The organism is Kribbella aluminosa, assembly GCF_017876295.1.
Lineage (GTDB): Bacteria > Actinomycetota > Actinomycetes > Propionibacteriales > Kribbellaceae > Kribbella > Kribbella aluminosa.
The window spans coordinates 1,299,658-1,354,819 of the sequence record NZ_JAGINT010000002.1; the positions used below are offsets into that span (position 1 = coordinate 1,299,658).

A 55,162-nucleotide genomic window follows, 5' to 3' on the forward strand; every position below is an offset into this window, starting at 1 on the left:
GCCGAGCCACATCCCACGCCACAGCATCCCGCCGCCTGCGCACGTCAATTCCCCCGGGCCTGTCCTCCACACACCCACCCTCTCCAACCATCCCCCCATTGTCGAACCAACCCCGCCCAGCGGGTGTGGTTGATGTTGTGTGCCCAGCGCTCGCTGTCTCGCCCGGGGTGGGGTGGGTCTTGGGGTGTGGAGTTGTTGCGCGGCTAGGGCTGCGGGAGGGGCGAGGTCTGTGGCGCCGGAGTTGGCGTGGTTGATCAGGGCCTGTTTCATGCGGGGGTCCCAGACCGCGTTCATGTGGTTGGCGATGGCGGTGGCGGGCTCCGCGAGGGAGCGGTGGGCGAACTGCGCGGCGATCTCGTTGGCGGGCCGGACGTGCGTCGGAACGCCGCCGCCCATCGGTTGCCCTCAGCAACTACCGTCCGCCCCACCCGGCTGGACAGCGTGATCACGTCGCCGTCGGTCACCTCATGCACCTCGGCGTCGTGCGGATAAATCTTCAGCACGTCCTCCGGATGCCACGCCACGTTCGCCGTACGCCGCGTCTGCGCTCCGACGTTGTACTGCGACAGGATCCGCCCCGGTCGTCAGGATCAGCGGGAACTTCCGCGTCGACCGCTCCGACGTCTTCACGTACACGGTGTCCATGAACCGCCCCTTGGCGCGGGTGAACTCGTGCATGATCGGCGTACCGTCCGGATGCTCGGCCTCGCACAGCCATTGGATCGACCCGAGCTCGTCCAGCTTCCCGAACGACCCTGCACCGGGCAGTTCGCGGGCCCGGGGACCGGGTTGGGGTGGATTGCCTCCCGGAGCGGGTCGCGATCCTCCCCAAGGCGGCTTTTCCGGGACGTTTGTGTGCACGTTCGACAGGTAGAGCACCGGCGAGACACCGTACGCGCGATCCCGATCACGCTCAGGTGCACTACCCGACAGGCCGACACCTCCTGTCGAGAATGCACGCCACCCCGGGTTGCAGGACCGGTGCGGCGGGTGGTGCGCTGGGGGCGGTTGGCCTGGGCTGTTATGTGAGGCTGTACGCCGGGCCGTAGGGTGTTCGGACGGTGCTTCGGGAACGCCCAGTAGCGGTCGCCGTACGACCAGGCCCGCGCAGAGGAGCACCTCGAAGGCCTCGATCGCCGTACGGCGCAACCGCGCCGCGAGCCCGGTATCGAGCGGCGCCGGTACGACGAACCGCGTGGCGCCGCTGTCGTACTTCGCGGCGGCGTTGAAGAACGGCTGCTCCGGATCCGGGTGGATCTCCAGCGCCGGCGCGGTCTCGATCCGTCCGTCGGGGAACTCCAGCACCGCAAGGTCGATCTCCCGGCCGACCATCTACCGCTCCACCAGGATCAGGTGCGGCTTCCGCGATCGCAGCGAGCGACGACGGAAGGTTCGTCGCGTGCTGCCCGTCCTTCCAGTTGCCCTCGGCATCGATCACCATCGGGATCGCCGGGTGGCCGAGCAGCTCGACCGCCTCCGCCGGTCCGGCGATCCCACGGGTTCGGGCGGTGGTGGGACTGGACGAGGTACCTGCCGATCGTTGTTGTTTCCGGCAACGATCGGCATCATCGGAGTGCGGACGGATGTCTGTCGCCGCCGAGGACGACGCTGGTATGACGCACCTCATCCCGGTGAATGAATTCACCCGGTCCGCCGAACTTTCCCCGATACTGGACCGGTGGAAGCCACCGATCACCTGAACGACTCGCTGACGGCCGCGATCGCGCTGGCGAACACCTTCGGCTCGGCGATGCGCCAAGGCCGCCCGGCCCGTGCTGCGGACGCCGCATCCGTCGACGCCGTACTGCGGCTGACCACGAAGCGCCCGCCGGCCGTCGACCCAAGCGACTACGCGGCCGGCGCGAAGACGCTGTACGACGCGCTCAGCACCCTGCCGGACGTCGACGCGGCCGCGGCGCTCGTGAACCTGCTGCTCCAGCAGACCAAGGCGGCGCCGCAGCTAACCCGCGACGTGGGCGAGCCGTGGCACCTGCACTTCGGCAACCCGGAGGCCGCGGCCGGCTGGCTCGCCGAGTTCGCGACCGCCGTCGCGATGCTGCTTGGGAGCGACGAACTGGAGCGGGTACGGCGCTGTGCGGCGGCGCGCTGCGACGACCTGTTCCTGGACTCGACCCGCAACCGCACCCAGCGGTTCTGCTCAACCGCCTGCCAGAACCGGACCAAGGTCGCTGCGCACCGGGCCAAGGCGAGCACCTGACGCCGTCACCATCGTCGCCTCGGCCGTCCAGCCGAGGCGACGGTACAAATGGAAACCGTCGGTGGTCGCCATCAACAGACCGGTCCGTGCCCCGCGTTCGATCCCTCGCCCGGCCAGCGCGCCCATCACCACACTGCCGAGCCCGCGCCGCCGGTGCGCCGGATCGGTCTGGATGTCGTGCATCACGGCATCCGATCCGACGATCGCCGCCATCCCGTGGGCCGCGACGGCGCCGTCCCACGTCAGCAGGTGAACGTACTCGAGCGGCCCATCGGACCCCAGCCTGAGCCGATAGCCGTCGCCCGCCTGCCCCACCTGCGCCCTCTGCACTCCCTGCGGGTGGGGCGGCGGGTAGGGGTGTGGGTGGTGCTGGAGGTCGATCGACATCAGCGTCTTCCGCTCGTCGAACGGCTCGACGCCCGCAGCCAATAGCTGACCCGCGACCCGGTCGCCGGTCTGTGTGGTCACCGTCAGCCAGGTCTCCTCCGGCAGGGACGACGCCAGCCGATCCACCGTCGCCGCGTCGTCGGTGCGGGTGAACAGTTCGCGGTCACGCCCGGGCAGACGCAGTACGGCGGCGTACGCGTCGGGGTACTCGATCACCGGCTCCAGGCCGCGGCAGAGCCGCCAGCCTTCCAGCCATCGCCTCATCATGCCGATGATTGTAACTGACTATCGCGAGATAGACAGTTACTCGATGCCGAGGACGAAGGTCTGGATCGCGACCACGGCCGCGCCCCGGGCCCATTCGCTGAAGTCGGCCGGCTGCAGCACCATCGGCAGCTCGGCGGCGGACGGGTGCCGGTCCGCGTGCAGGCCGGCCAGCAGCTCCTCGCGCGCGACCTCGGCGAGCCGGATGCCCTCGCCGCCGAGGACGACGAGCCCGGGCATCGTGAAGTTCGCGGCCGCGGCGATCAGCTTGCCGAGAGCACGACCCGCGCGCCCGACGACCTCGCGCGCGACCGGATCGCCCTTCGCCGCGAGATCGAGCGCCTCGTCGTACCCGACGCTCCGGCCCAGCGCCGTACCGAGCTGGCCGGTGATCGCGCCGACCGTGAGCAGGCTGAGCGCGCAGCCGCGGTGGCCGCGGTCGCAGAGCGGGCCGTCGGGGAGCAGCGGGTGGTGCCCGATCAGGCCGAGCGTGACGTCCGGGCTGTCCACGACCCGGTTGTGGACGACCAGCCCGTATCCGACGCCGGCGCCGATGGTGAGCAGGACGAAGCGGTCCGAGTTCCGGCCGGCGCCGAACCAGTGCGTGGCCTCGGTCAGCGAGGTCAGGTCGTTCGCGAGCACGATCGGGACGGCGGTGTGCGCGGCGAGGATCTCACCGAACGGTACGTCGACCCAGTTCAGGTACGGCCCCCAGCGGACCTCGGAGCGGTTCGCGATCCGGCCGCCGATCGAGACGCCGAGTCCGGTGAGCGCCCGGCCGCCGGGGACCTGGAGCTGCAGCTCGTCGGTGATCTCGAGGACCAGGTCCGCGACGGCGGACGGCGTCTGGTCGACGATCGGGCGCTCGACGCTGGCCAGGACGTCGGCGCGCAGGGTGGTCAGTACGCCGATCGCGGAGTCGCCGGTGAGCTTGATCCCGGCGAAGTGGTGCGCGGTCGCGTCCAGATCGAGCGGTTGCGACGGCCGGCCGACCCGGGAGTCGGTGGGACCGCCCTCGACCTCGACCAGCAGACCGGACTCCACCATCGGCTTCGTCAGCCGGGTGAGGCTTCCGGGCGACAGCCCCACGCGCCGGGACAACTCGGCCCGCGACAACGGCCCGTCCAGCAGGATCTCCAGCGCGACCTGCCGCGAGGGCCCCGCCAACGGCCGCCACTCACCCATTGCGCCAGCGTAACGTGGCAGCGTCGGCGGGGTCCGGGCTTGTGACGCCGAGACGTGACCCGGTCCGCGGTACTGGCCGCACAAGTCCCGGCGTCAGGCTCACCCCGCAGTATGCAACGGTTCGCCGCCGGTGGCTGCCGGACAACGGTGTCAGATTGCCGCTAGTGCGGGAGTCTGCGCGTATCGATGAGCTGCTGCGCGACGTCGCGCAGTTTGGTGTTGGTGTCCTGCGAGTACCGCTTGAGGATCGCGAACGCCCGGTCGCCGTCCACGTCGAAGCGCTCCATCAGGATCCCCATCGCCTGGCCGATCAGCTTCCGCGCGTCGACGGCCTGCGCCATCGTCTCCTCGTGCCGCGCGGACGCCACCGCGACCGACGCGTGCTGCGCGAGCACGTACGCGATCGCCTCGTCGTCGGCGGTGAACGCCCCCGGCTCGGCGCCGTACAGCCCGAGCACGCCGACCGTACGCCGCGGCGCGTCACCGGTCGCCAACGGTACGTCGAGCAGGCTCCGGATCGCCGGCGGCTCGGTCCCGAGCTCGGGCCAGCGTTCGTCGGTGGCGGTGTCGTGGATCAGGACCGCCGCACGTTCTCGTAAGGCCGTGATCAGCGGACCACTCTCCGTGGCGATCTGCCGCTCGTAGAACGCGGTCACCACCGGATCGGTCACGGCGGCGATCTCGGCCTGCGAACCACGGGTGTACAAGGCGACACCGGCATACGTGCAGCTCAACGCCTGCTGGGCGAACTGCACCACCGCGTCGATCGTCTCCTCGACACCAGGCGCGTCGTGCAGCTCGATCGCCAGCCGGGCGAAGGTATCCGCCGAGTTGGCGAGATCGGGCTCAGTCACTGGAATCTCCAGGGCATGGACTGCAGTCGGGCACCGCACATCATGCAGCCCGACGACCTGACAGTGTTAGCCGCCCCGAGAATCAAGGTCCTCCGCTTACAGTGTGCGTATGGCGGACGTGGCTGGTCTGTTGGGTGGGCGGACCGACTGGCGGCGGGAGTTTGCGGCGCCGTTGCGGGCGTTCCTGCGGACCGAGGCGGGGAGCTCGGGAGTTCTTGCGGCGGCGATCGTTGTCGCCCTGGTGTGGGCGAATGTGGCGCCGGGGACGTACGACGAGATCTGGCGGACCGAGTTGTCCGTTGGGCTCGGGCAGCAGCACCTCGGGCTGGATCTGCGGGAGTGGATCAACAGCGGGTTGATGACGTTGTTCTTCCTGGTGGTGGGGCTGGAGGCGCGGCGGGAGTTCGATCTGGGGGATCTGCGGGAGCGGAGCCGGTTCGTGCTGCCGATGCTGGCGGGGGTCGCTGGGATGGTCGCGCCCGTGCTGATCTACCTGGCGTTCAACGCGGGCGGTCCGGGAGCGCGCGGGTGGGGTGTCGCGATGTCGACGGACACCGCGCTCGCGCTCGGGCTGCTCGCGCTGGTCGGGCGTGGTGTGCCGGACCGCGTGCGGGTGTTCCTGCTGACGGTGTTCGTGGTAGACGATCTGCTCGCGCTGGTGGTGATCGCGGTCGTCTACAGCTCGGACGTCAAGCTGATGCCGCTCGTCCTCGCCGTGGTCGCGTTCGCCGTCGTTCTCACGCTGGCCCTGCTCAGGGTCCGCAAGTCTTGGGTGTACGTCGTTCTCGGCGTACTCATGTGGGCCGCCCTTCTGAAGAGCGGTGTCGACCCGGTGGTCGCCGGGTTGGCGATCGGCCTCACGGCGCCGGCGTACTCGCCCGGTCGTGAGGAGCTGGAGGAGGCGACCGGTCTGTTCCGGTTGTTCCGCGAGCAGCCGACCCCGGAGCTCGCGCGCTCCGCGACCGTCGGCCTGACCACGACGATCTCGCCGAACGAACGCCTGCAGTTCCTCTACCACCCGTGGACCAGCTACCTGATCGTCCCGCTGTTCGGCCTCGCGAACGCGGGCGTCACGATCGACGCCGGCTTCCTCGGCCGCGCGTTCAGCTCGCCGATCACGCTCGGCATCCTGCTCGGGTACGTCGTCGGCAAGCCGATCGCGGTGACCGGGGTGTCCTGGCTGCTCGAACGGGTCTCCGGCGGCCGGGTCCGCCCGGGCGTCGGCTGGGCGTCGGTCCTCGGCAGCGGCACGATCGCCGGCATCGGCTTCACGGTCTCGTTGCTGATCGCAACGATCGCGTTCGACGGTGCGCAGCTCGCCGAGGCGAAGGTCGGCCTGCTCTCCGCGGTGATCGTGGCGTCCGCGCTCACCTGGGCGGTGTTCCGCGCCGCGAAGCTGCTGTCGCCGCCGAAGAAGGCGCTGGCGCTGCTCGGGGAGGCCGAGCAGCTCCTCGACCTGACGGACCCGGTCGATCCGGAGCGCGACCATGTCCGCGGCCCGGAGAACGCATCGGTGACGCTGGTCGAGTACGGCGACTTCGAGTGCCCGTACTGCGGGATGGCCGAGCCGATCGTCCGCGACCTGCTGCAGGACGACGACCTGCGCTACGTCTGGCGGCACCTGCCGTTGTCCGACGTACATCCGCGGGCGCAGATCGCGGCGGAGTTCGCCGAGGGCGCCGCGGTGCAGGGTGCGTTCTGGGAGATGCACGACCTGCTGCTCGCGAACCAGGAGAACCTGCAGCCGAAGGACCTGATGGGCTACGCGGAACAGCTCGGTCTGGACACCGATCGGTTGCACGACGAGGTGAAGCGGCACGTGGCCGCCGCGCGGGTGGCGCAGGACATCGAGTCCGCGGACACCAGCGGCGTCTCCGGTACGCCGACGTTCTTCGTCAACGGGCAGCGTCACTACTGGGCGTACGACGTGGAGACGCTGAAGCAGGCGATCAAGGTGGCCCGCGCGCGGTCGAAAATCCGCCGTGGCTGAATCTTGATGTACTAGGGCATTCCTGCCACTATCGCCGGATCGTCCCGATGCCGGACGCTGGTGCCTCCCCGACAACCAAGGAGTCATCAGATGAGTGCCGTACTGCGGACCGCTGCCGCCGCGCCGGACGTCGCCGTCGCCCACTTCGCCGCCCGGCTGACGTTCGAGGTGGACGCGGCCGACGTCGCCGCGGACATCGGCGCCGGCGTGACAGGCTGGGTGCTGATCGACAGCCGCAGCCAGGAGAGCTGGGACCAGGGCCACGTACCTGGTGCGATCCACCTGCCGCACCGCGAGATCACCGAGCGTACGGCGGCGGACGTCGTACCGGACGGGGCCACCGTGGTGACGTACTGCTGGGGTCCGGGATGCAACGCCGCGACGCAGGCGGCGCTGGCGTTCGCGCGGCTCGGGTACCCGGTGAAGGAGATGATCGGCGGCTACGAGTACTGGGTGCGTGAAGGCGGGCCGATCGAGACCGTGACCGGGATCGAGCGGCGCGCGTCGGACCCGCTGGCCGCGCCCGACGGCGTCGCCTGCGCGTGCTGAACCCCCTGTGACTGTTGAGGTTTTACAACCCTTGAACACGCCGTGGTGAAAGGCTGACTCTCTGTGCGTTACGCTCGGACGAGACCTGACGTGAGGAGACAGCGTGACCGATCAGCCGAAATACGACGGCGGGCTGGTCGCGTACGGCATCGATACGGCGAGTCCCAGCGTCGCCCGGGTCTATGACTACTTCCTCGGCGGCAAGGACAACTACGAGGCCGACCGGGAGCTGTACCGGCAGATCATGAAGGTCGCGCCGGAGGCCCCGGAGTGGGCGCGGGCGAACCGTCGCTGGCTCAAGGAGGTCATCACCTGGCTGGCCGAGGAGCGCGGCGTACGGCGCTTCATCGACGCCGGCTCCGGGCTGCCGACCGCCGAGAACACCCACCAGATCGCCCAGGGTGTGAACGTGGAGTCCCTGGTGGTGTACGTCGACAACGACCCGTCGGTGGTCGCCCACGGGCGGGCGCTGCTGCTCGACAACGACCGGACCCAGTTCGTCGCGGCGGACCTGACCAAGCCGGACGAAGTGCTGGCCGAGCAGCCGATCGCGGACCTGCTGTCCGCCGGTGAGCCGGTCGCGCTGGTGATGGCGCTGATGCTGCACCACATCGCGGACTACGACGAGACGCTGGCGGTCGCCCGGCAGTACGTCGAGGCGCTGCCGCCGGGGTCGTTCCTGGCGATCACGCACGCGTGCAACCCGGGCGACGGCGGCGCGGTCGACGAGCTGGTGACCGAGCTGCAGGAGAAGGTCAAGCACGCGTTCCCGACGCTCGCGTTCCGGTCGGTGGAGCAGATCTCGTCGCTGTTCGGCGAGATGGAGATTCTCGAGCCGGGCGTCGTCCGGCTGGTCGACTGGCACGTGCCGGGCGGTCGCCTCGACGAGGAGCCGGAGCCGGACGTCCGCGACGCCATTTACGGCGGAGTCGCCGAGAAGCGCTAGCGACGACGGCCGCGGCCCGCAGATGCGCTAGCGGTCGGCCAGGTAGTCCGCGTTGCCGCGGATCGCGGCCTCGTAGCGCTTGATCTCGGCCGAGTCGACCTTGTCGGCGATCACCAGCAGCAGCGTGGCGAGCGCCTTGTCCTGGTGGCCGGCGGCCTGCAGCGTGAGCGCCTTGAACACCCGCAGCGAGTCCGATTCCGGGTACTCCGCGCACGCCTTCTTGAACAGGTCCAGCGACTCGTCGAAGCGGCCGAGGTTCCGCAGCGTGCTGCCGTACTGCAGCAGGCACTTGCGGCGGGTCTCCCCGGTCAGCCCGGGCAGCGCGCGCTCGTAGTACCCGACCGCGGTCTCCTCCTGCCCGGCGGTGTCGTACGACCCGCCGACCTCGTAGAGCACGTACGGGTTGTCCGGGTGCTCGCCGAGCAGCTTCTCGAAGAACGCGATCGTCGGCCCCATGTTCGCCCGGTCCCGCCGCGAGAACCCTTCGTGGATCGTCGCGGCCAGTTCCGGCGTCAGCTCAGTCGTCACACCACCATCATGCCGCGCGCCGGACGGATGTTCTGGTTCAGGTGGAACACGTTCTCCGGGTCGTACGCCGTCTTGAGCGCGACCAGCCGCTCCAGCGTCGCGGGCGGGAAGGCCCGCTGGATCGGGTCGTCGTTCAGCGTGTTCACGTACGCCCCGCTCGCGTACGGCGCCAGCGTCGCGGCGTACTCGCGCAGCATCCCGATCCGGGCCTCGTCATCCTCCGGGTCCTCCCAGCGGGTCGCCGTGACGAACTCGAACAGCGTGTCCCGGTGGCTGAACGCCGCGTCGGCGTCCGGTACCTCGGCGATCGCCCCGCCGTACGCCTGCAGGCTCGCCCCGACGCCCGGGTTGTCCACCAGCGCCCGGATCGCGTCGTCGGGCAGCGACTTGAAGTAATGCCCCTTCCAGTACCGGCGGAACCGGTGCCCCTGCACGTTGTCGTCCCGCGTCTGCAGCTTCAGGTACGTCGTCTCCTCGACCAGCTCGTCCGTCACCGGCCCGAGCGCCCGGAACGCCGGCAGCAGCTCGTCGCCGCCCTCGCCGACCCACACGTACCCCACCGTCACGGAGTCGGCCGAGATGCCCGCGGTGAACGTCGCCTCCCGCGGCGCGGTGGCGTTCAGCTCCCGCCATCCCCGCAGTACGTCGAAACCGGCCGCCGTCGGGTACGTGAACTCGACGATCAGCGCCCGCGTCCCGATCTCGTGCAGCTGGAACTCGAACGACGTCACGATCCCGAAGTTCCCGCCGCCGCCCCGCAGACCCCAGAACAGCTCGGCGTTCTCGTCCGCGCTCGCCCGTACGACGGTGCCGTCCGCGGTCACGACCTCGTAGGAGAGCACGTTGTCGCAGCTCAGCCCGAACCGCCGCGCCAGCCAGCCCATCCCGCCGCCGAGCGTCAGCCCGCCGACCCCGGTGTGCGAGACGTTGCCCGCGGTCGTCGCCAGCCCGTACTCCTGCGCCGCCCGGTCCAGCTCGCCCAGCAGCGCCCCGCCCTGCACCCACGCCCGCTTCGCCTCTGGGTCCACCCGGACCGCGTTCATCGGCGTCAGGTCGATCATCAGCCCACCGTCCGGGACCGCGAGCCCGGCGATGTTGTGCCCGCCGCAGCGGACCGCGATCTCCAGTTTGTGCGCCCGGCCGTACCGGACCGCCTCCGCCACCTCGGCGGTGCTCGAGCAGCGGGCGACGACGGCCGGCCGCCGGTCGATCATCGCGTTCCACACGGTCCGCGCCTCGTCGTACCCGGCGTCCCCGCTACGCAGCATCTCGGTCATCGCTCTCATCTCCTCGGTGAATCCTCTGTGAATTCTCGGTGGTGTTCGGGGAATCGGTGGTGTTCACAACCCTGACAGCGCAGCGGTACGCCGATAAGGTCCAGTTCTGTGAGCCGAATGAGGACCAGTTCCGGAGCCGGCGAACTCCTGGTCGAGCTGCACCGGGACAACGGCGTACCACTGCACCAGCAGCTCGAGAGCGCGATCCGCACCAGGATCCGGGCCGGCCTGCTGCGCGCCGAGACCGTGATGCCGTCCACGCGGGCGCTCGCGCAGGACCTCAGCCTGTCCCGCGGCGTGGTCGTCGAGGCGTACCAGCAGCTCGTCGCCGAGGGCTACCTGATCAGCCGGGGCGGCGGCTACACGCTGGTCGCGGACATCGCGGTGGTCTCCCCGACGCACTCGATCGCCACGCCGGCCGGACCGCCGCGGATCGACTTCCGCTACAGCCGCCCGGACGTGTCGCAGTTCCCGCGCGCCGCCTGGCTCCGGTCCGTCCGCCGGGTGCTCAACGAGACGCCGAACCGCAGCTTCGCGTACCTCGACGGTCGCGGCACGATCGAGCTGCGGACGGCGCTGTCCGACTATCTCAACCGGGTTCGCGGTACGGCGGCCCGCCCGGACAACATGATGATCTGCAACGGGTTCGCGCAGGGCTCGCGGCTGTTGCTGCAGGTACTGGCGGCCGCAGGGCTGCGTCGGCTCGCGGTCGAGGATCCCTCCGACAACGACCTCCGCGAGGTCGCGGCGGCCGTCGGTCTGGAGGCTGTCGGCGTACCGGTGCTGGCATCCGGGGTCGACGTGGAGGCGCTGGAGCGGTCCGGGGCGGACGCGGTGCTGGTGACGGCGGCGCACCAGTTCCCGACCGGGGCGGTGACCTCGGCGGAGACCCGGGCGGCGCTCGTGGCGTGGGCGGGTCGCGGCGACCGGTTGGTGATCGAGGACGACTACGACGCGGAGTACCGGTACGACCGGGAACCGATCGGTGCGCTGCAGGGTCTCGCGCCGGATCGGGTGGCGTACGCCGGGACCGCGAGCAAGACGCTGGCGCCGGGGCTGCGGCTCGGGTGGCTGATCCTGCCGGCCTGGTTGGTGGAGCCGATGACGCGGGCGAAGCTGATGGACGATCGTGGGTCGCCGGTGCTGGATCAGCTGGCGTTCGCGGACTTCGTCGCGCGCGGCGAGTTCGACCGGCATCTGCGGCGGATGCGGCCGCGCTACCGGGAGCTGCGGGACACGCTGGTCGAGCGGCTGGCGGCGCGGGTTCCGGAGCTGGAGCCGGTCGGGGTGTCGGCCGGGCTGCATGTGATGACCTGGCTGCCGCCGGGGCTCGGCGAGGGGGCGCTGCAGGAGGCAGCGCTGGAGCGCGGACTCGGGGTGTACGGGCTGGCGCCGTACTGGCTGGCCGGGGACGGACCTGCTGGGCTGGTCTTCGGCTACGGGTCACTGAACCGGAGCGAGGTTGTGGAGGGCATCGACCTGCTCGCGGACGCGATCCGGGCGCTATGAATAACTATCCATTCGATTGCAATTTGATCCGGTCGGTTCTACGCTCGATGGAGTGATCGCCGCAGCTCGTATCGACACCCTGATGAACCACGGCTGGCCCGCCGCCGACAGCACCGAGCTGGACGGCTGGGTGGTCCGCCGCAACGCCGGGGTCACCCTGCGCGCGAACTCCGTCCTGCCCAAGCGTGCACCGTTCGACCTCGGCAAAGCCTTGGACTACGTCGAGAACCTGTACGCCGCGCACGACATCGCGCCGTCCTTCCAGGTCGGTCCGGCGGCCCAGCCCGGCGACCTCGACGACCGGCTCGCGGCCCGCGGGTACGAGCTCCGGAACCCGACGCTGGTGATGGGCGCCGAGCTCGCCGACGTCCTCGCAAACCTCGGCGAACCGGCTGAGCAGCTTGGGCCGGTGAATATATCCGCGGCGCCCGACGACTCCTGGATGGATTTCTGGTGGGCCGTCGACGGCCGCGGCGGATCCGCCGCGCAGGCCGCCGCGCGGCAGATCCTGAACCGGGCCCGTGCGCTGTACGCGGTGATCCCGTCCGGGCAACCCGTGCAGGCGATCGGCCGGCTCGCGCTGGTCGACGACTGGGCCGGCCTGTACTGCCTGGCCGTTGACCCGAAGCACCGCCGTCAGGGGCTTGCGCAGGCGGTCATCCACGGCTTGTTGCAGCAGGCAAGCACTTTGGGGGTCGTCCGGGTCTGGCTGCAGGTCGTCGAGAGCAACGCGCCGGCTCGGGCTCTCTACGACCGCCTCGGATTCCGGACCGTCTCGCGCTACCACTACCGCGTCAAAGGGTGACGTTCTGCAGGTGATCGAGGACGACGAACTCGGCGCCGGTACGTTCGGCGCGCTCCGCCACGAGGTCGGCGTGGTCACCCTGCCCGGCGGGTCGGCGTACGCGATCGCGGTCTTCACCCTCGCGGCCCGCGGCGACTTCCGCCAGCCACGCGTCGACGCCGCCATCGGCGAGGCCGCCCGCCGCGCGGTGGACCTCCTCCGCTGACCCGAGCGGTCAGATGATCGCGTACGCCTCGATCTCCAGCAGGGCGTCCGGGCTGAACAAGGCCGCGACCTGGACCGCCGTACTCGCGGGCTTGGTGCCGGGGATGTACTTGTCGCGGACGACGCGGATCGCCGGCAGGTAGCCGATGTCGGTGACGAAGAACGTCAGCTTCACCACGTTCCCGAACGTCGCGCCGACCGTCGCCAGGCAGCGTTCGAGGTTCGCGAACACCTGCTCGGCCTGTGCGCCCGGGTCGCCGATCCCGACGAACGCCCCGTCCGCGTCCAGCGCCACCTGCCCGGACACGGCCACCCACTGGCCGGTTCCGGTCACCACGTGGCTGTAGCCGTTGCCGGGGGCAACGCCCTGGACCTGCGGATACTCCAGTTCAGTCACCTGTTCCTCCGTTCGGTGTGTGCTTCCATCCGATCACACCGGGGGTTGAGAAACCGGTTTCATCGGGAGAGGATGCAGCGGTGGGCCGGACACCGAAGGACAGCATCACGATCGCCGACGTCGCACGGGTGGCCGAGGTGTCGCGGGCGACCGTGTCCCGGGTGATGAACGGCCGCCTCAGTGTCGCACCCGAGATCGTCGCCCGGGTGCGGGCCGCCGCGAAGCAGCTGAACTACCGCCCGAGCGACCTGGCCCGGAGCCTGTCGCTGGGCCGGACGAACATGGTCGCGCTGGTCGTCCCGGACCTCGGCAACCCGCTGTTCCAGCAGATCCTCCGCGGCATCACCAACGCCTCGGCGGCGGCCGGGTACAGGGTGCTGGTCGCCGAGACCGACGAGGACCCGCAGGCCGAGGCGGCGATCGCGATCGAGGCCCGGCGGCGCTGTGACGCGTTGATCATGGTCTCGCCGCGGATGGACCAGGAGCGGCTGGTCGAGCTGCTCCCGCAGGTGCAGCCGGTCATCCTCGTCAACCGCCAGGGCCCGGCGGAGGTCGCGTCGGTGGTGGTCGACTACGGCCGCGCCGTCCGGATCGTCGTGGATCACCTGGTCGGGCTCGGGCATCGCCGGCTCGCCTTCCTGTCCGGGCCGGCCGCGTCCGCGTCGAACACGTTGCGGCTGCAGGCGCTCGAGGTCGCCGAGCGAGAGATCCCGGGGCTGGACCTCGTCCGGCTGGAGTGCGGCAGGTCGATCGAGGACGGGTACGCCGCGGTCGAACGGGTGCTCGACTCGCAGGCGACGGCGGTGGTCGCGTTCAACGATCTGGTCGCGTTCGGGCTGCTGGCGCGGCTCAACGAGGTCGGCGTCGCCGTACCGGCGGATCTGTCGGTGACCGGGATGGACGATATCGGGCTGGCGCGGTTCGCCGTACCGTCGCTGACGACCGTTCGGGTGCCCCAGAAGGATCTCGGGGAGTTGGCCTGGCAGCGGTTGCTGGCGTCGATCACGGGGCCTTCGGACGCGGTGGACGACGTACCGGAGCTGCGGCTGGCGGTGCGGGCGAGCACCGGTCCGGTGCCGCAGGAGCCGCGGTCCGCGGTGTCGGACGACCGGATCGGGTGGCAGCAGCAGGGTGACATCTTCGAGCTGGGGAGTTCCGCGGGACTGCTCGCCCGGTACGAGTTCGGCCGGCGGATGCCGCAGGTGCACGCGCCGCGCCCGTACCTGCATCCGGTCCGGACGCTCGGCGGGCACCCGCTGACGCAGGTCAGCCCGGTCGACCACCGGCACCACTACGGCGTCTCGCTCGCGGTCGCGCAGGTCAACGGCACGTCGCACTGGGGCGGGCGCACGTATGTCCGCGGCCAGGGCCCGACCCTGCTGACGAACCACGGTCAGCAGCGCAGCCGGGGCGTGACCATCAACGATCGCGAACTGATCGACGACATCACCTGGTACGACGAGCAAGGCCGCCCGCAGCTGGTCGAACGCCGGAGCCTCGCGGGCGACCTGGCGTTCGGCGGCTGGCGCCTCGACTGGCGGAGCGTGCTCACCGCCCGGTACGGCACGATCCGGATCGACAGTCCGGCGACGACCGGCCGCGACGGAGCGGCGTACGGCGGGATCTTCTGGCGACTGCCTCTGGCGGAAACGACAGTCCTGAGTGCGGATGGTGACGGGCTGGAGGTGGCGTCCAGCCCGTGGATCGCGTTCGTACAGGGCGATGTCAGCCTGCTGCTCGTGCAGCCCGAGCAGGTACGGCCGTGGTTCCTGCGGGTTTCGCAGTACGTCGGCGTGTGCCCGGCGCTGGCGTGGGACGAGCCGTTGGTGCTGCAACCGAACCAGGAGCTGACCTTGTCGCTGACCGCAGTACTCCTGGATCGGTCACTGGATGCGGCAGAGGCTAAAAGGCTGGCAGGCCAGTTGTAGGCGACGAGGCGAGCGCGGACTGCCAGCGGCGCGGGACGCGGCCGGCCAGGCGGGCGTTCCGGCCGGCGGAGACCGCGTCGCGCATCGCGGCGGCCATCAGGGCAGGCTTCTCGGCGCGGGTCACCGGGGTCGCCAGCATCACCGCGTCGCAGCCGAGCTCCATCGCCAGCGCGGCGTCGCTCGCCGTACCGATCCCGGCGTCCACGATCACCGGGACGTTCGCGGCCTCGGCGATCAGCGCGAGGTTGTGCGGGTTCCGAATGCCGAGCGCGGAACCGATGGGTGCGGCCAACGGCATCACGGCCGCACACCCCGCCTGCTCCAGCCGGCGGGCCAGGATCGGGTCGTCGTTGGTGTACGGGAGGACCGTGAAACCGTCCGCCACCAAGGCGTCGACGGCATCCAGCAGCTCGATCGGGTCCGGCAGCAGCAGGTGGTCGTCGGCGACCACCTCGACCTTGATCAGGTCGGTCTCCAGCGCCTCGCGGGCGAGTTTCGCGGTCAGGACGGCCTCGGCGGCGGTGTGACAGCCGGCCGTGTTCGGCAGTACGTCGATGCCGTGCTTCTTCAGTACGTCGAGCACCGATCCCTCGTGGCCGGTGCCGAGCCGACGCATCGCGACCGTGGTGAGTTGGGTGCCGGAGGCAATCAATGCCTCCTCCAGCACCTCCAGGTTGGCGGCACCGCCGGTGCCCATGATCAGCCGGGAGGTGTACGTCCGCCCGCCGAGCTCGAGTGGATCGTCCATCTCAGCCTCCCTGCGTCGCGCTGACGATCTCGACCCGGTCGCCCGGGCGCACCGTGGTCTGCGCCCACTCGGTCCTGGTCAGCACGTTCTGATTCACCGCGACCGCGATCCCGGTGCTCCGGTCGGAGAACTCCGCGACCAGCTCGGCCACCGACTTCCCGGCCGGCCCGTCGACCGCCGTGCCGTTCACCCAGACGGACTCCATCGTGCTCCTCCCTACGCCGGAATTACCCGATTCAGGTTCAGCGGTCGGTGACGGTAGAGACACCCTCTCAGCCCACTCCCTGTGAGCTCCCGCGGACGTCTTCGACTCTAGCTCACCCTCCCGATCTTTTCAGGATCGGGAGGGTGAGCTAGAGCTCTACGGTGCCGTCACCGAGGTCACGGTCGAGCCGGAGAGGTACGTCGGCCAGACGCCGACTGTGACGGTGGCCTGACCGTTCGCGTTCGGGGTCAGGGTGTAGGGCAGGCCGTACAGGCTGGTCACCTGGACCGGGCCGGTCGCGTTGACCGTCACGGTCGTGTTCGCGCCGGACGCGGCCCAGATCGCGCGGAACGGCGTACCGTCATTGGCCGCGTACACCTGGTCGATCAGCCCGTTGCCCGGGTACTCCTTGCCGAGGAACGTCGCCCCGCGGAGCTGCCGGGCTGCCGTGGCGTAGGCGACGTACGACGGCTTGGGTGTGTACTTGCCGAGCGCGTCGGCCTCGTTGTGCACCAGGCCGAAGTTGTACTCCTGGTTGGCCGGATCGATGCCGTCGTTCTTGAAGTCGTACAGGTAGAACCGGTCGACGTCGTGCCCCGGGACGTTGAGCATCGCGCGGGCCACGTACATCGCCTGCGTCGGCTCGGTGACCGGCGCGGCGCTGCCGGCACCGGTGTACCAGCCGGCCTCGGTGATCCAGATCGGCTTGTCGACACCGCCGTTGTACTGCCGGATCGTCGCGCGGACCTGGTCGATGATCGTGCCGAGGCTCTCCGGCGCGTTCAGGTAGTTGTACGGGTGGATCGACACGACGTCGAGGTACTTCAGCCCGCCGAGCTGGCAGAACTGCTGGAACCACGCCTGCTGCGTGACGTCGGTATCCCCGCCGCCGATGATCGTCAGGCCCGGGTGGTTCGCCTTCAGCTTCGCATAAGTTGCCTGCAGCAACGCGACGTACGCCTCGGGGGTCTGGTACGCCGGGCCCTCGCCGTTGATGTCCCACTCGTTCCAGACCGCCAGGTTCTTGATCTGCGGGTACTGCGTGGCGAGCGCGTCGGCGTAGTTCGCGAACCCCGCGCGGGCGGTGTCGGTCGTGGGCGGTTTGCCGCCGTCGTACAGGTCGTTCCCGCGGTCGGCGATCATCAACGGGTCGATCCCGTTGGCCTGGAACCCCTGCTGGTACGTCGTGATCTTGCCCGGGAACGAGATCACGCCGGGGGTCTTCTCGGCGTCGTTCCAGTACGCCTCGTCGCGGGCGGAGCGGGCGCCGGAGAGCGCGAGTACGGGCATCAGGTCCGGGTTCCAGGACTGCGCGAAGTGCGTGCCGGCACCTTGGTACGTCGGGGCCGTGGTCGCGGCGACCGTGTCGACGTTGACGGCTGCCGACGTACCGCCGCCGATGATCGCGCTCTTGTCCAGCGTCAGCGTGATCGCCTTCGCAGGGCCGTGCCAGACGCCGTCGTCGGCGCCGCCGAAGTGCAGGTAGCCGGTGCCCTGAGCGAACTGGGTGACGCTGAGGTGCTGCCAGGCGGATCCGGACAGCGTGAGGCGCTGCTGATGGACCTGACCGGTCGCGTCGGTGAGGCGCAGGCCGATGGAGGACAGCTGGCTGGATTTCACCCACAGATCAAGGGCTTTGAGGTCGATCGGGACGAACGTGCGCTGCAGTGCGACGTAGTTGCCGCCGCCGGTGAAGTCGCCGCTGAGCTTGGCCGACTGGGCGCCTGCCTGCGGGGCCGTGGTGTCGTAGCTGAGGCTGCCGGTCGCGCCCGGGAACTCGCTGCCAGGGTAGAACGACCAGCCCTCCGCGGCGCTCTCGTAGTCGCCCAGTGGAGTGGTGGGTGCGGCTGCTGGGGCGTTGAGCGTGAGGTCGTCGAGGTTCACGCTGCTGCTCGTGGCGCCGCTGATGGCGCCCTTGTCGAGTACTACCTCGATCTGCTTGGCCGGGCCGTGCCAGACGCCGTCGTTCGCGCCGCCGAAGTGGCTGTACTGCTTGCCGCCGTCGAAGCGGCTGACTGTGAGCGGCTGCCAGTCCGTTGCCCCTGACAACGTCAGGCGTTGCTGGTGGACCTGACCGGTGGAGTCGGTGATGCGGAACGTGAGGAACGTCAGGTTCGGCGTCTTCGCCCAGAAGCTCACGCTGGTCGCGGCGACCGACGGGAGGGTCCGGTTCACGCTGACGTACGCACCGCCGGCGCTGAAGTCGCCGGACAGCTTGCCGGAGCTCGTACCGGAGTGGTTGGCGGTGGTGTCGAGCGCGAAGCTCCCGGTGGCGCCGGGGTATTCGCTGCCCGGGTAGAACGTCCAGCCTTCGGCAGTGCTCTCGAAGTCGCCGACCCGGGTGGTGGTGAGGCCGGCGACTGCCGACGTACTGAGTGGGCTGAGGATGGCGAAGGTGGTCCGGGCGGTCGTCGTACCGGCCTGGACGGTGAGCTCGTACCAGCCGCGCGTGGTGACCGCGACCTGCAAGGTACTCGCGGCGGCCTGGCTGCCGCCGGCGACGACGGCGCCGTTGACGTCGGCGGCCGACCAGGTCACGGACGAGGCGTCGGTACTCAGCCCGACCTTGACCTGCTGGCCGTCGGTGAACACGTTGCCGACGGTGATCGGGGTAAGGGCGAGGGTGGCGGCGTGGGCCGGGGTGATGGTGCCGATGCCGAGGAGGAGAACTCCGAGAACGAGCGCAACAGTACGTCTCATGCCGACTCCTGTGTCAGGGCGGTGTAGTGGACGTCGGCTGCCACGACGTGGGTCCTGCGAAATCGCTTTCGCAAACTATTACCGGATGCTATGACGGTGTCAACGGTTCGCTACCGGTCAGCAGTGCGGCGAGTTCGGTCGGGCGGTAGAGGACCTGCTTGCCAGTGCGCTGCGGCTCGACCAGCCCGGTACGGCGTAGCAGTTGGAGGTGCTGGCTGACCGCGGACGGGGTGACCTGCAGCTCGCCGGCCAGGTCGGTCGTGGTGCGGGGATGCGTCAGCAGATCGAGGATGCGCGCCCGCGGCGTACCGATCAATTGGGCCAGGTCCTGGTGGGACGGCGGCTCGACTACGGACCACAGGTTCGCCTGACCGCGCGGTGGGTAGCCGAGCAGCGGGTCGGCGCCGGGGTCGAACGGGATGACGGCGTACGGCCCGAAGAGGGTCGGCTGGAGTACGAGACCGCGGCCGTCGATGTTCTCTTGGCGGCTCAGCGCTGCGACCCTGTCGACCTTGAGTAGACCGTCCGCGTAGCTGATGGCAGGGCCCAGGCCGTTGAGCATTGCGCCGGTGCCGTACTGCGTGAGGACATGGCCGCGGTAGCTGATGTCAGCGGAGAGCAGGGTCCGCATACGGTTCCAGTACGGCGCCATCATGGCCTGCCAGTAGTCGCTGAGCGCGCTGACCACCTTGTCGACAGTCAGGGCATCCGGGAGCTCGCCGTTCACCGCTATGAGCTGCTTCTTGAAGGTCTCCTGGTCCACGGCCGCGAGCAGGTCCAGTTCGTCGGCCAGCTGCGTGAGCGGCGACGAGGGCCGCGGCGTGAGGAAATCCGGGCTCCCCATGGTGTCGTTGACCAGCCACCGCAGTACGTCCCAGTCGAGTTCGGCCACCCGCGGCTGAACCGCCCGCACCCATCCAAGCTGCAACGGAAACCGCCCGGGCTCCCGCAAGGCCCGCAACGACAGCACCATCTCAGCGACCGGCGACACCGCAAACCGCACGTCGGCGAGGTCCTGCGAGTTCAGGACGTACGTGAGCACCGGACAGTCCTCTGGGTCATGGATGAAGTATGTCGGTGGCGGGTGGGAGGGTGCGTACATGGGGTTTCGAACGATGGACACGAAAGAAATGGCCGAGTTCCTGGCGCAGCCGCTGGTCGCCGTCTTCGCGATCGACGACCCGGGCTGGTCGCCGCACGTGACACCGGTGTGGTTCCACCACCTCCCTGACGGGCGCTTCCAGGTGATGACCCCGGCCAAGTCGAAGAAGACCCGCCTGCACCGCACCGGCTCAGGCGAGCTCTCCCTCTCCGTCCAAACAGCCGACGGCCCGACCGCCCGCTACGTCAACATGCAGGGCGTCGCGCGGTTCCTCCCTCTCGACCCGGCCCTGCTGCACGCGATGGTCGAGAAGTACCTCCCACCCGAGGCACGCCCGGCGTACCTGGCCAATCCCCCCGAGGACTCGATGTTCGACATCACCCCCCGCCGCATCACCACCGGCGTCATCGACTGATTCGCTACTCGTGAGCTACTCGCAGGCGAGTCCGCCACGGTCGGCGTCTACACATCGCTGCCGACCACCCGAATCGGCCCCCGCCCGTACTCTGGCCCGTTCCCGCTCCCGCCCGCACACCCACCCCCGAATTCCCCCGCCCCACAACCCCCGACCACTCCGACAACCGCAACCGCCCCCACGAAACAACACCACAATCTCCCCCAACCCCGCCGTCCGTTCCCCCCGCAGCAGGATTGTCAGCACCCGGACCACCCGAGCGAATTCCGATCTGTACCACCACCTCCAACACCTCACCCCCGCCCCCCACGAAGCAAACCCCCACCAAACCTGACACACTGTTCCCCTCACCAACTGAGGGCCTCTAGCTCAACTGGCAGAGCAGCGGACTTTTAATCCGCGGGTTGTGGGTTCGAGTCCCACGGGGCCCACCAATGGAAATGTGCTTCTGACCTGCGGCTTTATCCCTAGGCCTCTTGCATGAGTTCGTGGATGCGCAGCGGGCGTGGGATCAGTCGTGGTGCGAATCGCTACAATCTGATCCCATGGGATCAGCAGAGCGCGCACCGAAGCGCCCGAAGGGCAGCATCGAGACCCTGCCCAGTGGAGCGCTCCGCGTCTCTGTCTATGCCGGGATTGATCCGGTCACGAAACGTCGGCACTACCTGAAAGAGACCATCCCGGCCGCGACGCCCAGGGCAAGCCGCGAGGCTGAGAAGGTCATGCGCCGGCTGCAGACCCAAGTTGATGAGCGGCGGCACCCTCGTACCAACGCCAGCCTGAGTCAGCTGATCGAGCGGCATCTCGAGCTCGCCGAGCTGGACGAGACAACCGTGCGCACCTACCGCGGTTACGTCCGCAACCACATCGAGCCGCTGATCGGCCACGTCAAGGTTGGAGCGGTCGACGCGGATATTCTCGACTCCTACTACGCCGAGCTTCGGCGCTGTCGCGGTCACTGCGATCGACGTCCCTTCACCGAACACCGAACCAAGTCTTCCCATGAGTGCGACCACCGCTGCCGGCCCCATGCGTGCCGCCCGCTTGGCGCGTCCACGATTCGTCAAATCCACTTCATCCTGAGCGGCGCCTTCCGCCAGGCTGTGCGATGGAAGTGGGTTTCCGTCAACCCGATGCCCACCGGCAAGCCACCAGCCGCACCGAAGCCGAATCCGAGCCCACCGACCGCCGGTGAGGCCGCCCGGATCCTCAGTGAGGCCTTCAAGGACCCCGCTTGGGGCACCTTCGTGTGGCTTGCGATGGTCACTGGTGCCCGCCGCGGCGAACTGTGCGCGCTTCGATGGTCAAAGGTCGACCTCGACCGGGGCACGATCGTGATCGATACCAGTGTCGCCCAGAACAGCCGGGCGAAGTGGCTCAAAGACACCAAGACACACCAGCACAGGCGCCTCACGCTTGACTCCGAGACGATTGCGCTTCTGCGAGAACACCGCGCTTCCTGTGACGAGACCGCGGCTAAGCTCGAAACCAAGATCGCTGACAATGCTTTTGTATTCTCCCTATCCCCTGACAACGCGGTGTATCTGGTACCAGACAGCGTCTCTCAGCGCTACAGCAAGCTCGCTGCGCGCCTCGGCATCGACACCCACCTTCACAACCTGCGCCACTACTCTGCGACGGAGCTCATCGCCGCTGGGGTCGACATCCGAACTGTCGCTGGCCGGCTCGGACACGGCGGCGGTGGCACGACAACGCTCCGCGTCTACACGGCATTCGTGTCCGAGGCCGACCAGCGAGCCGCCGCCGCTCTGTACGACCGTCTCCCGAGGCGTCCAGAACAACTCAGCGAGCGTGAACGGATTATGCGTACGCCGCGGGCGCCGTACGAGGCGATCGCTGGCAAACTATGCGCCGCGATTGAGTCAGGCCTCCTGTCGGAAGGCACATCGGTACCGCCGACGCAGCAGCTCGCGAAGCAACACGGCGTGTCCGAGGGAACTATCCGCCGAGCGCTTGAGCTGCTGCGATCCTGGGGACTCCTCGACGGCTCCCGCCGAATTTTGACCGTGCATTAATTGTCAGACTCGACCGCCAGGCGATGTTCTCGCTTATGGAAAGATGACGATCGTACCGTCCGTAAATGTGCCTTTGCGCTTCTGGTTTGGGCTGCTGATCAATCCAGACCTTTGCATCACGGCCAGGGTTGCGCGCTTCACGTGGCCGCTGGCGTAAGGTGTCGCCACGATGACATGATCCACAATCGCTTCGATTGTGACAGCCTGGCCACTGAAGTGAGTGAGTAGGTGGCTCTGCAGTGGCGTGGTGTCTACCTCCGCGCCGAAGATCACATCTTGGTTCGCGAACCGGTCGCGGAAACTGAAGTCTCCGGACGGCGCAATCTTCCACATCGCGCCCTTCATGCGGTCCAAGCCAATTGGTTCGCGGGTGCAGTAGAACAGGTCGTACAGTCGCTTACCTCGATGGTCGTACATCGCGAAGCTTTGAATGTAAGGAAAATTGCAGACTTCGTGCAGCTGACGTTTATACAGGTCGTGAATGTATTGACTGCGCTGCGATCCTGTCAGAAGTCCAGCGTCTTTGTATTCTTCGGTGCCGAAAAGGTCCGTGAGCGCTTGGTCGATGTTTCCCGCACCGCAGAAGCGGAAAACTGCTTCGTGGGCGAAGTAGACCAACAACTCACCTTTGGGGAAGTCGGTGAGTCGGCGTAAGACCGCCATCGGAGTCGCCTTGACTCCCACTGGATCGACGAATGCGAAAGTCGGAGCGAGCTTTGCGGCCCGGCTGTCAAGGTCATCGAGAAGGTCTGTCGTCAACTCAATGAAGGTGTTGTTGGTAACGCCAACTCTGACGTTCGCAGGCCAAGGCTTATTTGTCGCTTTCAGTTCGTCAATCAATCCCTCCAGGTGTTCGGCGCAACCCGGATCTTGCTCATTGAATAGAAAGACGAACTCGGTACGAGGCATTGAAGTGAAGTAGTCGTGCTCAATCAGAGTCTTCAGGGCGATCAGGGGCGACCCGTCATCCCCGCTCTTGTATCGGCCCGGCCCGGCGAAGGCGTCATAGTAGAAGAGTCGCCGGTTGTACTTGGCGAGGATGGGGAACCAGGCTCCGAGGTACTCCTGAAGCAGTTGATGCTTGGCTGCGGTGTGCGGTGGTCGATCCCATAATTCCACTGCCTTACGACCGCGCGCCATCCTGTTCCAACCCTTCCGCTGCTGTTCGAAGGGGTTAAGAATAGCGCTCGGTTAGATCTCAGTGTGGCAACTCGCCGTCTTTGATGGCAGCTGGGCTAGACCGCCGTCGCGCCGTAGGCCTCGGGCATCTCGTCCCAAAGCTGGCCGTCCAGTTCGCGACCGCCACTCTTGGGCCTCCGGCCGCCCCACTGCTTGAAGAAGAACGGCGTGCCTGCGTCGACGCACTGGTTTCGGAGCTCTCGGACCCAGTCCGCGCTCATTGGGCGAGCGTTCGGGCCGGACTCGCCGCCGGCGATCACCCAGTCGATCTTCTCCAGCGGGACGGATGGTAGCGGTCCAAGTAGTGGCTCGCAGGACAGGAAGCGCACCGCAGCTGGCACGGAGGCAAGGTCAGATATTCGGTTGTACTGAGCAACGGATTCGACACTCACGCCCAACCAAACGTTTGAAGGAAACGAAAGCTTGGGTGCAATTCGCCGTAGGCGCAGGCTTCGCTTCGTCAGAACCTGGTATGTGTGCTGAGGTGTTTGGCGCATGACGTCGAACACATCTTGAATGAACGATGTCGGAACTCTTGCGTGGAACAGATCGCTCATGGAGTTCACGAAAACCAGCCGCGGACGCCGCCACGTGAATGGCACCTGCAGAGCCGCCTCGTGCACCGCAACACCAAACCCTGGTCCGCTCGTCCGTGGGTCACCGTCGTTCTGGTACTTGGTTGCTCCCATGGCCTTCAGGCGCTTTGCCAAGCTCAAGGCGTAACAGTTGTCGCATCCGGCGGACACGCGATCGCAACCGGTCGTGGGGTTCCATGTAGCTTCTGTCCACTCGATTGCGCTGTTGTCCGCCATATCGATACATTAGCTGTTCGAACGCATGTTCGATAGGGGTGGAGTATGTAGGTTAGGGGGTTTTATGCCCGCGAGGTTGCGTGGACACGTGTGTGCATTCGCAATGGGTGCTCGGTCAGCGCGGGCGTACCGTACACCCGCTTAGCGTTGATTCTGCGCTCCGACACGCCGCCCTCGACCGAAATGCTGTCGCCGCGATGGCGGCGGACCTACCTTCGATGACGTGAACTCCACCGAGGGCAATACCTTGAAGACCATTCGTCAGCTCGCCACCGAACTTGACCAAGCCCTGAGCCACCTGACGGCGGCTGTCGCTCTGCTGCCCCCAGACGACAAGGCGTCGGCTGTCGAGCAAGAGGTCTGGGCTGAGTGCGACCGGTTGTCACTAAGCGGCGAGCCGATCGTGGCTGCGCAGCTCGCAAGGAAGTTCCGGCAAAGAAGCGAGTCGAGAATCCGGGAGTACGTGCGAGCCTGGCGAGCGGCCAGGCGGGAGCCGAGTCACGTCCGATGACCCAATCCTTGGTAGTGCGCCGCGCGTGCTGTCAGGCTTCGGCGGCCGCGGATTCGATAGCACTTCGGATCGCATACCAGGGGATCTGCTTGTTTGGGGCGCTGCGCGGCGTGTGGAGCGGCCAAACGTCTTCTCCGTAGACGAGGTGGACTCCAGCTCGCGTCAGCGCCGCAATGTGGCCGTCCCATGCCGGTTGTCCGGCGTGGGCTGCATTCACTCTCGGAAAGACGACGATGGGAGGGCGACGCCCGCCGATCGCCTCGCACAGCTGCGTGAGTGCCTGGTTGTCGGCTATGCCGAGCGCCAGCTTGGCTACGATGTTGGCAGTCGCCGGCACCACCGCGTAGCAGTCCACAGCGGGATGGGGACTGATCTCGTTAGGCAAACGAGGTGCGCTGCGAACTCGCAAACCGGTGACGGCCTCGATCTTCCCGACTTCGTCCGTCGCTTCGAGCCAGGTTGTCGCGGTTGGGGTAAGGGTTACGGCTATGGTCCATCCGTCATCGAGCATCGGCTCGATGAGCCGTTCCCGAACCTGCTCGATACCGCCGGCAGCGGCACAAACAAGGCCGAGTGTGTGGCCGCTCATTGGACCGCCCGGCAACGCTCGGCGAGCGCCAGGATCTCTGATCCGCGACCTCCGGTGCTCGGGGTGCGACGGTGAATCTGCCGCACGATCTCGCGTACGGCTGGATTGTGGCGCACGAGCTGGGGCGACTTGGCCTCCGCGCTGAGGAGGGCGGAGATCGCCTCAGCGTCATGCGCGGAGTAGCTGTACGCGCGGGCGAGGTCGATGCTGTGTGCAACTTGCCGAACCGTCGGTAGCACGGTCGAGTCGACACGTGGACCGTGCTCGGTGACGAAGGCAATGTCGCCAAGATCCAGAGCTGCCGACAGCCGGTGCAGCATTACGTTCGTCGGACCGAACGACGTCTGCCAGTAGTTCGCGTCAGCGCCGAGCTGGTGTGCTGCGGCGTCGGCAGAGGCGAGTAGTTCGGTGGCTGTCGTGCGGTCGTTCCGTCGAGCGGCGGCAGTGGCCATTCGTAGATCAAGCATGCCGAGCAGACTCAGCGCAGCAGGGTCCATGTTCTGGACGTGGTCGGTGAGCCAGGACCGAGCGGTCTGACCGAGCTGGAGTGCGTCGTCGTACCGCCCGACGGCGAGCAAGGCATGGGTACCTGCTCTAGCGGCGGAAGCGAGTGCCAGCGGATCGTCTGCATCGTCCGCGGCGTTCATCGCTCGCTCGGCTGCGATCCATGACAGATCGGACTCACCGATCTTGGTGAGCGTCGTTGCGGCCAGGTGGTGGATACGAGCGGAGACGGCCGGTCCTCTCCCGCCGCGGGTCCGATCGGCCTCGATAGCTTGGGCAGCGCGGATTAACTCCGGCAACCCATCGATAGCGCGACCGATGCGGCCATGCTGGTAATGCTCCCAGGCGCCTTCGGCCAGACTCGCGACCTGCTCGATATCAGGTGGCCGGCCGTTCTGCTCGTCTGCGAACAACACTCGCGAGAGTCGGCGGGGGGCCATGAGCGCGTCTCGGACCGCTGGCACGTCGTCGTGCTCGTGATCGTCCTCCAGGAGGACCGGTTGCCCCACGAGGTCGCCCAGAGACACTCGGAGTGCTGATGCGAGTTCCGCAAGCACGTCGAGCCGGCGAATCTCCCGCTCTCCGCGTTCGATCTTGCTCAGCCAGTCTTCGGTCCGGCCGACCAGGTTCGCTAGCACCGACTGAGTGAGGCCGCGCCGTGCCCGGTAGAACGCAACGCGCTCTCCGATGCTGAGATGGTCGCCTGCTCCACGCATGCCTACAACGATAGGCCAGCCTCATGCACGACCTACCCGGACAGTTTGTCCGGGTCGTGTCGTCTACTCCAGTGTCCACTGGTTCGCATGGACCCAGTGAGCTACGGCGGACGACTCGGAGTACGTCAACTTCGGGTGCCCCCTTCTGGTTGCAGCAGTTGCTCAACGGCGGCCACGCGGCGCTCAAGCTCATCGACAGTCCTCCGAAGGACGGCCAATTCGTCGTCCTTGTCCGCCGGCACGGTCGCTGAAACAAAGACGCCCACACCGTGGGTGCTGCGCAGCAGACCGTCGCGCTGGAGCCGCTCGATCGCCCGACGCGCCGTCATCGTCGAAACGCCTAGCTGCTTCGCAAGCTTCGGGCCGGACGGGAGTTTGTCGCCGACGTTTAGTTCGCCGGTCGAGATCGCCTTTCGCAGGGCGTCCGCGACCTGAATGTACGGGGGGCTCGCTGACGAGTCGTCCAACTTCATAGCTGCACGGTAGTCCGCGCTAGATCAGCTAGCCATCTCTACTGCGGAGCGTTGCGTGTTCTAGTTAACTAGTCTAGTCTAGACAAGACTAGAGTTCTCAGAAGGGAGAACGGAAATGCAGGAGTCCACTGAGGGCAAGCCGGACTGGCTCAATGTCGCTGAGATGGCCAAGCAGCTCGGGATGGCGGAGATGACGCTCTACCGCGCGATCGCTGCCGGGGAGTTCCCGGCAGTGCGGATTGGTCGTCGGCTGTTCATTCCCGCGCGCGTGCTTGAGCGGATGGCCGAAGCGGCCATTAGCACCGGCCGCGTTGTGACGGCCGCCGACTTTTGCGGCGAAGCCTCATGACTTCCCTCGTCGGGCAGCGCCCGACGGCACCACAAGCAAGCCAGGACCGGCCCCGTCAGGGCGCCAACCGATCCGGGGCCGGTTCTCCCATCACTCAGGTACGAGTTCGAGAGGTCTACAGCATGACTGACGCAGTACAGGTCGGCACGGAGTGGGTGCCGCCGATTGGGATGTTGGAGGAGTTGCCGTCGGAGCACGCGGCAACGATTCGAGGGTTGTTCGAGTTGGCCGCGTTCGTGGCCGATCACCCGGAGCTTCGGGCGCCGGTAGTTGAGGCCCGGTTCCACCTGCGGCACGACGAACGCCCGCAGGGGCCGGAAGCGGAGTACGTCGCCGAGCGCGCCTTGGTCGATCGGTTGGCGGCTGCGCTGGGTGTTGAGCCAGTCGACCAGACCGCGGTCGACGGGCATTACTTGGCTGAGCGGTTCATGGGCTCGGTCGAGGTGAGCAGCGCGGCGATTCCGCCAGCGCGCTGGGCTCGTTTCCGCGCTGACCACTCCTACAACGGCTGTGTTCAGCCTGACGAGGACGCGCAGGAGACCACCGGCGACCCGATGACTTCCGTCGGGGGTGTGCGATGAGCGAGCGCATGCAGATGGATTTGGCGTGGCGGATGCACGATGCGGCTGCGCAGGCGATCGACAAGGCGGACACGAAGGCGGGTTTCGCGGCGACGGTGGAGACCGCTCTCGCGGCGGTGGTGTTGACGCTTGTGTCGCGCTCGCATGGGTCGCCGCTGGTTGCGCGGGTGTCGTTCGGTGTGGCGTTGGTTGCGCTCGCGGTCGCGCTGGGTTCGGCGCTGCTGGTGGTGGTGCCGCGGATGTACCGGCCGGCGGATGCGTTGGTGCCGGGGGAGTTTCTGTACTTCGGTGCGGTCCGTCGCCGGTCGGTCGAGCAGCTGCTGGAGCGCCACATCTACCCGCGGTCGTACGACAACAAGGTGGCCGATCCACTGGTGGCGGTGACGCATCACGCGAAGCGGCTTGCCGGTATCGCGTGGACGAAGCATCAGTGGCTGCGGGTGTCGTTCGTCGCTGCGGTGGGTGGTGCGGTGTTCGCGGTGGCCGGCGTGCTGGTCGCGGCGGGTGTCGGGGGTGCGCGATGATGCGCCGCCCGACCCGGACCGAGGGTGCGATGGTCCCGCACTTCACTCTCGCGATGGTCGCGCTGACGGCGCTCGGTGTCGGCGCGGTGGCTTGGGACAAGACGCCGGGTCTGACCGAGCTGGGCTACTGGGCCGCGGCGACGGGTGTGGTCGGTGTCGTGACTGCCGGGCTGTTGTTTTGGCGGTTGATGCACGGTGCGTTGATCGCGGCGCCGTTGTGGGTGCTGCTGGCCGGTGCGATCGGGCTGCGGGTCGGTGCGCCGGGTGGCGCGGCCGGGTGGGTGATCGCCGGTGGCGTGTTGCTGCTCGTCACGTTGGGCCTGGTCGCAGTCAACCGGCCGGTGGGTGCCGGGCTGTCGCTGGCGCTGTGGCTGGGGTACGCCGGGTTCGTGCTGCGGGCGTTGCCGGACACGGTCGAGGTGTCGGCGCGGTGGTGGCAGCTGCTGGCGGCGGCGGTGGTGGTGCTGATTGGTACGGCCGGGTTCACGCTGCGGTCGCGGTCCAGCTCGCGGGGCCTGTTGCGCCGCCTGGGCCGGGCGGGCCGGGTGACTGACGGGCTGGCGTCGGCGTGGGACGTGCACCGCAACGCGTCGGCGCGGATGCTGCGCCGTAAGGCCAGGCAGGTCCGTCCGTCGCTGGCGCAGGTGCCGGCGTGGAAGCGCCGGTTCGTGCCGCTGACGCAGCTGGGCACGACGGTCGCCACGGTCGGCTGGGTCAAGGTCCGCTCGTCGGCCGAGGACCACACGCTGACCGTGGCCGGGCCGCGGGCCGGTAAGACCGGCCTGGTGATGGGGCACCTGCTGGACGCTCCGGGGGCGGCGATCGTGACCTCGACCAAGACCGACGTCCTCGACATCACCCGCGGGCTGCGCGGCCAGCGGGGTCCGGTGTGGGTGTTCGACCCCGACGGCCTGACCGAGGACGGGTCCACGATCACGTTCGACCCGTTGACCGGTTGCACCGACCCGTCGGTGGCGATGGACCGCGCGTCGGACCTGCTCGACGGGGTCGGCGCGAAGTCCGACGACGCCGAGCACTGGCTGAACCTGGCCCGGCAGGCGCTGACCGCGTTGATGCACGCTGCCGCGCTCGGCGGCTACACGATGGCCGACGTGCAGCGCTGGGTCGCGCACCCCGACACCGGCAAGGACGACGTGCTGTGGGAGCTGCGGGTCGCGGACGCGGTCGGGTTCGAGCAGCAGGCCACGCAGTTCTTCATGAACAACGAGCGCACCCGATCCAGCATCTCCACCACGATCATGCCCGCTTTGAGCTGGCTGTCGGTGCCGGCCGCCGCGGCTGCCGCTGCACCGGGTGGGGTCGCGTTCGATGTTGCGCGGCTGCTGGCCGAGACCGGCACCGTGTACCTGCTGGGCGCCGAGGACAAGAAGACCGCGCCGCTGGTCACGGCCCTGACCGCCCACATCGCCCGCCAGGCTCGGGCGATCGCGGTCCGCAGCACGGGCCGCCGGTTGGAGCCGCAGCTGACGATGGTGCTCGACGAGGCCGCGCTGATCTGCCTGATCCCGCTGGACCGGTGGACCGGTGACTTCGGGTCGCGCGGGATCACGCTGCACATCGTCGCGCAGTCCCGCGCGCAGCTGCGAGAGCGGTTCGGTGAGGCCGCGACCGGTTCACTGATGACGAACGTGTCCACGAAGGTCGTGCTGGCCGGCACCAGCGACGACGACGACCTGCAGTTCTGGTCCACGCTGTGCGGGGAACGCCTCGAGCAGACCGCGACCAAGGACCGCACCACCGGCGGGGTGACGATCAGCGACCGGCACGTCCCGGTCCTGACCCCGGGCCAGATCGCGCAGCTGCGCGCCGGGCAGGCGCTGATCATCACCCGCGGCATGCCGCCCGCGATCGGGCGGATCAAGATGGCCTGGAAACGCTCCGATCTGCGCAGGGAACGGTTCCACAACCGGCCCACCGTGCAGTGGACCAGCCGCCAGCTGGCCGCGAGCGAGCAGTGGGCCGGTGCCCGGCTGATCGTCGGCTGCGCGTGGCTTCGCGACGCCGCGATCACCTCCGCAGTCGCCGTCACCGACCAGATGACTACCGCGCGGCAGCGCCTGACCGCACCCGTCGTCCGGCGTACCACGGCCCGCCTCGATGCCGCGGTGGCCTGGCTGGAAGCAAACGACCCGGCCCGCGAACTGCTCGCCCGGGTCCGGCTTGCCGGGGCGATGCGAACCGCCCGGGCGGCACTGGCAGCCCGCTCCGAACTCACCCAATTCACCGGGGACAGCGAGGCTCGGCCACAGGACCGGCTACCTGCCCGGGCCGGTGCCGGCGCCGGGACTGACGAAGAGGGCCGGTCATGACGCCCCTGGTGAGTGCCGACGTAGTCGTGATCTGCGGGTCCACCCGGTTCCGCGACGAGATCGCGGAGGCCAACCGCGACCTGACCCTGACCGGGCACATCGTGCTCGCCCCGGGAGTGTTCGCACACACCGGCGACCTGATCACCGGGTGGCAGAAGCGGCAACTGGACGCCCTGCACCTGGCCAAGATCGACCGTGCCGACTGGGTCTACGTGGTCAACCCCGGCGGCTACGTCGGCGAGTCCACCCGCCGCGAGATCGCCTACGCCCGCCAGACCAGCAAGCCGGTCAGCTCCCTCGCACCGCTACCGACCGACGACCGCCATGACGACGAGGTGGTGCAGTCATGAGCAGGGTCGAATGGGTGCAGCTGTGGGACGGCCGGCGCTGGCCCGGCCGGGTCCGCAACGGCCTGCCGGAGTTCCGCTTCGGCCAGGCACCGGCCGGGCTGTCCACACGGCGACAGCTGCGCGAGCGTGGCCTGTCCCGCGGCGGGCAGGAGCCGTTCGCCCGGCTGACCTGGAAGCGCGAACAACGGTTCGCGTGGCTGTACGTGGACGACAAGGCCAAAACGAAACGGACCCCGACCAACAAGCAGCTCGCCGCCGTCAACAAGGCGCTCGCCGCACGGAAGGTGTGCGCCGAGTGCGGCCCGGTCGAGCACTTCGTCCGCACCACCGACCAGCTCTGCGGTGACTGCCACGCCGCCGGCGTCACGCCCACCGCAGGCGGCACCGACGCATGGCGCACCGTCCAAGCCTGGCAAGACGAAGCCGCCGACGACGACACCGACGGCGACCGGGACCAGGCCAGTGCCGCGGCCGAACGGGCAGCCGCGGCACTGGCCCGGACCGAGGACCGGCTGGACACCGCCGCGTCTGCGGCTGACGCCGCTCACCGCGACGAGGAACTCGCCCGCTGGCACGACGACGACCAAGCCGACCGGCTCGCCGCAGAACGGGCCGACAGCAACTACCAGACGGATTGGGACGAGAGGGGAGTCGCATGACCGCCGAGCTTGCGCCGCCGTTCGCCTACTACGGCGGCAAGACCACCAAGGCCGCACAGCTCGCGGCCCTGCTGCCGACCCACCGCCACTACGTCGAGCCGTTCGCCGGGTCGCTGGCAGTCCTGCTGGCCAAGGCCCCGGTACCGTTCGAGACCGTCAACGATCTCGACGGATCGCTGATGACGTTCTGGCGGGTCCTGCGCGACCGCGGCAACGACCTGGCGCGAGTGTGCTGGCTAACGCCGCACAGTCGCGCCGAGCACATCAACGCCTACACGCTGACAGATGCCAACGGCAACAACCTCGACGAGCTGGAAGTCGCTCGCCGGGTCTGGGTACAGCTCAGCCAGGGCATGGGCGGCACCCGCCGCCGGACCGGCTGGCGGCACTTCCAAGACCCCGGCGACCGGACGACGGTGTCCATGCCGGACTACCTCCACGCCTACGTCGAGCGGATGACCCCGGCGCTGCGCAGACTCCGCAGGGTCAGCCTGGAAGCCCGCCCGGCGCTGGACGTGATCGCCGCCTACGGCCGCCACGAGCACGTCTGCATCTACGCCGACCCGCCCTATCTGGGCAGCACCCGCTCATCGCGCCAGTACGCCGTCGAGATGAGCAGCCCCGCCGAGCACGTCGAACTCGCCGACGCGCTCAAGGCATGCAGCGCCTCGGTCGTGCTGTCCGGCTACCCAAGCGACCTCTACGACGCCCTCTACGCCGACTGGCACCGCCTCGACCTGGCCGGATTCACCGGCCAGGCAGGCACCAACGGACGGCGGACCGAGGTGCTGTGGTCCAACCGCCCGCTCGGCACCCAACCCACGCTCTGGCACGACAACGGGCAGGAGAACCACTGATGCGCTACGACGACGACAAAGACCCCGGCACCGCCGCACTGGCCGCGGTCGCTGGCCTGGCCCGGTCGGTCGAGACGCTGACTCGCGACGTGGTCGCGATGAAGACCGGCATGCAGCAGACCGCGTCCAAGACCGCCGTCGCCCGGCTCAACGACACCGTGACCTCGCTCGGCAACACCGTCGCCTCGTTCGAGGACCTGCTGACCCGGATCGCCGCCACGCCCGCCGGCGCACGCAAGGCGGCAAGCTCCGCCGACAGCAGCGATGAGGAACCGATGCGGTCCTGGCTGCGGCTGCCCGAACACGACCAGGCAGCGGTCGAGGCGGTGCTGAGCGAGCTGCTGCCGTGGATGGAGTCGGTCTATCTGCGGTACGCGACCGGACGGGACACGCTGCCGCCGTGCTGGCTGTGGCACCCCGAGATCGTCGAGGAACTGCTGTGGCTGATGGACGCCTGGACCACCGCCTACGAAGGCGAGGAGGCGTCGAACAAGCTCGTCGGTGACTGGCACGACCGGCAGCGCCCCGGCGTCACCCGCCGCATCGGCGAGTACGCCCCGGCCTGCGACGTGCTCGCGCACCGCGACGCCGCCGGACAGCACGCGATCACCGTGCCGCTCGCGGCCGACGCCGACCCGTTCGTCACCTGGTGGGCCACCGGCCGCGACGACAACGGCCCGGCCCCGACCCCCGAGCAGATCAAGGCCGGCCGACGCGGAGACCGCGGCGGCCTGGCCGCCGTACCGGACACCGCTGGAGGCCAACGATGACCACCAACCACTACGACCACGACGACTACACCGCGGCGGCCCGGGTGCAGCACGAGCGCGTCCTGGACAACGCGATCCGCCGCGCCTACGACATGCTGCTGATCCTCGGCGACGAGGACGGGATCGAGCGGCGCTGGGTGGGCATGGTCGAGCTGCGCGCCGAACTCGACGCCGACCGGCGCGCCGCCGGCGTCGAGCCCTACGACCGCAGCGAGGTTGACGCCGCACTACGCCGACTCTCACGCGAACCCGGCGTGCACGTCCAAGAGGAAGCCAACCGGCAAGCCCTGACCGACGCCGACCACGACGCGGCCGTCCGGTTCGGCGGATCCTCGCGCCACATCCTGCTCATCGAGGAACCCGACCACACCGACAGCGGTATGGACGGCGGCACCGGCGGCGTGGACTCCGGCGGCACCGACACAGCTGAGGCCGGTGCCGACGATGCCGACGAGGAGGCCGACCGAGCGCACAACCAGGTCCACCGGGAGCTTCTCGAGGGAGACGGCGTTGCCGAGCCCGGCTGGGCAGCCGACGCCGATGTGACGGCGTCGGGGGACCGGGCTGCTGCAGCGGCCGAGCGAGCCGCGACCGCGGTCGCGTCGACCGAGATCGATGCCCTCAGCAACCACCTCGACCACCGGCCCGCCGCGGCTCACGGCGACCACACCGGCCACGCGCCGACGTTTGACGACCAAGACCTGTACCAGCACGACAAGCGATACGACGCGATGGAGGCCCTGTGATGACGAGCTTCCTGCTCGACCTGCCCGACCCGGGCACGGTGACCTGGCCGACGATCGCCGGAGGCGCCGCCGCGCTGCTGATCGGTGTCGGGTCGCTCTTCGGGTTTGCCTTGGCGGTTCGCCGCGCAGCCCGTGGGGTGACCCGCGCGGTCGAGACCGGGCGGCTGACGACGCGGCGGGTCCTGATCACCGTCGCGGTCTTGGCCGCGCTCGGCGTCGCCGGGATCGGCGGTGCCCGATCGTTCAACGCCGTCTCGGCCAAGTTCGACAGCCCGCTGGTGCCGTTGGTTGCCGACGGCATGATCATCGCCTGCACTGCGCTGCGGCTGGCCGCGCTGACCCGGGGATGGCGGATTCCCGGCGCGCTGGTGACCACGTATGTGTTCATCGGCGGCACGGTGTGGCTGAACATTGACACGGCCCGCGGGATCGCCGATGCTGTCGCGCACGCGCTCGCGCCGCTGGCCTACGCGGTGCTGGTCGAGATGCTCGCCCACCTGCTGCGCCTGCACATGAAGCTGGCCCAGCCCGCCCGGGCCAAGCTGTCCGCGTTGACGTGGTTCACCTCCCCGGTGATCACCACCCGCGTGTGGCTGCACCTGTCCAGGACCGCCCGCCATGACGACGCGGACCCGACCAGCGCCCGGGCGCTGGTCCAGCAGGTCGTGCGGATGGCGTCGAGGCTGGCGACCTTGTGCCCGAGCCGGAAGCTGTGGCCGTTCGACGCCGCCCGCGCCGCCCGGACCGCCGCGTTGCAGACGATCCGCGACGGCCTGCTGTCGGCCAACCAGCTCGCGGCTTTGCTGCCCGCCGGCGGGCGACTGGCCCCGGGCGAACTGCTCGCGCTGGTCGATTCCGCCGCGCTCGGCCTCACCGACACTCCTGTCTTGTCCGGTCCGGTCGAGCTTGGCCCGGACAACCACGAGGACCCCGACCGCGACGACACGGCGACTCCCGTGACTTCGGGTGCACCGGTTTGGCTGGTCGCCTACCTACTTGGTGCACTCCGCACCAACGCCACGACTGCACCGGTGCACCCCGGCACCCGCACCGCACCTCGTGCGCCGAGTGCACCGGTGCACGACGAAGACCAGAGCGGTGCACCCGCACCGATGCACGCACCGCACCGCAACAGCCAGGCAGCCGAGGCGACCGCAGCCGCACCGCGCAAGAGCGCGGGTCCTTCCGATGCCGAGCTGCTCGACGCGGTGGTGCGCCACGCCGCCGAGCACGGCGGTGCACCGCTCGGACAGCGCGAGATCCGCCGCGCCACCGACGAGGCCTTCGGCCACCCGGTCGGTTTCCCCCGGGCCAAGCGGCTCCAGGAGATGGCCGGGTGGGCCGAGCCCACCGGTCCCGACACCAGCGACAGCGAGACCGACCAGCAGGTCCGTGGAGAGCTCCAGCTCGTCACCGAACCCGGGGAAACCACCACCGACACCCGCACCGACACCGATGACAGCAACGAGCACAGCGACCACGACGCCAGCACCGACAACGAACTCGAAACGAGCAGCAGCCGATGAACAGAACCCAGAACACCCCAGAAGCAGCCAGCAGTCACGACACCCAGGCAGCAGAACAAGCAGCAGCAGCCAGTCACCAGACCACCGACGAAACCACGATCGACCATCCCTCAGCAGAGACATTCAGGATGAAGAACCTTGATACACACCCATGCATCACGATCAAATGGAGCCTCGACTCCGCTTCGCGTCGTCGTATCGGCCTGCCGCTGGCGGTGGCTGTCGCTGCGCCGGGCGCCACGGGCGCGCAGGGGGCCGGTGGTGCCTCGTGCTGAGCGTGCGCAGCGGTCACAGTGCCAGCTACTTGACCGGCTCGGTCGCGACCGGGCGGGAGAACTACTACACCGGTGCCGTAGCGGCCGGCGAGCCGCCCGGGCAGTGGTTCGGCACGGGCGCGGAGGCGCTCGGGCTGTCCGGCGAGGTCGACAACCAGGACATGACCGCGCTGTATGAGCGGTTCATCGACCCGCGCGACGAGGCGTTCCGAGACCCGGCGCGGTGGGACGAGGCCGAGACCCTCGGCCACACCGGCCGCAACTACAAGTCCGAGGAACAGGTGTACGCCGATTCACTGGCCAAGGAGCCCGGTGCATCACCGGAGCGCCGCGCCGAACTGCGTGCACTGGCGGGCAAAGCGGTGCGCAAGAACGTGTCGTTCCACGACGCCACGTTCAGTCCGCAGAAGTCGGTAACGGTGCTGCACACCGCGTTCGAGGCGCAAGAGGTGCAGGCCCGCACCGCAGCGGAGCGGGCACGCGGTGCACTCGAAGCCGCACTGGCTGACGCCGAGCGCACCGGTGCACCGCTGGACCGGGAAGCGGTGCACCACTACCGCGGTGCGGTGCAGCGCGCGGAGCGCGAAGCGGTGCAGTGGGGCAAGCACCGCCAGGCGGTCGAGGACGCGATCTGGGCCGGGAACGTGGCGGCGCTGAACTACCTGCAGGACAAGGCCGGCTACACCCGCGTCGGCCGCTTCGGCGGTGTGTCCGGCCGATGGGCCGACGCGCACGGCTGGACGATCGCGTCGTTCTTCCAGCACGACAGCCGCGAGCACGACCCGCAGCTGCACATCCACAACGCGATCCTCAACCGCGTGCAGGGACCCGACGGCAAGTGGCGCACCATCGACGGGCAGGCCCTGCACCGATGGAAACCGGCCGCGGGCGCGGTCGGCGAGCGAGTGATGGAACAGCACCTGATCAAGGCACTCGGGGTGCAGTTCAAGGAGCGGCCCGACGGCAAGGCCCGCGAGATCGTCGGCATCGACCAGGCAGCGATGGACCTGTTCTCCTCGCGCCGCAAGGCGATCACGAAGAAGACCGCGCCGATGGTGGCCGCGTTCGAGGCCAAGATGGGCCGCGCCCCGAACAACCTGGAGATGGCCTACATCCAGCAGGAGGCGTCGCTGGCCACCCGCAAGGCCAAGTCCCACGACGGTGAGACCGTCGAGCAGCGGCTCGAGCGGTGGGACCGGCAGCTGCGCGCCGAGGTCCGCGGGGGACTCGGCAAGGTCGCCCGCGACGTGCTCGCGTTGCAGCAGCGCCAGTGGCTGCCCGGGCGGATCAACCAGGCCAAGGTCCTCGAGACAGCCTTGGCCGACGTGCAGGCCAAGCACGCGACCTGGCGGTCGGCGGACCTGACCCGTGCGATCAGCAACGCGCTGCCGGACAATCTCGGCAACATGAAGCCGGCGAAGATCGCGCGGCTACTGGATCGGCTCACCGAGCGCGGCCTGAAGCTCGCGCAGCAGGTCGATGCCGACCGTCCTGGCCACAGCGCCGGCGAACTCTCGGCGCTGCCAGACGAACTACGCCGTGGTGACGGGTCGTCGGCGTACTCGGCGCCGGGCGCGACCCGGTACGTGACCCCGGACCACGTCAAGGCCGAACGGCAGCTCGCCGCATCCGGCTACGCCCGCGGCGCTGTCGCGATGAGCCCGCCGTGCGTGCAGACGTTCGTGGACCGGCTGACTGCCGACGGTCTCCAGCTCGGCGCCGATCAGGAGGCCGCGGTGCGCGGCGTCCTCACCTCCGGTGCGAAGGTCGAGACGCTCGTCGGCCCGGCAGGCACCGGCAAGTCCCGCGTCGTCGGCGCACTCGCGAAGGCGTGGGAAGACCCGAGCCTGTGGGGCGGGCAGCAGCGACGGCTGGTCGGGCTGGCCGCGTCCCAGGTCGCGACCGAGGTGCTCGCGGCTGACGGCGTCACCGCGAAGAACATCACCCGGTGGCTGATGACCCAGCAGCGGCTCGCCGACGGGTCGGCCGCCACCGAGGACCAGGCCTGGTCGCTGCGCGACGGCGATCTGGTCGTGGTGGATGAGTCGGCGATGGCCAACACCACCGACCTGGCCCAGATCCAGACCTACTGCGACGCCGACGGTGCGAAGTTGCTGCTGGTCGGTGACCACCGCCAGCTCGCCGCCGTCGGCGCCGGCGGAGGCATGCGGCTGGTCACCGCGAACGCGCTCCACCACGAACTCAGCGAAACCCGCCGCTTCACCGCCGGATGGGAAGGCCCTGCGTCGCTACGGCTACGCGAGGGCGACGAGTCGGTACTGGGCGAGTACCACAAGCAGGGCCGCATTCTCGACGGCGGCCACCTCGAAGCCGCGCAACGGTCCGCCGCTGACGCGTGGCTGGCCGACCACCTCAACGGGCGCCACGCCCTGCTGATCGTGGACACCAACGCCCAGGCCGCCGAGCTGTCCGCGCAGCTGCGCGCACGCCTGGTCGGGTACGGCCAGGTGGACGACGAGCGCACCGCCTGGCTGGCTTCGACCGGCAACCGGGTCGGTACCGGCGACCTGATCCAAACCAGGCTCAACGCCTGGCACCTGCACGGCTACCGCGGCAACAAGCGCGCCGCGTTCAACCGCGACGAGTTCAAAGTGGTCGAGGTGCTGGACGACGGCGGCCTACGGGTCGCGCCGCTCATCCGCGGCACCCGCCAACCCGTGCCCGACGAAACCATGGTGCTGCCCGCGCAGTACGTCCAAGACTGGGTGTCGCTGGCGTACGCCGCGACCGTCCACTCATCCCAAGGTTTGACCGTGGACTCCAGCCACCTGGTCGCCACCCACAACACATCCGTATACGCGCTGTACGTCGCGATGACCCGGGGCCGGGTCGCGAACACCGCGCACGTCGTCACCCAGTCACTGGCCGCCGAAGCCGAGTACGGCGAGACCAACGACGCCGCGAAGCGGTCGGCGCTGTCGGTGTTGCGCGGCGCGTTCGACATGGACGACCCGCAGCTGTCGGCGTTGCAGACCGCGGCCGAGGACGCGTCCGAAGCCGATCGGCTCCGGACACCGGCCGAACTGCTCGCCGACGGCATCGCACTGGCCACCGCCGGCCGCACGGCCCGCTGGCTGGACGAACTCACCGACGCCGGGGTTCTCACGCCCGACCAGCGCACCAAGCTGGCCGTCGAGGACGGCGCCGGAACCCTCCAGGCCCTGCTGCGCCAGGCCGAGCTGGCCGGGCACGACCCGCGCCAGGTACTCACCGACGCGATCCAGCAGCGGTCTCTGGACGACGCCCGCAAGCTCAGCTACGTCATCCACGACCGGATCAAGAACACCAACGGCACCCTCGATCCACTCGGCGACAGTTTCGCCGACCGGCTCCCGCAGCTCGAGGACCCCAAGTGGTCGGCGTACCTGTCCAGCCTCGCGTCCGAGGCCGACGCACGCGCCGCCCAGCTCGGCGAAAAGGTTGCCGCCGAACGGCCGCAGTGGGCGATCGAGGCCTTCGACCAGCCATCGACCGAGCCCGGCCGGGCGCGCGACGAGTGGATTCAAAAGGCCGGGACGGTGGCCGCGCACCGCGAAGTCATGGCCCACGAGGCCACCGACGACGCACTCGGCGAGGCACCCAAGCCGGGTCAGGTCGAGCAATACGCCTCCTGGCGCGCCGGGTGGCGAGCACTCGGCAGACCGGAGGCCGACCGCGCAGAAGCCGAGATGTCGAACGGCCAACTGCGGGTCCGGGTCCGCGCCTACGAACGCGAAAAGGCATGGACACCGCCGTACGTCGCCGAGGAACTCGCCGGCACCCGCCAGGCCGCAGAACGGGAACGCCGCACCGCCGCACTCCGTGCCGCCGAAGCCGACGCCCGCGACGACGACGCCATGCGCGAGCAGCTGCTCGCCGAAGCCGAGCAGGCCAAAGCCCTGGCCCAGGCGCTGGACGCTCGCGCCGCCGAGCTGCAGCTCGCCGACGACGCCCGCGCCGTCTGGTGGGCACACACCGCCGAAACCCGCGCCAACGCCGAACGCGCCGAGGCCGAACTGGAGGAACGCGGCATCGACAACAGCGACGACGGACCCACCCCCGAGGAATGGCTCGACACCGCCGATGACTTCGACGTGGTCGACGAGCACGACCTGACCGAGGTCGCCGAGGCCCGCGCTCGGGACTTCGCGACCGCCCAGCCGGGCGACGAGTTCGTAGAGGCCGAACTCGTTGACGACCAGCTGCCCAGCAAGGCCGCGGAACCAGACTTGGCTGACGACGAATACCTTGACGCGGAGATAGTGGCCGACGGCAACACTCCCGAAGCGGTCGCGGAGGTCGACAAGGTTAAGCCGGTCGAGGACCGTGCCGCACAGGAGGACCTGGCCCCGACCGATATCCGCGAGGTGGCTGCCGACGAAGAACAAATCGCGGAATCCGATGTGCCGCGGGTTCCGTCCGCGGACGAGACCGCCGAAGCGGTACGCCGGGCGCAGCGGGCGTTGATCGAGATTCAGCACCGCCGCGAAGCCGAAGAACGCCACGCAGGCGCAGCCGACGACGCCGCGGCCCGCGCCGAAGAACTCGCCCGCTGGCACGCCGACGACACCCACACCGACCACGCCACCACCGCATGGGTCAGCACCACCGAGCAGGCCAGTGATGACCACGGCCCGGTGCTGGAACTCGGCGGCTACGACGACTAAAAGCGCTGGCCAGGCTCTCCCGCCCCTGGCGGGAGGGAGAGCGGCCCCGGCCTCCGGCCGGGGAAGGGAAAGCCTCTGTGGCTGGGTTTGGCGGGCGGTGCCAGACCGCCCCCTCCAAAGTCAAGGGGTTCTCGCCTGGAGGACGGCGGCGCTCGCTGCGCTCGCTTATTTCCTTGTCCACCAGCCGAGAACCCCTTGACTTCGGAGCCTCTGGCGGCCCGGCAGACGGCAGTAGCCGGCAGGCCCCAAAGGACGGGGCTGCCGTCACACAAGCCCACCAGCGGGAGGCGGACAGATCCCATGAGGACCCGGCGAATCAAGAACGTATCGAGGACCGCGTGCCAGGCCTGGTGCACGTCGGCGCACAAGTGCGGCTCACCGTACTGCTGCCCCGAGCTCTACATCGTCCCCAACCAGCCCAAGCGCAAAGGAGCCACCCGATGAGCAGCGGTCGCGTCGCCACGCATCGTCCCGCGCCGGTACGCCGGCGGTTCCGGCACGACACCCTCGTGGCCGTTGACCTGTTCTCCGGGTTCGGTGGGCTGACGCAGGGCATCGAGCGGGCCGGATTCGACGTGATCACAGCCGCGAACCACAACGCCTACAAGGTCGAGGTCCACGAGGCGAACCACCCCACCACCGAGCACTGGATCGCCGACCTGGCCAACCCCGACTCCGCCGACTACCACTCCGCCCGGGACCTTCCCCCGGGCGACCTGCTGGCGGCAGGCGTGTCCTGCGTCAACCACTCGCCGGCCAACACGATGAAGGCCTACGAGCAGGGCCTGACGCTGTTCGACCTGGACGACCCCGACTACGACGAACGAGTCACCCGCTCCGAGCGTGACCGGGCCACGGCCAACTGCGTGCTGCACTACGCCGCGCAGCACCACCCGCGGCTCGTCCTCGTGGAGTGCACGACCCAGCTGCAGTCCTGGGGACACCTCGTCCCGGGGAAGCGGAAGGTCGGAGACGGCTCCACACACCGCTGGTGGCTGAAGCAGTTCGAGAACCTGGGCTACCAGCACAAGATCCTCTACCTGAACTCGATGTTCTTCGGCGTCGGGCAGTCCCGCGACCGCGGCTACTGGGTGTTCTGGGACAAAACTCTGCCAACCCCGGAGCTGGAGCACCGGCCGCCGGCCTGGTGCGACCACTGCTCGACCGTTGTCGAGGCCGTGTGGACCTGGCGCACCGGCATCCCGGCGACCGGCACCGTCTGCTACGGCAAGCAGTACGACTACCGGTGCCCGCGCTGCCGCAAGGCTGTCGTTCCGTCGTTCACGCCGTCGCTGGACGCCCTCGACCTGTCCAACCTCGGCACCCGCATCGGTGACCGGGACAAGCCGCTGGCAGCCACGACGATGGCCCGAGCGGAGCGGTGCCGGCAGCGGTTCGCCGAGTTCCCCGCCGTGCTGATGCCAGCCAAGGCGGAGCGTGGTTCCGAGCGGCACCCCTGGCAGCCGCTGTCCACCCAGACCAGCCAGCAGGAGACCGCGATCCTGTCCACCGGGCAAGTCATGGTGGCGCACCGGCACAACGGCGACGGTCAGCACATCACCCAGCCGATGGACACCGTCACCGCCACCCGCGAGAAGGCCGTGCTGCTTGCCGTGGACAACTACCAGGGCGCGGCCCGTGGCGCCGCCGAGCCGCTGCCGACACAGGTCGGGTCGCAGACCATGGGGCTACTCTCCACCGGGCTGTCCACCGGCTTGTCCGGTGGTGTGGTGCCGTTCCGGAAGAACACCACCCCGACGGTGCACGCCGAGGCGATGCCGACCGTGACGGCCGAGCAGATCCCGGGGCTGCTGTTCTCCGGCTGGTACAAGCAGAACGGCTCGACCGGCACCGAAACCGCGCCACACCCGGTCCTTGACCCCTTCGGCACCCTCACCTCCCGCGACACCACCGCTGTCCTCGCCGCCGAATGGCGCACCGCGCTGACCGATCTGAAGCTCGAAGACTGCTATTTCCGCATGATGGCCGCCCACGAGATCGGCCGCGGCTGCGGCTTCGACGTCACCTTCGGCGACCACCAAGGCACCTACGTCGTATGGGGATCGGCACGCGACCAGGTCGACGGATACGGCAACGCCGTCACCCCCGCGGTCGGTGAGTGGATCGGCGCCAGGCTGCGCGCCGCACTCCACCGCGAGAACTCCTACGAGGACGAGGCCTGACCGGGCCGCAGTCGGCCGGACCTCGCCGCAGGTCCGGCCTCTCGGCCACCCGGCCACACCCGGCAACTGACACGTAACCGTCAACCACCGAAGGAGATCGACGATGCTGGTAGAACCCCCGAACCCCGGCGACCCGAACCTGAACGGACCACTACCGGAAGCACTGCAGCCGGAACCGGACGACTTCCATGTGGCCGTGACTGCGATCACGCGCGCGATTCGTGCGATCAACGCCGGCCAGCGGCCCGGCGACGGCGCGGAGTTCATCACCCACCTGCTCGCCACGGCCGCCGCGAACCTCGGCAGCACCGAGGCAGTGACCGCCGGACGACCTGGATCATGGGAGGCCGCCGGCGTCGAAGGCCTGCTGCACAGCACCGTCGGCTACAACGGCGAGTACCTGCTGACCTATCGCACCGAACCGATCGGGATCGTGGTCAACACCGTCTACGAACTGAACGACCACGGCATGTTCGAGGCCTACGAGGCCAGCCTCAACCACATCGGCCAGACACTGTTCGGGAACCGCTGGAGCCAGTCCCGCGACCGGCTCACGATCGCCGAGCTGGAACAGATCGAGGACGCCGAGGGACTGCTTGTCGAACTGGAACAACACGACCGAGCCGAGTACCAGCAACGGTTCACCGCCACCGTCCAAGCCCGCCTCGAGCAGCTACACGCCGAAGACCCGAGCCGCTACCCCGAGCACCTCACCATCACCCTCCGGTACGCCGACGACACCAACGACACCGACCACCTGACCGACGGCTGGGGGAGCGACCTGGCCAGCATCCTCTACGCCCACGCCCGCGACACCACCCCACTGCCCGGCAGCGACACCGCCCCCACCTGGACCGGCGGGCGAACCCACGCCGAGACGCTCCTGGCCACCAGGCACTGGCCGCACCTGCGCGTGCCCCAGCTCGCCCATTACGGCCGACCCATCACCACCACCGACACGGCCACCACTGCCACGGAAGAGAGCTGACCATGCCCGGACGCGTACCGAACGGAACCCTCCTCACGACCTACGACGAACTGAACGAGCTGGTGTCCCACGCGCTCACCCCTGTGGTCATCGACCGCGACGGCACCCCGTGGATCGTGTTCCAGACCGAGGACGGCGACGACTACGCCGCGACCGTGCCCTGTCCCGACGATGACATTCCAGGCCGCACCGACTTCGACGGGCTCTGCGAGCGTGGCCCGCTGCGCGTGGTGTTCAACGGCGACACCCGCGCCTCCGCCTGGCCCGGCACCAACGCGAAGCAGGAGGCGCCCGCATGACGATCAAGGTCCGGCTGTCCGGAGAACCCGACGAGATCGCCCAACTGGTCGAGCACCTGCGAGACCAGTTCCAGGTCGCCGGCGCCGACCGCGCCTACCCCAACCGCGGATCGTTCGGCGCCCGCGTCTACCTCGAACTCCGCGACGCCGACCCGCACCAGCCCACCCAGCCGGTCACAGAGCAGACCGCACAACGAGTCCGCAGCGAACGAGTACGCCCCGACCGGAAAGGCCTCGAACCGTGACCAGCACCTACCGGGCTCGGCCAGTCCCGGACACCGACCACCAGGCGCTCAGCCGCGCCGCACACTGGCACGCCGACCACGGCATGGCTGTCTTCCCGCTCGTCCCCGGACGCAAGGTTCCCGCGGTGTGCAAGGACTGGGAACACCAAGCAACCATCGACCACCTCGCGATCGCCCGCACCTGGCGCAAAGCCCCGTACAACATCGGCGTCGCCGCCGGGCCGTCAGGGCTGCTCGTCGTGGACCTGGACCAGCCCAAGAGCCCACGTGACGAAGCACCCGAACCATGGCGCGAGCGCGGTGCGTCAAGCGGTGCCGACGTCCTCGCGCTCGTGGCCGGCGACCATGCCGCCTCGTTGCCGCCGACCTACACCATCACCACCCCCTCGGGAGGACAACACCTGTACTACCGACAGCCGGTCGGCGAGCAGCTCGGCAACAGCGCCGGCCGCATCGGATGGAAGATCGACACACGCGGATACGGCGGCTACGTCGTCGGTGCCGGATCGATCACCGCCGACGGCCGGTACCTCGCCGACCGCAGCGTGTCACCCCGGCCGCTGCCCAGATGGATTATCAACGCCCTCGACACGACACAGCCTGCCGACGTACAACGGACCACACCCGACCTGAAGAACACGAGCGCGTACACCCTCGCGGCCCTCACCGGGGAACTCGAGAAAGTCCTCGCTTCCACACCGGGCCGCCGCAACGACACCCTCAACCGCGCCGCATTCGCACTCGGCCAGCTCGTCGGCGCGCAGCTGCTCGACCAGCACATCGCTCGCGACGAACTTGTATCCGCCGCCGGCCGGATCGGCCTACCCCGGACCGAAGCCGACCGCACGATCACCTCCGGACTCACCGCCGGAGCACACCGCCCACGCCGACGGGCCAGCTGACTGCTGGGTGGAGGACCCCAGACGGACGAGAGCGGGCCTCAGCAGCCGAACGACGGCTGCTGAGGCCCGCTTGTCGTGGAGGGAGGGGGCGACCTGTCGTCAGCCCGCCTGCGCGTGCTCAATATCGATCGGCGGCACACCCGAACGCAGCCACGTCCACGCCAAGGTCGCCATCGCACCCTCAGCCAGACCGGGACGACCCGGCAACCCACCCCGAGCTACCGCACGCTCCGCAGCCTCAGCCTCCGCCGCGATCAGCTCCTCGTACGCCTTCGTCGTCCCCCTGGTGATCGGAGCACGCGCCCGCTGCTTGACCGGACCGGAGGGGTAGTTGAAGGTCACGAAGGCACACGCCAACCAGCTGCACGTCATCTGCACGCCGGTCAGGTACCAGTCGCCCCGACCCTCTGCTGCCAGAGCATCGCCGCGACGCTCAGCCGCCAGCCACAACCGAGCAAACTCACGCACCGGCACGTGCAGATTCGTCCGCGGTATCCGCTCGAAATCCCGGGCAGTCAGCTCCATACCACAACACGATCCCACCCGCTGCCGACAGTTTCTACCCTCGCCGGATCGGAGTGGGGCACGGCGGAGGCCCGCGCAATCTACCTAAGTGGGGGTGTGGGGCTGGGTACTGGATGCCAGGAGCAACGACTCGGACGGAGGAGGGAAGCACAGTGGCTGAGTCGAAGTCGAGCCGTCACAGTGGCGAGGAGTGGAGCGAGGACCAGCCGCAGCAGTTGCGTGAACTGGCTGGAGCGAACACGCCTGTTGGCGTGATGAGCGTCAAGCTGGGCCGGTCCGAGGATGCGATCCGGTCCAAGGCGCAAGCCGAGGGAATAGCCCTCTCGCCACCGAACCGGTCACCGTACGGTGACATGAGCTGACAACGAAGCGCATGCTGGTGCCGTGGCCGGCATCTGGCGGTGCGGGAAATGCGACGGGGCGAACGTTCCGGAGCACCACCGGTTCTGCCCACGTCGTGACGCCGGGCTCACGGTACGGCGAGTGATCGTCGTGGCCTGGCCGCCCTTTCGCCGACGCGAGAACAGGCGAGACAGTGACGCCGGCCAGGCCACGTCGTGAGGTGCCGCCGCCGCGTGTCCCGGCCGACCTGGCCGGGCCGGTCGAGGTCGCCCTGGCGAGATCGGTCGACCAGATCCCCGGCCCGCGGCGATGCCGGGTGGGTCACGGTATGAGGTGAAATGGGACGGCTACCGGGTCGCAATCGTCCGCCGCGGGCAGGAGGCGCGGCTGTGGACCCGCAACCGCAACGACATCACCGACCGGTTCCCCGACATCGCCGACGCCGTGATCCGACAGGTCCCCGACGGAGTCGTGCTCGACGGCGAGCTGGTAATCCTCGGCGCCGACGGTCGCCTGAGCTTCGACGCGCTCCAGCAGCGCCTCGTCACCAGCCCCGCGAAGGCCCGAGCCAAGGCAGCCGAACTTCCCGCCTCCTACGCCGCGTTCGACCTGCTCACCGTGAGCGGCGTCGACCTGCGCACGCAGCGCTGGACCGTCCGCCGGCAACGGCTCGAGCAGCTGTCCAAAAGGTGGGTCCCACCGCTGCAGCTGACACCTGTCACCGATGACCTCGACGAAGCCACCGAGTGGTTCGAGGTGCTACCCGCCGCGATGGGCATCGAAGGACTCGTCGTCAAAGGCGCAGCCTCGCGCTACACGCCGGGGCGCCGCGACGCCTGGGTCAAGGTGAAGCACCGCGAAACCCGCGAGGTCATCGTCGGCGGAGTCCTCGGACCGATCAGCCACCCCGACGTTGTGATCGCCGGCCTGTACACGGGCGAGGGTGAACTTGTCGTCGTCGGCCGCACGGTGCCGCTCAAACCCGACCAGTCCGCCCAGCTCGCCGCCGTACTCCGCCCCGCTACCAGCGGCCATCCATGGCCCGACGAGATCACCTCGTACCGATGGGGAGGCCCCGACTCCAAGAAGCCACTGACCAAGGTTCAGCCCACCGTTGTGGCAGAAGTCGCCGCTGACGCCGCCACCCAGGCCGGCCAGGCTCGGCACGGGATGCGCTACATCCGCCACCGCCCGGACCTGCGGCCGGACGACCTCCCGACTCTGCCGAACAGCCTCAACTGACCGCCTGTACTCAACTCGGCTAGAACATAGGTTCGATTAATGGCATAGTGGTGTCATGGTCGGACGCTTCAACGTGCGCCCCGGCGACGGGGATAAGCAATGGCAGATCTGGGACAACGCGATCAACGGTCACCGTGGGCGGTGTGACTCGCAGGCGGAGGCCTACGCGTTGGCAGCTGACCTGGAGTTGCAGTACAACGCGCACGGCCCGCGTGATCCGGCGACCGTGAGGAAGCTCGACCGGCCGCTGGCTGTTGACGGCTGGCGCCGCCATATCGGCGAACTCGACGCCTGGATCAGCGAGGGTGGCCGCTGGCTCGGCCGGGTCGCCCTGCCCGACGGGCAGGTGGTCTGGCTCGATGAGTCCGAACTCAGGCCGACCGGACGCGCCACCCCGGACGGGCCACACGGTGCGACCGGAGCATTCTGATGCCCGGCGCCTTGCGGGAGCCGATTGTCACACTGGCCGGCGGGCCGGCGGACCGCCAGACGTTCTACGAGTCCGATTGGGAAGATCGGCGGCTGGCCGCGCAGCGGATGGGCCGCACGGCCGACGAGTTCTGCGGCTGGGCTCTGGCGTACCGGCCCGAAACTCCCGGAAGCAGACGGTGGGTGTGGACCGCTGGATCCGAGTGGCCGCGGTCACGTCTAGCCCACGGGACCGCGGCCTGACACCTCGCCGACCACCTGATCCGAACGGCCAAACCCTGGCGCTGGCGACCTCCGGGCGGCCTTCCGGCGTGCTCGCCCCGGAACCTGTCTGTTCGGTACATGACGGGTGCTGCGGCGGTGGCCACGTCCCGGAGGTCTGTCTCTAGAGTGCACTGAAAGGCTCTGGTCCCGCGGCCGTTATCCACAGGCTCAACCGCCTCCGACGCGATTTCGGGCCGGTGAAGCACCTCCGCCTATGATCTGACATCCAGGTGAGCATTTCGCTGACTGCGATGCGGGGTGGAGGTCGGGGTAAGTGATACAGGCCTATGAGCCGTTGGGACGGTCTGCGTTAGCACGGCAACTGGCCGAACTGCCGCAAGGACTTAGGGCCACCCTGGACCTTACCGACGCGGCGATCCTCCTGGTCGATCTGTCGGTGAGCTTGGCGGCTGTTTTGACTGATCAGAACGATGAGCGGCCATGGCAGGATCGTTTGACTGCGTTCATCGCGGAGTTCAGCCTTCCACCCGGCGGCGATGACGGAATCGAACAGCTGGGCGCGACCATCGCATCGGTCAATACCGACCGGATCCCGCTCTGGATGAGCGAGCTGGGCACCTCAGCAGGACACGAACGGTTGCGGCAGCTTCTCAATGAGGATCACTACGACCGTCTGCGGCTGGCATTGCAGGACGACCTTGCGACCGTGGTCGGCGCGATTCGCCGGGCGCTTCAGTTCGGGATGCCGTTCGCTCTAACCCTTGACAACAGCGTCGCGCCATTGAGTCAGGCTCAGCTTGCGCAGCTACCTCAGGTCAATGAGTTTGCAGGGTCGGCACTGGCCATTCTGGTCGAGCTTCATGACGATATCGGTCGGCACGACCCATCGCCTGAGACGGCGGACGACCGGAGCCTCGCGGAGCTTACCGCCGACCTCCAGCAACGCCAGTCGGCCGGTGTCCGGGCGATGGTGCTGGAGCTGAGCGCGATGCTCAGCCGGAAGCTCCAAGGCGCTCGGGATGCTATGGCCCACTCGGCGGATCCCGTCTCCCAGGCGGCGAACTCGCTGATCGAGTTTATCGACCGACTTCTGCGCCAGGCGTTCGACGAACAGACGGTTCTCGCTTGGATCAATCAGAACTGCCGATCGGATGCCGAGCTGACCTATACAACGTCCAGCGGCACCGTGCGTCCGACCAAGCGCGGCGAGGCCATGTGCTTCATGTACGGGGGCGGTCCGTTACGGATGCGGTCGCCCCTACACGAGGCGGCCGTCGCAGGTCTCATCGTCGCCAGGACGGCTCTACAACGGCTCAAGCATGCTGATGAATTGTCCGGGAGCAGTGAGATCGAGCAGGTGTCGATCCACCTGAACGCGATCGAGGCCTATCTCGTGATCGCGATGAAGATCGGCTGGCTGGCGCTCGATGAAGCGGAGGTGAGGGAGATCCGCGAGCGCATCACCCCCGTGCGGCCTGATGCCGATTCCGGGGGATCAGGCTAGGGCAGACCTTCGCCGTACCGCGCGAGCCGGCCCGAGGTTGTGGGTCTCCGGGTGGCTGGCGGATACGCATCCCGCGGGCACTCGTCAACGATCCTGTAGGCATGATCATCCAGGCCGGCAGCCACGGCCACCGGCGACCCCGGCCCGAGGAGTGGTCACGTGCCCTGGACTGGCTAGTACACCTGCTTCAGCCGCCGCGAGGACTCGGATCCAGGGCGTGAGCTACGCACGCCGTGGGATCATTCGTGGTGCGAAGTGGAGTCAAACGGGGATCGCTAGAGTGACTAGAAGCCCTTCCAAATGAGGCCTCTGACGCCTAGAGAGGCTGGTTGCTAGGGCATCATTGCCCCTTTTAATCCGCGGGTTGTGGGTTCGAGTCCCACGGGGCCCACCACTTTCCGCAGGTCAGGCGCCTGATGGCGCCCCTGGGGCCGGTCCTCCAGGTCAGCCTTTACTCGGTCAATTGGCTGAGTTGGCTCCGGAGCCGGCCGCCCGACCGGCCGGCCGGCCGATTGACGGTCTGCCGACGGCTGCTCGACCCCGCCTGACCGCTCGCCGCTGCGCGACGTCCGATCCCGAGCCGAGAAGACGACGTGAAGGGCAAGGTCATCAGCTGGCGCGCCACCACGAAGTTCCGTGACCTTGACGGGCGCGTCCGTGAGGTCACGGCGTTCGAAGACCAATCCGCAGCCGAGCACCGCCTGCTCACCAAACTCCGAGATCGGGCGAAGACCACGCAAGGTGGCGAGCTGAAGTCGACGCACAAGATCAAGGAACTCATCGACTTGTGGATTGAGAAGTCAAGGAGCGCGTCGAGGACGGTAGGCGATCACCGATGTCGTTGACGACGTACCGCTCGGCCATCAAGAACCATGTACGGCCGGCTCTCGGCGAGCTCGAGATTTTGCGAGGCGACCACACCACGCATCAACAGAGTGATCGGCGAGATCAAGCGCAACGCCGGCCGTCCCACGGCGAAGACTTGCTGCGCGGTCATCTCCGGGATGATGCAACTCGCCGTCCGGTACGGCGCTCTGATCGTCAACCCAGTCCACGAGGTCGAGGCAATCGAGTCCCGTCCAATCAAACGCCGCACCGCGACGTGGTACTGGCTGGTCCACGGGATGTCAGCGGCTCGGGCCAAGGGGTGCATGCGCGATGAAGCCTTGGGCGATCGGTGCTCCTTCGTTGCGTGCGTGTTTGTGGTCGAAGAGAGCGTGCTCGATCGCCCCGATTGTGTGGACCGTAAATTCGCGCCACCAGTGGTCCCCGACCACGGTCGTGGGCAGATCGGTTGGCGATATCACACCTGCGCCGAAAGAAACGGTCCGCGGTAGGCCTGCGCACAGATGGTTGCGCAGACCTTCGACGTGGGAGAGGAATGGATGGCCATCCGTCGTAGTCGCGAGGAGAACGATCTCGTCGCCCCCGAAGGTGGCCAGGCAGCTGTGTTCGAGGCTCGTGCGCCAGAGCCAGTTGCGGGCGAGGGTGCCAAGGCGGCCCATGAAGGCGTTGCCGGCCAGGTGACCGAAGGATTGGGCGTCGACGGCCTTGGTGCCTTCGACGTAGCCCTTGAGATTGTCGACGTCGCCGATCGCCAGGCCCACGCTGTTGCCGTGTCCGATGGCGTCGGCGATCAGGCCTGGTAGACGGGTGAAGAATCCGGGCCAGGCGACCAGGCCTGTGATCGGATCATCGCGCGCGTCTTCGCACCAGCCGCCTGAGGTCGGTGGGGGGAATCGATCGTGCCGAGTGTCAGCGGCTGGTGTGAGCTGGATCTGTCGTCCTGGAAGGCGCGTCGGCGGGCTCATCGGGCGCTCCAGCCACTCGGAGCACGTCCATCGAGCCGACGGCGAGCGCAGCAAGCACAGGCTCTGCCTCTGGCAACGGGACCGCTGGGAAGCGGGGGCTCCAGAGCCAGCGCAGCCTGCCGCCGTTCGGTCCTCGCGACGGTGGCGCCAGGACCGAAGCATCCTCCCTGACCAGCTCGGCGTCGGCGAGCCCAGTTGGCCGCTTCGTCGGTGCCGTACAGAAGATCCAGCCATGGTCCGGTAGCCGCATGACCGGCGGCCAGATCGTCAGGCGTTGCTGCTCGAGCCGACGCATTGCGTACGAGCCGGCCGCGAGTGGAACGCGCCAGATAGCGACCTGAGGCCCGGACGCGATCAGTAGGTTCGGAGGAGAGGCGACGTCGTAGGCGGCCGACACCTGGCTCAGCTGAGTCAGCGGCTCGGTTGTCAGCCGGTGTGCGCCTGGAGTCTCGCAGTACCGGTCGCCGCAACTGCACATCCACGTGGTGCGCCAACTGGTTCCAGCGGGGTCGGGCACCACGGGCGATGCCGGCATGATCGCGATTCCACGTTCGACGAACGCGCGTGCCGCCATAAGTAGCCCGTTTGTCCTGCGGACCATCAATGACACCTCCAGTGGGGACCATCATGGCCCACCGACCCGTGTCGGCAGACATCTGCCTCACGAATTCCTCCTTGACGTGGGACGCCGTCGTTGGCTGGTGGGCGCGACCGGCGCGGGCTCAGGGGATCCGCCAGCACGCCGGCCGCGCTGTCTAGGTGTAGGACCCGCCGCCCGCCATGAACGCACCGTTGTTGTGGTGGCACTGGGCGGTTTCGGCGCTGGACTCCTCGGATTGATCGGTCTCGTCCGGGTCGAGCCAGAGGACCTCGGCCGCGCCGAGGTGACCATGAACCTCGAGAAGATCGTCAACACTTGGCCAGAAGGCGATGCCTGGGTATTCGCCGAGCCACTTGAGTACGACCCAAGCGTTGCGCTGCTCGTCGATCGGGAACTCGACGCCAATGGCAACAATCCCGGTTCCGATGCCGCCGGATGGATCGCGCTTGCTGAACAGCTCGAATCGACGCATCACTGGATCACCGCCGGGTCGAGTGCAGGTTCACGGGTCAAGCGGAGGCTCGGAAACTGGCTGGACAGAAGTGCCGCGTAGTCCTCGGCTTTCGAGGTTGGTCCGGTCCACTCGGCGATCAGATGAGCGTCGAGCCACACGCAGACCCGGCAGTCAGGATCGCCGGAGGACTCCACGTCGGGGACGGGCGTCCATGGGCGATCGCAGGGCCTGGCTGGCGCCGCGACGGCGCGGTGGCAATGCCTGGGGCGATCAGTCACACTACAGAGAGTGCAGGTGCGGCTACCGCGATCACGATGCGTGTCTGCATGAGTGTGTGGCTGCGTTATGCAGGCTTGCATAGCGCCAACGGAGAGGGCTCGCGACAATATCTTCCGTGCGACGATGCGAACACTGTGAGGCGCCCCTGAGCCGGCACAATCCCGGCTCGGCCTGTGGTGCGTGTGCTGTCGCCCGTCGTGACCTGCCCTCGAGTACGACGTTCAAGGTGCCGGCCGACGTACTGGTTCATGAAGACGTCGTCGCTGCCCTGAACGACTGGAACTGGTCCACGGCGCTGCGTGCTATCAGCGCCGCCACGGGTGCCACCCAGATGAGGATGAGCGAGGCCACGGGCCTGACTCAGTCCACGATCTCCCGGCTCATGAACGGCAAGATCCCGACTCCAACGATTCAGACCATTCGGTCGCTCTGCGACGGTCTGGGGATTCCCCGCGATCTTGCCGGCCTTGCACCCAAAGCTGGTCCGGCTCGGGCACCAAGCAAGGAGGACGCTACGGACAGACGGCAATTCATCAGTGGTGTCGGCGCCTCTGCTGCTGCCTCGGTGTGGAGCGCGTTTGGTGAGCGTCCGGACAGAATGCGCTCGGCCGATGCCGAACGAGAACTCGATACGCTTCGCTCGGCTGTCCCGCGGCTCCAACTGTTGAGTGATGAGTACGGCGGAACGGACGCACTGTGCACACTCGCCGTCAAGCTCGCAGGGCGAGCCGACGACGTAGTCCAGTCGCGGCTGGCGTCTTGCGAGCTGACTCAGCAAGCGCAGTCCCTGGCAGCGCAGTTCTCGATGATGGCTGGGTGGCTCCACCTGGACGGCGGCGGCCAGACCGTCGCCCGCCTTCACTGGCAGCACGCGCTGTTCCAAGCGCAGTTGGCGAACGACCTCGAGACTGAGGTCTTCGCGCTAAGCAGCCTTTCGAATCAGGCAACGTTCAGCCTGAGCCGTGCCCCTGAGGGCCTGCTTCTTGCGCAACGAGCAACCGCTGTTGCGAGCGGTTGGGCATCGCCGAGGCTCAGATCGCTGTTGCTTATCCGTGAGGCCGCGGCCTGGGCAGCGCGTCACGAGCCAACACAGTTCGATCGATTGCAGCGTCAGGCGGCCAATCTGCTGCCGGACGGTCCAGCTAATGACGACCCGAAGTGGCTGGACTTCTATGACCGCGCGGAGTACGACGGCCTGCGAGCGCTGTCCTACGGACTACTCGACGATGCAACCCGCTCCCAGTCGCTCTACCGGGACATGATCGACCGCATCCCGCCGCACCTCCAGCGGAATCGACTCCTCTACACGACCCTGCTGGCTAGGTCGATGGTTAACTCTGGCGATGTCGTCGGCGCGGCCGAGGTCCTTACACCACACCTTGAGTCCGTGGCCGCAACTGGTTCCCGACGCGCTCGCCATCACGTCCGGGCGGTAGCCCGAGCAGCACGCGCATCGCGGACCGCACGCGGAGTCAGCTTTGCAGACCAGACATGTCAAGCCGGACTCGACTCGGAGAGAGCATGACGCTAATCCTGACCCGCCACACGGGAACCGAAACGCTCGAACTGATCCCCGGGCTCAAGCCGCTCTACGCGAACGCCTACTCCGAACCCCCTTACGAGATGTCGGACGAAGACATCGAGCAATTCGAGATCCGCATCACCAAGCATGCCGGCCTCGACGGCTTCGTCCTCGTTGCCGGAGAGACCGACGGGCAACTCGTAGGGTTCTCGTACGGATTCACCTTCCAACCGGGACGGTGGTGGACCGGCGTCAAGACTGATCCACCTCCGGAAAACATTGCCTCAGGTCCCATCTTCGCGGTGATCGAACTCGGCGTACACACAGACTTCCGTGGCCGCGGCTCCTCCCGCCAACTCGTCGATGCTCTCCTCGCCGACCGACCAGAGGCGTACGCGAGCCTCATCTCCCGACCCGGTGCACGGGCCCACGCGATGTATCAACGCTGGGGCTGGAAGAAAGTCGGCACCACGCAAACCTACGCATACTGGCCCGTTGAGGACATCGACATCCTCCCTCTGCACGACAGCAAGTCCGCCTGACCTCCCGCGACGAAAGGCCACGATCATGAGCAACCGTCCGTTCGGTATGTCCCACCTCGTCCGTTCCACCGTCGACCAGACGGCGTCGGACGAGACGCAGTACGACCCTGAATCGCAGATCAGCACAACTTCCGACGGCCAGCCCTGGGTAGGCCAACCCGGCGTACTCGCAGCAGAGCACTGCCGGCCGGGTGATGGCAACGACGACGCGAACAGTCTGCTCGCCTGATCTGCCGCTTCGATGAGCGACGAGTCGGCTGCCCTGGTACTGACCAACCCGAATGATGTGACGGCCGACCTCGTCGTTCAGAAGCTTCAACGATCTGGCGCCCAGGTCCTTCGCTGTGACGCCGCCGACTTCCCGATGGCGATCACCTTGGAGGCATACCACGAGGACGGCTGGG

Annotated in this window: 60 protein-coding genes, 1 tRNA gene and 1 riboswitch (2 of these 62 running past the window's edge); of the genes, 39 read left to right on the forward strand and 22 right to left on the reverse strand. The window is 68.3% G+C overall.

All coding sequences use genetic code 11. From position 1 onward, the window contains the following. From JOF29_RS27625 to JOF29_RS27640, 3 genes are all read right to left on the reverse strand, one after another. On the reverse strand, positions 1 to 91 hold the 5' end (the start) of the coding sequence (locus JOF29_RS27625) for a molybdopterin molybdotransferase MoeA (protein ID WP_245359506.1). The gene continues 1,139 nt to the left of window position 1, outside the view; 91 of the gene's 1,230 nt are visible here — the first part of the coding sequence; the start codon lies at positions 89 to 91; the stop codon falls past the left edge of the window. Positions 92 to 290: 199 nt separating this feature from the next. Further along, positions 291 to 524, reverse strand: coding sequence for a hypothetical protein (locus JOF29_RS27635; protein ID WP_307863731.1), 234 nt, complete (start codon positions 522 to 524; stop codon positions 291 to 293). After that, a complete protein-coding gene (locus JOF29_RS27640) occupies positions 466 to 1,332 on the reverse strand; it encodes a D-alanine--D-alanine ligase family protein (RefSeq protein ID WP_209697343.1) in 867 nt (288 codons plus the stop codon). Before JOF29_RS27640 ends, JOF29_RS27635 begins: the two co-directional genes overlap by 59 nt. 346 nt (positions 1,333 to 1,678) lie before the next feature. Here JOF29_RS27640 and JOF29_RS45560 point away from each other — a divergent pair, with 346 nt between their 5' ends. Continuing rightward, positions 1,679 to 2,218: a CGNR zinc finger domain-containing protein gene (locus JOF29_RS45560; protein ID WP_209697344.1), complete on the forward strand. Its 540-nt coding sequence runs from the start codon at positions 1,679 to 1,681 to the stop codon at positions 2,216 to 2,218. Here the strand turns inward: JOF29_RS45560 and JOF29_RS27650 are convergent. The 3 genes from JOF29_RS27650 to JOF29_RS27660 form a co-directional block, all read right to left on the reverse strand. Beyond that, a complete protein-coding gene (locus JOF29_RS27650; RefSeq protein WP_209697345.1) occupies positions 2,159 to 2,872 on the reverse strand; it encodes a GNAT family N-acetyltransferase in 714 nt (237 codons plus the stop codon). The two genes, JOF29_RS45560 and JOF29_RS27650, sit on opposite strands and share 60 nt — an antisense overlap. A 36-nt stretch (positions 2,873 to 2,908) precedes the next feature. Further along, complete coding sequence (locus JOF29_RS27655; protein ID WP_209697346.1) at positions 2,909 to 4,054, reverse strand: ROK family transcriptional regulator; 1,146 nt, start codon at positions 4,052 to 4,054, stop codon at positions 2,909 to 2,911. Between the two features lie 161 nt (positions 4,055 to 4,215). Further along, positions 4,216 to 4,908: a GAF and ANTAR domain-containing protein gene (locus tag JOF29_RS27660; protein WP_209697347.1), complete on the reverse strand. Its 693-nt coding sequence runs from the start codon at positions 4,906 to 4,908 to the stop codon at positions 4,216 to 4,218. Between the two features lie 109 nt (positions 4,909 to 5,017). Between JOF29_RS27660 and nhaA the strand changes: the two genes are divergently transcribed. The 3 genes from nhaA (at position 5,018) to JOF29_RS27675 (ending at position 8,393) form a co-directional block, all read left to right on the forward strand. Continuing rightward, a complete protein-coding gene (gene nhaA / locus JOF29_RS27665) occupies positions 5,018 to 6,898 on the forward strand; it encodes a Na+/H+ antiporter NhaA (protein ID WP_209697348.1) in 1,881 nt (626 codons plus the stop codon). 90 nt (positions 6,899 to 6,988) lie between these two features. Then, positions 6,989 to 7,447 carry a rhodanese-like domain-containing protein gene (locus tag JOF29_RS27670; RefSeq protein WP_209697349.1) on the forward strand — a complete coding sequence of 153 codons (459 nt, stop codon included), beginning with the start codon at positions 6,989 to 6,991 and terminating at the stop codon, positions 7,445 to 7,447. 103 nt (positions 7,448 to 7,550) lie between these two features. Next, the gene (locus JOF29_RS27675; protein ID WP_209697350.1) at positions 7,551 to 8,393 is read left to right on the forward strand and encodes an SAM-dependent methyltransferase; all 843 of its coding nucleotides are present in this window, start codon (positions 7,551 to 7,553) and stop codon (positions 8,391 to 8,393) included. A 27-nt stretch (positions 8,394 to 8,420) separates the two neighbouring features. Here JOF29_RS27675 and JOF29_RS27680 read toward each other — a convergent pair whose 3' ends face one another. After that, complete coding sequence (locus JOF29_RS27680) at positions 8,421 to 8,921, reverse strand: tetratricopeptide repeat protein (protein WP_209697351.1); 501 nt, start codon at positions 8,919 to 8,921, stop codon at positions 8,421 to 8,423. After that, positions 8,918 to 10,198, reverse strand: coding sequence for an FAD-binding oxidoreductase (locus JOF29_RS27685; protein WP_245359508.1), 1,281 nt, complete (start codon positions 10,196 to 10,198; stop codon positions 8,918 to 8,920). Before JOF29_RS27685 ends, JOF29_RS27680 begins: the two co-directional genes overlap by 4 nt. A 117-nt stretch (positions 10,199 to 10,315) precedes the next feature. Between JOF29_RS27685 and pdxR the strand changes: the two genes are divergently transcribed. Genes pdxR through JOF29_RS27700 form a run of 3 tightly spaced genes read left to right on the forward strand, consistent with a single transcriptional unit; the run spans position 10,316 to position 12,717 of the window. Beyond that, entirely contained in the window at positions 10,316 to 11,707 is a 1,392-nt protein-coding gene (gene pdxR / locus JOF29_RS27690; protein ID WP_245359510.1) for a MocR-like pyridoxine biosynthesis transcription factor PdxR, read from the forward strand. Positions 11,708 to 11,759: 52 nt separating this feature from the next. Next, positions 11,760 to 12,512, forward strand: coding sequence for a GNAT family N-acetyltransferase (locus JOF29_RS45565; protein ID WP_209697354.1), 753 nt, complete (start codon positions 11,760 to 11,762; stop codon positions 12,510 to 12,512). Between the two features lie 10 nt (positions 12,513 to 12,522). Further along, entirely contained in the window at positions 12,523 to 12,717 is a 195-nt protein-coding gene (locus tag JOF29_RS27700; protein WP_245359513.1) for a serine hydrolase, read from the forward strand. 9 nt (positions 12,718 to 12,726) lie between these two features. Here the strand turns inward: JOF29_RS27700 and JOF29_RS27705 are convergent, their stop codons facing one another. Further along, complete coding sequence (locus tag JOF29_RS27705) at positions 12,727 to 13,113, reverse strand: RidA family protein (protein WP_209697355.1); 387 nt, start codon at positions 13,111 to 13,113, stop codon at positions 12,727 to 12,729. A gap of 80 nt (positions 13,114 to 13,193) precedes the next feature. Here JOF29_RS27705 and JOF29_RS45570 point away from each other — a divergent pair, with 80 nt between their 5' ends. Next, on the forward strand, positions 13,194 to 15,041 hold the full coding sequence (locus JOF29_RS45570; RefSeq protein ID WP_209697356.1) for a DUF6807 family protein: 1,848 nt from the start codon (positions 13,194 to 13,196) through the stop codon (positions 15,039 to 15,041). On the opposite strand, the gene JOF29_RS27715 is transcribed toward JOF29_RS45570, so the two are convergent. From JOF29_RS27715 to JOF29_RS27730, 4 genes are all read right to left on the reverse strand, one after another. Further along, positions 15,016 to 15,789, reverse strand: coding sequence for a thiazole synthase (locus JOF29_RS27715; protein ID WP_209697357.1), 774 nt, complete (start codon positions 15,787 to 15,789; stop codon positions 15,016 to 15,018). The two genes, JOF29_RS45570 and JOF29_RS27715, sit on opposite strands and share 26 nt — an antisense overlap. Before the next feature lies 1 nt (position 15,790). Continuing rightward, a complete protein-coding gene (thiS, locus tag JOF29_RS27720) occupies positions 15,791 to 15,994 on the reverse strand; it encodes a sulfur carrier protein ThiS (RefSeq protein WP_209697358.1) in 204 nt (67 codons plus the stop codon). Next, positions 15,986 to 16,097, reverse strand: a riboswitch (TPP riboswitch). Its footprint overlaps the gene before it by 9 nt. A 53-nt stretch (positions 16,098 to 16,150) precedes the next feature. Then, positions 16,151 to 18,694: a glycosyl hydrolase gene (locus JOF29_RS27725; RefSeq protein WP_209697359.1), complete on the reverse strand. Its 2,544-nt coding sequence runs from the start codon at positions 18,692 to 18,694 to the stop codon at positions 16,151 to 16,153. Positions 18,695 to 18,782: 88 nt separating this feature from the next. After that, a complete protein-coding gene (locus JOF29_RS27730; RefSeq protein WP_209697360.1) occupies positions 18,783 to 19,736 on the reverse strand; it encodes an ArsR/SmtB family transcription factor in 954 nt (317 codons plus the stop codon). Positions 19,737 to 19,809: 73 nt separating this feature from the next. On the opposite strand from JOF29_RS27730, the gene JOF29_RS27735 reads away from it, so the two are divergent. From JOF29_RS27735 to JOF29_RS27745, 3 genes are all read left to right on the forward strand, one after another. Beyond that, positions 19,810 to 20,211: a pyridoxamine 5'-phosphate oxidase family protein gene (locus tag JOF29_RS27735; RefSeq protein WP_209697361.1), complete on the forward strand. Its 402-nt coding sequence runs from the start codon at positions 19,810 to 19,812 to the stop codon at positions 20,209 to 20,211. 358 nt (positions 20,212 to 20,569) lie between these two features. Then, positions 20,570 to 20,645, forward strand: a tRNA-Lys gene (locus tag JOF29_RS27740). Between the two features lie 111 nt (positions 20,646 to 20,756). Then, positions 20,757 to 22,247, forward strand: coding sequence for a tyrosine-type recombinase/integrase (locus JOF29_RS27745; RefSeq protein WP_209697362.1), 1,491 nt, complete (start codon positions 20,757 to 20,759; stop codon positions 22,245 to 22,247). Between the two features lie 33 nt (positions 22,248 to 22,280). On the opposite strand, the gene tcmP is transcribed toward JOF29_RS27745, so the two are convergent. Continuing rightward, a complete protein-coding gene (gene tcmP, locus JOF29_RS27750) occupies positions 22,281 to 23,387 on the reverse strand; it encodes a three-Cys-motif partner protein TcmP (protein ID WP_209697363.1) in 1,107 nt (368 codons plus the stop codon). 95 nt (positions 23,388 to 23,482) lie between these two features. Then, entirely contained in the window at positions 23,483 to 24,238 is a 756-nt protein-coding gene (locus JOF29_RS27755) for a DUF5131 family protein (RefSeq protein ID WP_209697364.1), read from the reverse strand. Between the two features lie 223 nt (positions 24,239 to 24,461). Between JOF29_RS27755 and JOF29_RS27760 the strand changes: the two genes are divergently transcribed. After that, a complete protein-coding gene (locus tag JOF29_RS27760; RefSeq protein ID WP_209697365.1) occupies positions 24,462 to 24,749 on the forward strand; it encodes a hypothetical protein in 288 nt (95 codons plus the stop codon). A 31-nt stretch (positions 24,750 to 24,780) separates the two neighbouring features. On the opposite strand, the gene JOF29_RS27765 is transcribed toward JOF29_RS27760, so the two are convergent. The 3 genes from JOF29_RS27765 to JOF29_RS27775 form a co-directional block, all read right to left on the reverse strand. After that, positions 24,781 to 25,338 carry a flavoprotein gene (locus tag JOF29_RS27765; protein ID WP_209697366.1) on the reverse strand — a complete coding sequence of 186 codons (558 nt, stop codon included), beginning with the start codon at positions 25,336 to 25,338 and terminating at the stop codon, positions 24,781 to 24,783. Continuing rightward, positions 25,335 to 26,558 carry a helix-turn-helix domain-containing protein gene (locus JOF29_RS27770; RefSeq protein WP_209697367.1) on the reverse strand — a complete coding sequence of 408 codons (1,224 nt, stop codon included), beginning with the start codon at positions 26,556 to 26,558 and terminating at the stop codon, positions 25,335 to 25,337. Before JOF29_RS27770 ends, JOF29_RS27765 begins: the two co-directional genes overlap by 4 nt. A gap of 125 nt (positions 26,559 to 26,683) precedes the next feature. After that, entirely contained in the window at positions 26,684 to 27,031 is a 348-nt protein-coding gene (locus JOF29_RS27775) for a GntR family transcriptional regulator (RefSeq protein ID WP_209697368.1), read from the reverse strand. A gap of 115 nt (positions 27,032 to 27,146) precedes the next feature. Here JOF29_RS27775 and JOF29_RS27780 point away from each other — a divergent pair, with 115 nt between their 5' ends. The 17 genes from JOF29_RS27780 (at position 27,147) to JOF29_RS27860 (ending at position 45,282) form a co-directional block, all read left to right on the forward strand. After that, positions 27,147 to 27,380, forward strand: coding sequence for a helix-turn-helix domain-containing protein (locus tag JOF29_RS27780; RefSeq protein ID WP_209697369.1), 234 nt, complete (start codon positions 27,147 to 27,149; stop codon positions 27,378 to 27,380). A gap of 122 nt (positions 27,381 to 27,502) precedes the next feature. Then, complete coding sequence (locus JOF29_RS27785; RefSeq protein ID WP_209697370.1) at positions 27,503 to 27,961, forward strand: hypothetical protein; 459 nt, start codon at positions 27,503 to 27,505, stop codon at positions 27,959 to 27,961. Next, positions 27,958 to 28,485, forward strand: a complete 528-nt coding sequence (locus JOF29_RS27790) for a Pycsar system effector family protein (RefSeq protein WP_209697371.1) — start codon at positions 27,958 to 27,960, stop codon at positions 28,483 to 28,485. The genes JOF29_RS27785 and JOF29_RS27790 overlap by 4 nt, the downstream gene beginning before the upstream one ends. Continuing rightward, positions 28,482 to 30,815 carry a type IV secretory system conjugative DNA transfer family protein gene (locus JOF29_RS27795; protein ID WP_209697372.1) on the forward strand — a complete coding sequence of 778 codons (2,334 nt, stop codon included), beginning with the start codon at positions 28,482 to 28,484 and terminating at the stop codon, positions 30,813 to 30,815. Before JOF29_RS27790 ends, JOF29_RS27795 begins: the two co-directional genes overlap by 4 nt. Continuing rightward, entirely contained in the window at positions 30,812 to 31,165 is a 354-nt protein-coding gene (locus JOF29_RS27800) for a hypothetical protein (RefSeq protein WP_209697373.1), read from the forward strand. The genes JOF29_RS27795 and JOF29_RS27800 overlap by 4 nt, the downstream gene beginning before the upstream one ends. Further along, on the forward strand, positions 31,162 to 31,824 hold the full coding sequence (locus JOF29_RS27805; protein WP_209697374.1) for an RRQRL motif-containing zinc-binding protein: 663 nt from the start codon (positions 31,162 to 31,164) through the stop codon (positions 31,822 to 31,824). The genes JOF29_RS27800 and JOF29_RS27805 overlap by 4 nt, the downstream gene beginning before the upstream one ends. Beyond that, on the forward strand, positions 31,821 to 32,681 hold the full coding sequence (locus tag JOF29_RS27810) for a DNA adenine methylase (protein ID WP_209697375.1): 861 nt from the start codon (positions 31,821 to 31,823) through the stop codon (positions 32,679 to 32,681). The genes JOF29_RS27805 and JOF29_RS27810 overlap by 4 nt, the downstream gene beginning before the upstream one ends. Then, positions 32,681 to 33,451, forward strand: coding sequence for a hypothetical protein (locus tag JOF29_RS27815; RefSeq protein WP_209697376.1), 771 nt, complete (start codon positions 32,681 to 32,683; stop codon positions 33,449 to 33,451). The genes JOF29_RS27810 and JOF29_RS27815 overlap by 1 nt, the downstream gene beginning before the upstream one ends. Further along, positions 33,448 to 34,197: a hypothetical protein gene (locus JOF29_RS27820; protein ID WP_209697377.1), complete on the forward strand. Its 750-nt coding sequence runs from the start codon at positions 33,448 to 33,450 to the stop codon at positions 34,195 to 34,197. Before JOF29_RS27815 ends, JOF29_RS27820 begins: the two co-directional genes overlap by 4 nt. Continuing rightward, entirely contained in the window at positions 34,197 to 35,723 is a 1,527-nt protein-coding gene (locus tag JOF29_RS27825; protein ID WP_209697378.1) for a DUF2637 domain-containing protein, read from the forward strand. The genes JOF29_RS27820 and JOF29_RS27825 overlap by 1 nt, the downstream gene beginning before the upstream one ends. Continuing rightward, complete coding sequence (locus JOF29_RS27830) at positions 35,720 to 35,998, forward strand: hypothetical protein (RefSeq protein ID WP_209697379.1); 279 nt, start codon at positions 35,720 to 35,722, stop codon at positions 35,996 to 35,998. Before JOF29_RS27825 ends, JOF29_RS27830 begins: the two co-directional genes overlap by 4 nt. Continuing rightward, positions 35,992 to 40,665 carry a MobF family relaxase gene (gene mobF, locus JOF29_RS27835; RefSeq protein WP_209697380.1) on the forward strand — a complete coding sequence of 1,558 codons (4,674 nt, stop codon included), beginning with the start codon at positions 35,992 to 35,994 and terminating at the stop codon, positions 40,663 to 40,665. Before JOF29_RS27830 ends, mobF begins: the two co-directional genes overlap by 7 nt. 440 nt (positions 40,666 to 41,105) lie before the next feature. After that, the gene (locus JOF29_RS27840; RefSeq protein ID WP_209697381.1) at positions 41,106 to 42,848 is read left to right on the forward strand and encodes a DNA cytosine methyltransferase; all 1,743 of its coding nucleotides are present in this window, start codon (positions 41,106 to 41,108) and stop codon (positions 42,846 to 42,848) included. A 103-nt stretch (positions 42,849 to 42,951) separates the two neighbouring features. Beyond that, the gene (locus JOF29_RS27845; protein ID WP_209697382.1) at positions 42,952 to 43,836 is read left to right on the forward strand and encodes a hypothetical protein; all 885 of its coding nucleotides are present in this window, start codon (positions 42,952 to 42,954) and stop codon (positions 43,834 to 43,836) included. Between the two features lie 2 nt (positions 43,837 to 43,838). Next, positions 43,839 to 44,135 (forward strand): hypothetical protein, encoded by a 297-nt coding sequence (locus tag JOF29_RS27850; protein ID WP_209697383.1) that lies wholly within the window; start codon positions 43,839 to 43,841, stop codon positions 44,133 to 44,135. Beyond that, the gene (locus tag JOF29_RS27855) at positions 44,132 to 44,380 is read left to right on the forward strand and encodes a hypothetical protein (protein ID WP_209697384.1); all 249 of its coding nucleotides are present in this window, start codon (positions 44,132 to 44,134) and stop codon (positions 44,378 to 44,380) included. The genes JOF29_RS27850 and JOF29_RS27855 overlap by 4 nt, the downstream gene beginning before the upstream one ends. Next, positions 44,377 to 45,282, forward strand: coding sequence for a bifunctional DNA primase/polymerase (locus JOF29_RS27860; protein ID WP_209697385.1), 906 nt, complete (start codon positions 44,377 to 44,379; stop codon positions 45,280 to 45,282). Before JOF29_RS27855 ends, JOF29_RS27860 begins: the two co-directional genes overlap by 4 nt. A gap of 99 nt (positions 45,283 to 45,381) precedes the next feature. On the opposite strand, the gene JOF29_RS27865 is transcribed toward JOF29_RS27860, so the two are convergent. Next, positions 45,382 to 45,807 (reverse strand): hypothetical protein, encoded by a 426-nt coding sequence (locus tag JOF29_RS27865; protein WP_209697386.1) that lies wholly within the window; start codon positions 45,805 to 45,807, stop codon positions 45,382 to 45,384. Between the two features lie 152 nt (positions 45,808 to 45,959). Here JOF29_RS27865 and JOF29_RS27870 point away from each other — a divergent pair, with 152 nt between their 5' ends. From JOF29_RS27870 to JOF29_RS27895, 6 genes are all read left to right on the forward strand, one after another. Next, positions 45,960 to 46,169, forward strand: coding sequence for a hypothetical protein (locus tag JOF29_RS27870; RefSeq protein ID WP_209697387.1), 210 nt, complete (start codon positions 45,960 to 45,962; stop codon positions 46,167 to 46,169). A 313-nt stretch (positions 46,170 to 46,482) separates the two neighbouring features. Next, the gene (locus JOF29_RS27875) at positions 46,483 to 47,391 is read left to right on the forward strand and encodes an ATP-dependent DNA ligase (protein ID WP_209697388.1); all 909 of its coding nucleotides are present in this window, start codon (positions 46,483 to 46,485) and stop codon (positions 47,389 to 47,391) included. Between the two features lie 55 nt (positions 47,392 to 47,446). After that, positions 47,447 to 47,821, forward strand: coding sequence for a hypothetical protein (locus JOF29_RS27880; RefSeq protein ID WP_209697389.1), 375 nt, complete (start codon positions 47,447 to 47,449; stop codon positions 47,819 to 47,821). Beyond that, entirely contained in the window at positions 47,821 to 48,063 is a 243-nt protein-coding gene (locus JOF29_RS27885; RefSeq protein ID WP_209697390.1) for a hypothetical protein, read from the forward strand. Before JOF29_RS27880 ends, JOF29_RS27885 begins: the two co-directional genes overlap by 1 nt. 295 nt (positions 48,064 to 48,358) lie before the next feature. Beyond that, positions 48,359 to 49,549, forward strand: coding sequence for a hypothetical protein (locus tag JOF29_RS27890; RefSeq protein WP_209697391.1), 1,191 nt, complete (start codon positions 48,359 to 48,361; stop codon positions 49,547 to 49,549). A gap of 593 nt (positions 49,550 to 50,142) precedes the next feature. Beyond that, entirely contained in the window at positions 50,143 to 50,394 is a 252-nt protein-coding gene (locus JOF29_RS27895; RefSeq protein WP_209697392.1) for a hypothetical protein, read from the forward strand. Here the strand turns inward: JOF29_RS27895 and JOF29_RS27900 are convergent. The 3 genes from JOF29_RS27900 to JOF29_RS27910 form a co-directional block, all read right to left on the reverse strand. After that, positions 50,379 to 50,546, reverse strand: a complete 168-nt coding sequence (locus tag JOF29_RS27900) for a hypothetical protein (protein WP_209697393.1) — start codon at positions 50,544 to 50,546, stop codon at positions 50,379 to 50,381. The two genes, JOF29_RS27895 and JOF29_RS27900, sit on opposite strands and share 16 nt — an antisense overlap. 130 nt (positions 50,547 to 50,676) lie before the next feature. Next, entirely contained in the window at positions 50,677 to 51,360 is a 684-nt protein-coding gene (locus JOF29_RS27905; protein ID WP_209697394.1) for a nucleotidyl cyclase domain-containing protein, read from the reverse strand. A 755-nt stretch (positions 51,361 to 52,115) separates the two neighbouring features. After that, positions 52,116 to 52,433, reverse strand: coding sequence for a hypothetical protein (locus JOF29_RS27910; protein WP_209697395.1), 318 nt, complete (start codon positions 52,431 to 52,433; stop codon positions 52,116 to 52,118). 487 nt (positions 52,434 to 52,920) lie between these two features. Here JOF29_RS27910 and JOF29_RS27915 point away from each other — a divergent pair, with 487 nt between their 5' ends. The 4 genes in view from JOF29_RS27915 to tgmB are tightly spaced (at most 25 nt apart) and all read left to right on the forward strand, a layout consistent with a single transcriptional unit that may run on beyond the window. Further along, positions 52,921 to 54,219: a helix-turn-helix domain-containing protein gene (locus tag JOF29_RS27915; RefSeq protein WP_209697396.1), complete on the forward strand. Its 1,299-nt coding sequence runs from the start codon at positions 52,921 to 52,923 to the stop codon at positions 54,217 to 54,219. Continuing rightward, positions 54,216 to 54,758, forward strand: a complete 543-nt coding sequence (locus JOF29_RS27920; protein ID WP_209697397.1) for a GNAT family N-acetyltransferase — start codon at positions 54,216 to 54,218, stop codon at positions 54,756 to 54,758. Before JOF29_RS27915 ends, JOF29_RS27920 begins: the two co-directional genes overlap by 4 nt. Before the next feature lie 25 nt (positions 54,759 to 54,783). Continuing rightward, entirely contained in the window at positions 54,784 to 54,987 is a 204-nt protein-coding gene (locus tag JOF29_RS27925; protein ID WP_209697398.1) for a hypothetical protein, read from the forward strand. 12 nt (positions 54,988 to 54,999) lie between these two features. Beyond that, positions 55,000 to 55,162, forward strand: partial view of an ATP-grasp ribosomal peptide maturase gene (tgmB, locus tag JOF29_RS27930; RefSeq protein ID WP_209697399.1) — the 5' end (the start) only. It continues 797 nt past the right edge of the window; only the first 163 of its 960 coding nucleotides appear in the window; its start codon is at positions 55,000 to 55,002; the stop codon falls past the right edge of the window.

What these genes read in the sequence shown, in the direction of transcription:
- JOF29_RS27640 (WP_209697343.1), bottom strand. Translation starts at nt 1,332, where the DNA reads ATGGTCGGCCGGGAGATCGACCTTGCGGTGCTGGAGTTCCCCGACGGA.
- JOF29_RS27650 (WP_209697345.1), bottom strand. Translation starts at nt 2,872, where the DNA reads ATGATGAGGCGATGGCTGGAAGGCTGGCGGCTCTGCCGCGGCCTGGAG.
- JOF29_RS27655 (WP_209697346.1), bottom strand. Translation starts at nt 4,054, where the DNA reads ATGGGTGAGTGGCGGCCGTTGGCGGGGCCCTCGCGGCAGGTCGCGCTG.
- nhaA (WP_209697348.1), top strand. Translation starts at nt 5,018, where the DNA reads ATGGCGGACGTGGCTGGTCTGTTGGGTGGGCGGACCGACTGGCGGCGG.
- JOF29_RS27670 (WP_209697349.1), top strand. Translation starts at nt 6,989, where the DNA reads ATGAGTGCCGTACTGCGGACCGCTGCCGCCGCGCCGGACGTCGCCGTC.
- JOF29_RS27685 (WP_245359508.1), bottom strand. Translation starts at nt 10,198, where the DNA reads ATGACCGAGATGCTGCGTAGCGGGGACGCCGGGTACGACGAGGCGCGG.
- pdxR (WP_245359510.1), top strand. Translation starts at nt 10,316, where the DNA reads ATGAGGACCAGTTCCGGAGCCGGCGAACTCCTGGTCGAGCTGCACCGG.
- JOF29_RS27715 (WP_209697357.1), bottom strand. Translation starts at nt 15,789, where the DNA reads ATGGACGATCCACTCGAGCTCGGCGGGCGGACGTACACCTCCCGGCTG.
- thiS (WP_209697358.1), bottom strand. Translation starts at nt 15,994, where the DNA reads ATGGAGTCCGTCTGGGTGAACGGCACGGCGGTCGACGGGCCGGCCGGG.
- JOF29_RS27725 (WP_209697359.1), bottom strand. Translation starts at nt 18,694, where the DNA reads ATGAGACGTACTGTTGCGCTCGTTCTCGGAGTTCTCCTCCTCGGCATC.
- JOF29_RS27735 (WP_209697361.1), top strand. Translation starts at nt 19,810, where the DNA reads ATGGACACGAAAGAAATGGCCGAGTTCCTGGCGCAGCCGCTGGTCGCC.
- JOF29_RS27745 (WP_209697362.1), top strand. Translation starts at nt 20,757, where the DNA reads ATGGGATCAGCAGAGCGCGCACCGAAGCGCCCGAAGGGCAGCATCGAG.
- tcmP (WP_209697363.1), bottom strand. Translation starts at nt 23,387, where the DNA reads ATGGCGCGCGGTCGTAAGGCAGTGGAATTATGGGATCGACCACCGCAC.
- JOF29_RS27755 (WP_209697364.1), bottom strand. Translation starts at nt 24,238, where the DNA reads ATGGCGGACAACAGCGCAATCGAGTGGACAGAAGCTACATGGAACCCC.
- JOF29_RS27765 (WP_209697366.1), bottom strand. Translation starts at nt 25,338, where the DNA reads ATGAGCGGCCACACACTCGGCCTTGTTTGTGCCGCTGCCGGCGGTATC.
- JOF29_RS27770 (WP_209697367.1), bottom strand. Translation starts at nt 26,558, where the DNA reads ATGCGTGGAGCAGGCGACCATCTCAGCATCGGAGAGCGCGTTGCGTTC.
- JOF29_RS27775 (WP_209697368.1), bottom strand. Translation starts at nt 27,031, where the DNA reads ATGAAGTTGGACGACTCGTCAGCGAGCCCCCCGTACATTCAGGTCGCG.
- JOF29_RS27780 (WP_209697369.1), top strand. Translation starts at nt 27,147, where the DNA reads ATGCAGGAGTCCACTGAGGGCAAGCCGGACTGGCTCAATGTCGCTGAG.
- JOF29_RS27785 (WP_209697370.1), top strand. Translation starts at nt 27,503, where the DNA reads ATGACTGACGCAGTACAGGTCGGCACGGAGTGGGTGCCGCCGATTGGG.
- JOF29_RS27790 (WP_209697371.1), top strand. Translation starts at nt 27,958, where the DNA reads ATGAGCGAGCGCATGCAGATGGATTTGGCGTGGCGGATGCACGATGCG.
- JOF29_RS27795 (WP_209697372.1), top strand. Translation starts at nt 28,482, where the DNA reads ATGATGCGCCGCCCGACCCGGACCGAGGGTGCGATGGTCCCGCACTTC.
- JOF29_RS27800 (WP_209697373.1), top strand. Translation starts at nt 30,812, where the DNA reads ATGACGCCCCTGGTGAGTGCCGACGTAGTCGTGATCTGCGGGTCCACC.
- JOF29_RS27805 (WP_209697374.1), top strand. Translation starts at nt 31,162, where the DNA reads ATGAGCAGGGTCGAATGGGTGCAGCTGTGGGACGGCCGGCGCTGGCCC.
- JOF29_RS27810 (WP_209697375.1), top strand. Translation starts at nt 31,821, where the DNA reads ATGACCGCCGAGCTTGCGCCGCCGTTCGCCTACTACGGCGGCAAGACC.
- JOF29_RS27815 (WP_209697376.1), top strand. Translation starts at nt 32,681, where the DNA reads ATGCGCTACGACGACGACAAAGACCCCGGCACCGCCGCACTGGCCGCG.
- JOF29_RS27820 (WP_209697377.1), top strand. Translation starts at nt 33,448, where the DNA reads ATGACCACCAACCACTACGACCACGACGACTACACCGCGGCGGCCCGG.
- JOF29_RS27825 (WP_209697378.1), top strand. Translation starts at nt 34,197, where the DNA reads ATGACGAGCTTCCTGCTCGACCTGCCCGACCCGGGCACGGTGACCTGG.
- JOF29_RS27830 (WP_209697379.1), top strand. Translation starts at nt 35,720, where the DNA reads ATGAACAGAACCCAGAACACCCCAGAAGCAGCCAGCAGTCACGACACC.
- JOF29_RS27840 (WP_209697381.1), top strand. Translation starts at nt 41,106, where the DNA reads ATGAGCAGCGGTCGCGTCGCCACGCATCGTCCCGCGCCGGTACGCCGG.
- JOF29_RS27845 (WP_209697382.1), top strand. Translation starts at nt 42,952, where the DNA reads ATGCTGGTAGAACCCCCGAACCCCGGCGACCCGAACCTGAACGGACCA.
- JOF29_RS27850 (WP_209697383.1), top strand. Translation starts at nt 43,839, where the DNA reads ATGCCCGGACGCGTACCGAACGGAACCCTCCTCACGACCTACGACGAA.
- JOF29_RS27855 (WP_209697384.1), top strand. Translation starts at nt 44,132, where the DNA reads ATGACGATCAAGGTCCGGCTGTCCGGAGAACCCGACGAGATCGCCCAA.
- JOF29_RS27865 (WP_209697386.1), bottom strand. Translation starts at nt 45,807, where the DNA reads ATGGAGCTGACTGCCCGGGATTTCGAGCGGATACCGCGGACGAATCTG.
- JOF29_RS27880 (WP_209697389.1), top strand. Translation starts at nt 47,447, where the DNA reads ATGGTCGGACGCTTCAACGTGCGCCCCGGCGACGGGGATAAGCAATGG.
- JOF29_RS27885 (WP_209697390.1), top strand. Translation starts at nt 47,821, where the DNA reads ATGCCCGGCGCCTTGCGGGAGCCGATTGTCACACTGGCCGGCGGGCCG.
- JOF29_RS27900 (WP_209697393.1), bottom strand. Translation starts at nt 50,546, where the DNA reads ATGACCGCGCAGCAAGTCTTCGCCGTGGGACGGCCGGCGTTGCGCTTG.
- JOF29_RS27905 (WP_209697394.1), bottom strand. Translation starts at nt 51,360, where the DNA reads ATGAGCCCGCCGACGCGCCTTCCAGGACGACAGATCCAGCTCACACCA.
- JOF29_RS27910 (WP_209697395.1), bottom strand. Translation starts at nt 52,433, where the DNA reads ATGCGTCGATTCGAGCTGTTCAGCAAGCGCGATCCATCCGGCGGCATC.
- JOF29_RS27920 (WP_209697397.1), top strand. Translation starts at nt 54,216, where the DNA reads ATGACGCTAATCCTGACCCGCCACACGGGAACCGAAACGCTCGAACTG.
- JOF29_RS27925 (WP_209697398.1), top strand. Translation starts at nt 54,784, where the DNA reads ATGAGCAACCGTCCGTTCGGTATGTCCCACCTCGTCCGTTCCACCGTC.